Genomic DNA, 55,466 nt, shown 5'->3' with positions numbered 1-55,466 from the left:
AGAGATGCTCCGAGCGATTAATAAATTATCATATTCCGCATTGCGGAATGTTATTCCAATTTATAGAACAAACAATAAAAAATTGGTCAGCAAAGGTCAAGCGCTACACACTGAGTAGTGCTAGTTAACCCGCCTGCTCAAAAAGGAGACCAGGCAAACCACGCTGCCAGCAAAGGAATCGAGGCTACCAAAAACCGCCCATTCCAGCGATAGCCTATCTGCGTCGCGGGCACGCCCGTAAACCTCGACAAGATGAGCATAGAGGCCGTCATTGGCGAGGACATTAGCGCCAGCGCCCAGCCCACCATTAGCGATGCGCCAATTAATGCAGGCGTTAGCCCTTCAATGCCTAAGGTTGGCAGCAGGCCGACCAATAACGTCACTGTTACGATAGGATTAACGCCTACCTGGGCAAGCCCGACCACCATTAGCATACCCAGCACCGCGTTAAATGCTCCCCACTGGTTCAGCACCACCAGCAGCGGCGCCAATTGCTGGGTATCGACTAGACCAACACATAGATGCCCTAAATAGCCCGCAGCCCCCAGCACCACAATCTCATTAGCACTGGGTGACAGCAGCCAGGGCAACTGACGATGTACAGCGCTAAGCGCGGCAGGCAGCCCCGCGTACCCCAGCTTTCGCCGCTGCCAGGCAAGCCAAAGCAATGCGCCGGTGGGCGCACCTAATAGCGCCGCAATCGGCAGGCGCAGTGCTAACAGCCATGCAATCGTAAATACCAGCGCCACGATACCCATCAGCAACACGCTAAACTGGGCCAACGGGCGCAACGATGGCGTAGACACTTGATCTCGATTAGCCGGAGGATGCGGCCCGGTCAAAAAATCAACCGCCCATCCCACTAGGAAAATGAGCACCGCCGCGCCCAATATATACGGCGCCAGCGCCAGCCAGCTAAGCTCGGGCAGACTCGATAGCACCACGGCCACGCCGATACCCATAGGAGAAATCAGCGGGGCCAGTGAAAATCCTCGCAGCAGCGCCAACATCATGCGCCGTTGACGGGCCTCTTGCACCCAAACACGCCCCTGGGCCGCACTCAGCGTATTGCTCTTTTCAATCATGGCGGCGAACAGATTGAGCACGCCGATATTAAGAATAATGCCAAATAGCGCTGAGCCAAGCGATAAAATCGGATAGCGCCGACTAGGCGGCTGAAGCAGCATGCTCTTGCCGCACCGGCGCACCAAGCGTGAACGATAGGCAGGCAGCCGCAGCATGCTTAACGCCACTACGAAGGTTGCGAAAAATGCAAAACGACCGCTGGCTTCAAACAGTAATTGACCAGGCGTGGATGAACGCCAAAATGCTAACGCTGTGAGCACGCCCGCGGCTAACAATAGCCCCTTTGCCATGCGCGTCAGCTGGCCAGCAAGTGTCGACAAATACAGCAGCAGCGCGGCAATGCCAACGGCTTGCCAAAAAAGGCTTCCGATCACCAAATGGAGCAGCGTCGCGAGAGTCACCACCAGCAAATAAGACACCCGCAGGCGGGCTTTGCTCACTCTACGGGCACGTTGGTCTGAGCTTGCGGTGTATCGTCAGGCAGGCCCTGCGGCGATTCGCTGCCGCTACGGCGACGAAATGACCCCTCACCCATCGCCACTAGGTTCCCGGCAGCATCAACGATATCACCGCTGCTCATATAGGTTTTCTGCCCGCCTCCGCGCAGCGTTCCCGTTGCCCGCAGCACGCCCTGCTTAGCAGGCCCTACGAAGGTGGTGGTCAGGGAAAGCGTCATGCCACGGCGAATATTGCCCGGCACGTCGCAATGCAAACCTGCCAGGCTTAAGGCGCTGTCTAACATTGAGGCCAACACGCCGCCGTGAACATTGCCACTGCGGTTAAGATGTTTAGGTTCAATGATGAGCTCAACCACGACGCGTCCCAACTGCCACTCCACCACGTGCATACCCAGCAGTTCGTGATAGCCCATTAGCGCCTGTTGAGGCGTGTTATCGCAGTGCGAATCACTCATGAGTCGCTCTCCTGCTGTGCTAAATCGCGTAGTCGACCTTTCAGAATTTTGCCGCTCGCGGTGGAAGGCAAAGCATCCATTAACACGATTTGAGTGGGACGCTTATAGGGCGCCAGCCGTTCGGCGATGAAGGCTTTGAGTTCTGCCATGTCAACCTCAACGCCTGGCTCGCACTGCACGAACGCCACCACTTCTTCATTGCCTGCGATTTGGCGTCCCACGACGGCCGTTAGGGTAACCGCAGGATGTTCGTTAATAACCGCTTCTACGTCCGGGGGGTAAATATTAAACCCCGAACGAATAATCAGCTCTTTGCTACGCCCTACAATATACAGCTGATTGTCATGGTCTAGCCGAGCAATATCACCCGTATTCAGCCAGCCGTCATCGCTGAGCGTGACGCGAGTCGCTTCTGGCTGACGGAAGTAACCTTTCATAACATTGGGGCCACGAACCCATAGCTCGCCGACCTCATCGTCGGGCTGCTCGGCCGTACCGCTGTCGCTAAGCGGCTCAAGGCGATACTCAAGTAAAGGCAGTACGCGGCCAACGGTGCTAGTGGCGTGGCTATCATCTATACGCGTTTGGCTAATCGTCGGGCTCGCTTCGGTTAAGCCGTAGCCATTGTGCAGCGTCTGACCAAAGACCGCTTCCACACGCTTTTTGGTATCGCTATCCAGAGGAGAGCCACCGGCGGAGATGTAAATCAACGCGGGAGCGTCTAGCGGGCGCTGTTCACGCTTTAAAAACTCTAGCGCGCGGGAATACATCGCCGGCACGCCTTGAAGAACGGTAATGCGCTCCTGCTTAAGCGCTATTAGCAGCTGAGCGGCATCAAAACGCGGCACGGTGTAGAGGCAGGCTCCGTTGTACAGCGACCCCATACACACCGAGGCAAGACCGAAAACGTGAGAAATCGGCAGCACGCCGTACACGCGCTGCCCGTGGCTTAGATGGCGCATGCCACCGGAAATCGACGCGATATAAAGTATCCCGCGATGCGTCAGCATGACTCCTTTGGGCGTGCCGGTGGTGCCCGAAGTGTAAATCATTGCAGCCACCTGTTCGGCACCGCTCGCGCTGACCGGCTCTGGCTCGCTTTCATATAGCGATGAGATGGCCAGCCCGCCCAGTTGAGGATGCTGATAGCGATCCGCACCATGTCGATCGGCGTGTTGGCAAGCCTCTGGCGAAGCATCACAGGTATAAAAAACTCGCCGCGGCTGGCAGTTGCCCTGAATAAGATCGACCTCCTGGGCCGAAAGGCGCGAATTGACGATGGCGACCCATACATTCAACTCACTGGCAGCCAGCAGCAATACCACGAGGGCCCGGCAGTTTTCACTCACCGTCATAATACGATCGCCAGGGCGAATGCCCATCGCTGTTAGCCAGTCACAGGCGGCGTTGATCTCTTGGCCAAGCTCTGCATAATTCCAGCGGACGTGACCATCCACAATCGCAGGCTGATCGCCAAAAAGCCGTGCATTTTCAAGCACACGGGTACTGAGTCGCTCAGGAAGCTCTGCAATTAACTCGCTAGCAAGACGTCCAAAAATGGCCTCATCTGGCGCTTGATAGGAAACCGACAAAGCCATTAGGACGCCTCCCGCACCATATTACGAGCGATCACCAGCTGCTGAATTTGCGTCGTGCCTTCATAAATACGAAATAACCGCACATCGCGATAGAAACGCTCCACCGCATACTCAGACATATAGCCCGCGCCGCCATGAACCTGCACCGCGCGGTCGGCAACACGACCTACCATTTCAGCACAGAACAGCTTACAGCAAGAGGCCAGCGTAGAGACGTTTTCACCGTCATCCTTGCGCCTTGCCGCGTCCATTACCATGGCCTTGCCTGCGTAGGCTTCCGTTTTGCTGTCTGCCAGCATCGCTTGGATGAGCTGATGCTCGGACAGCGCCGCGCCAAACTGTTTGCGCTCCATGGTGTAACGCAGTGACTCTTCCACTAAGCGATCAGCCACACCGACGCAGACTGCTGAAATATGCAGCCGACCGCGGTCGAGTACCTTCATCGCTGTTTTAAAACCCTGCCCCTCTTTTCCACCAATAATATTGTCAGCAGGCACGCGGCAGTTATCAAAAATAATATCGCAGGTGTGAGCGCCTTTTTGACCCATCTTATTATCCGCAGGCCCGCGCACTAACCCTGGGGTATCGCCTTCAACAATAAAGGCAGAAATCCCGCCAGCGCCTTTATTATTAGGGTCGGTACGCGCCATTACCGTAAACAAATCGGCCTCTGGGCCGTTTGTTATGTAGCGCTTGGTACCATTCAAAATATAGTCATCGCCATCGCGCACGGCGGTGGTACGCAGGCTCGCAGCATCAGAGCCTGAGTCGGGCTCGGTCAGGCAGAAGGAACTTAGAATTTCACCGGTGGCTAAGCGCGGTACGTATTTGGCTTTTTGCTCTTCAGTGCCATCAATCAAAATACCTTGAGCACCAATACCGTTATTGGTACCAAACACCGAACGAAATGCTGGCGACGTTTTACCAATTTCCATTGCCACCAGGGCTTCTTCTTCCATCGTCAGGCCCAGGCCGCCGTACTCTTCAGGAATAGACAGCCCGAAAAGCCCCATTTCTTTCATTTCAGCTAGAATCTCTGCGGGAACCGCGTCCTCTTCAGCTAGCCGCGCTTCATTAGGAATTAGGCGTTCACGTACAAAGCGAGCGATGGTATCAACAAGCTGATTAATCAATTCGGGATCGCGGATCATGACGGCTCCAGGAGGCAAAAGATGGCTTTTTATCGTTAGACGTTAATGCTGATATTAGATGTACAATCAAATAGTTTCGCTATGCAAAACTAGTGTCCACATTGCTTGTCAGGCACTTTTGCATAGCCTAGGATAGCAGTCAATAATTGAAACACTATTTTGCAATGCAAAACAAAAGCACGATTGATCGCAAAATAAGAACCTAATGGCAGAGAGGATTTGGCGTATGTCTGGCGAACCAATAGTATCCCCCTTCACCACGCTTGGCATTGTGGGCACCGGCGCCATGGGCCGTGGCATTGCTCAGTTGGCGGCCCAGGCGGGTCTTCAAGTCATGCTATTCGACGTTAAAGAAGGGGCGGTAAAAGAAGCCAACGCATTTATCAACGGCCTATGGCAGCGAAACACTGAAAAGCAGCGCATCAGCACCGATCAAGCACAGCAATACAGTGAGCGATTGATTGAAGCACATGAACTTGCCGATCTCGCCCCCTGCGATATTGTCGTCGAGGCTATTGTCGAAAAACTGGAAGCCAAACAGGGGCTGTTTCGCGATTTAGAAGCAATCGTTAGCCCGCAGACAGTGTTAGCGACTAACACCTCATCGCTATCGGTAACGGCCATTGCCGCGACCTGCCAGCAACCCGAGCGGGTCATCGGCTTTCACTTTTTCAACCCTGTTCCGCTGATGAAAATTGCCGAGGTCATCCCCGGCCTGCGCACGGGCGAAGACGTGACCAAAAGAGTCAATGCCTTAGGTAAAGCCATGGGCCACTTCACGGCCCAAACAACCGATACGCCGGGGTTTCTGGTGAACCATGCCGGCCGCGCCTTCGGCACCGAAGCGCTGCGAATTCTTGGTGAAAGCGTCACAGACCCGGCGACCATTGACCGTATTATGGTCGACCAGGGCGGCTTCCGGATGGGCCCGTTTACGCTGCTTGATCTCACTGGACTAGACGTCTCCCATGCAGTGATGGAATCGATATACCATCAGTACTACGAAGAAACGCGCTTTCGCCCTTCGCCATTAACGCGGCAACGCTTGGCCGCAGGCTTACTGGGTCGTAAAACGGGCGAAGGCTTTTATCGCTACGTAGATGGCAAGCAGCAACTGCCTGACGAGCCCACTATTGAGTCTGTGCCACCTTGCCCTGTGTGGATCAGCCAGGACGACCCACAAAGCGCAGCGGCGCTCACCGAATTAGTTACCGCGGCTGGCTGGCCGTTGGAAGCCGGGGCGCAGCCCACAGCGAAAGCACTATGCCTGCTAACGCCGTTTGGTGAAGATACCACCACCTGTGCACTCCGCCAGGGGCTAGAAGCCCAGCAGTGCGTCGCGGTCGATATGCTAGCCGGGCTCAATAATCGCCGCAGCCTGATGGCCACACCGATAACTCAAATTGCCTATCTTCAAGCGGCGTCTAGTTTACTCAGTCACGACGGCACGCCTGTGAGCGTTCTTCAGGACAGTAACGGCTTTGTTCTTCAGCGTGTAATTGCCTGCATCGTCAACGTGGGTGCCGACATTGCCCAGCAGGGTGTGGCGGCCCCGACCACTATCGATCGCGCTGTTGAGCTGGGCTTAGGCTATCCCTTCGGGCCGCTGCGTATGGGTGACCACTACGGCGCTGCTCGCATTATGACCATACTCACAAATCTATGTGATGCCACCGGTGACCCGCGCTATCGCCCTAGCCCGTGGCTGCGCCGCCGCGCTGCGCTTAACATGTCGCTCACCGCGGCGTAGTTGGCTCATATCAAAAACAAGGAGCATCACTATGCAAGACGCCTATATTTATGACGGTTTACGCACCCCTTTTGGCCGACACGGCGGCAGTTTAGCCACCGTTCGTCCTGACGAATTACTGGGATTGGCATTGAAATCACTGGTGGAGCGCAACCCTTTCGCACCCGAGAGCTATGAAGAAGTGTTAGCGGGCTGCACCAACCAGGCCGGTGAAGATTCGCGCAACGTAGCACGCCACGCTGGCCTCTTGGCCGGTTTGCCTGTCGAAGTAGCGGGGCAAACCGTCAACCGGCTTTGCGGCAGTGGCTTAGCGGCCATCATGGACGCTGCACGCGCAGCGCGGCTCGGTGAGGGTGAGCTGTTTCTGGCCGGCGGCGTAGAGTCCATGTCTCGAGCGCCCTACGTTTTAGGCAAAGCGGATACCGCCTATGCACGCACTCAGCCTATGTACGACACGGTGATCGGCTCTCGCTTCCCCAATCCATGGATTGGCAAAGAGTATGGCAGTCACAGCATGCCCGAAACCGCTGACAATATTGCCCACGACCTACATATTGATCGTGACGCCAGCGATGCCTTTGCAGCCCGATCCCAGGCACGCTATGCCCAAGCACTGGCAGCAGGTTTTTACGATGACGAAATCGTTGGCGTTGAGGTTTCCCAAGGTCGTAAACAACCGCCTCTGCTGGTAGATAAAGACGAACACCCTCGCCCACAAAGCACCGCAGACAAGCTGGGCAATCTAGCTGCTCTGTTTGAAGGCGGTGTCGTGACGGCTGGCAATGCCTCGGGGCTGAACGATGGCGCCGCGGCAATGATTGTGGGTACCAAGGCGGCTGGCCAAAACGTAGGTTTGCGCCCACGCGCGCGGATTGTATCAAGCGCCGTTGCTGGCGTTGCGCCACGCGTGATGGGGCTAGGGCCGGTACCTGCCTCGCAAAAAGCGCTGGCTCGCGCAGGCCTGACCCTAAAGCAGATGGATGTTATTGAAATTAACGAGGCGTTTGCCGTTCAGGTACTTGGCTGCGTTCAGCAGCTAGGGCTTTGCGCCGACGACCCACGTTTAAATGCTAACGGCGGCGCGATTGCTATCGGCCACCCGCTAGGCGCATCAGGCACGCGCTTGGCGCTCACAGCCCTGCGTCAACTAGAAGCCAACGGCGGGCGCTATGCGCTGGTGACAATGTGCATTGGCGTTGGCCAAGGTATCGCGACGATCATTGAACGCCTTGATGGCTGAGATAGTTTTATAACGGCCAGCTTTTCGCTGACTGGCTGCAAAGATGTGCCTAAATAGATATGCGATACTGGGCACAATAAGCCACCTATTGTTGGGACACTGCATGCAACCCTTTGACACTGATGCCGACGACCTGCAACTGTCTGGAAAAGATCGTAACTTTGTCACCGCGCTTGCGCGCGGCTTAGAGCTGCTGCGCGCCTTTGGCGCTGGAGAAGAGTATTTAGGCAATGCCGAACTCTCAAACCGTACCAATATCCCGCGCCCTACCGTTTCACGTTTAACCTATACGCTTACTCAGCTGGGCTATCTTCAGCACAACACTCATTTGGAGAAATATCGACTCGGCCCCGGCGTATTGGCGCTGGGCTACCGTTTTCTGGCTAATATGGGCATTCGCGAAATTGCCCGCCCACATCTGCAAAAATTTGCCGATGCTACCGACTGCAACGTTAGCCTGGGCGGCGCGGACCGAAGCGATATGGTGTATTTGGAAACCTGCCACGGCCACGGCCCGCTTATTATTCGTCTAGATACAGGCTCCCGACTACCCATCGCCACCTCCGCCATTGGTCGCGCCTGGCTGTGTGGCCTGTCAGAAGAGCGTCGCCAGCAGGTTCTCCAGGAACTGGCCGAAGCGTATGGCAGCGAATGGCCACGCTATCAAGCGGGCATTCAGCAGAGCATGCAAGATTTTGAAAGATACGGCTTTTGTCTTTCCGAGCAGGATTGGCAGCGCGATATTAGCGCAGTCGCTATGCCGCTAATATTAGAAGATGGCGCGGAGGTAATGGCCATTAACTGCGGCGGCTCGAGCCTGCGTCTTGATCATGATCGGCTGGTGAATAACTTAGGCCCGCGCTTAAAAGAAGTGGCCGCCTACATTAAGCAAGAGCTAGCGCCTAGATCCCGCTCTGCGCGATAGAGGCAACGCGAGAGGCTTTAACTAACGCTCGTTTGAATGCATCATAGCCTTCTAAAGAAGCGCATTAACATAATGAGCGCCAAGGAGTGGGGATGCCAAGCGAGTGGATAGCAGGTGATGATCAAGCACGGGCGCTACAGGGCGAATGGACGCTTGCCAATTACCGCTCTATCAAATCAGCGATTGCTCGAAGTGAGATTGGTAAAAAGTCACAGGAGCACATTTCATTAAAGGCTATTACTCGGCTAGATACAGCCGGTGCGACCCTGATTGTTGAGCTTATCGGCATTGAGAAATCGCGCACGGTTGCGCAATGGGCAGATGAACTGCCAAAAGAGCAGCAGGCGCTGCTCATTCGTATTGCTGAAGCTATGGACGCGCCGCTTGACGTTGAGCCCCCCTCTTATTCACGCATCAGCCAGGCGCTTGCAAGCGTTGGACAGCACATGGTGGCGCTGTGGTCGCAGCAGCGCCAGCTACTGGCGTTTATTGGCCTTGTGGTGGCCACGCTATGTCATCTACTGTTGCGGCCACGTCGCTGGCGATTAACGGCGACGGTTGCCCATATTCAGCAAAGCGGCCTTAACGCCGTGCCTATTGTTGCGTTATTAACCTTCATGGTCGGTGCCGTGGTGGCGTTTCTTGGCGCGACCGTGTTGGCAGATTTTGGCGCCACGGTCTATACCATCGATCTTGTCGCGTTCTCATTCTTACGTGAATTTGGCGTTTTGCTTGCTGCAATACTCTTAGCGGGACGAACCGCCAGCGCCTTTACCGCCCAAATTGGCGCCATGAAATCCAACGAGGAAATTGATGCCCTTCAAGCACAGGGGCTAGACCCCATTGAGCTTTTGGTGATTCCCCGAGTGATGGCCATGTTAATCAGCCTACCAATATTGGCGTTTGTGGGTATGCTCAGCGGCTTAGCCGGTGGTGCCATGGTAGCGACACTGTCACTGGATATTTCGCTGACGCAATTTATGAGCACGCTGCAAAAAGATGTGTCCGTGGTGCACTTTTTAGTTGGCCTTAGCAAGGCACCGATATTTGCCTTTGTAATTGCCGTTATCGGCTGCCTAGAGGGCTTTAAGGTTAGCGGCAGTGCCCAGTCGGTGGGCGCACATACGACGTCTAGCGTAGTGCAGTCGATTTTCATGGTGATTCTGATTGATGCACTGGCCGCGCTATTCTTTATGGAGATGGGCTGGTGATGCACTCAGACGTACCGAAACAGGACAAAGACCGCTCGGTGATTAACGTAACTGGGCTCGTCAACCGCTTTGGCTCTCACATTGTTCATGATCACTTGGACTTAACGCTTGAGCGTGGAGAAATTCTCGGCGTGGTGGGCGGTTCTGGTACCGGTAAATCAGTGCTTTTGCGCAGCATTGTAGGATTGAGGCGACCCAATGAGGGCACGATCAAAGTGCTTGGCACGGCACTTCATGAACTTGGTGAAACAGAACGCAGTAGAATAGAGCGGCGCTTTGGCGTGCTTTTTCAACAAGGGGCGCTTTTTAGCTCACTAAACTTGCAAGAGAATATTGCGCTGGCGCTAATTGAACACGCCAAGCTACCACGTGAAGATGCAGAGCATCTCGCCAGAGTGAAGCTCTCACTTGTCGGTTTACCGCCTGAGGCAGCGCTGCAATTTCCCGAATCACTATCAGGAGGCATGATAAAGCGTGCCGCCCTAGCCCGTGCCTTAGCACTTGATCCCGACATTTTATTTCTCGATGAACCGACGGCCGGGCTTGACCCCATCGGCGCTGCCTCGTTCGATCAACTGCTGGTAACACTTCGCAATGCGTTAGGTTTCAGTGTGTTTTTGGTTACCCATGATTTGGATACACTGTACGCCGTCTGTGATCGAGTTGCCGTGCTGTCGCAAAAACGTGTGCTGGTGGTAGATACCATCGATAAAGTAGCGCAAACGGACGATGAATGGGTGCAAGACTATTTTCACGGGCCACGTGGTCGAGCCGCACAACATGCTCATACCGCGTCTTCGCCTACTACAGACAGCCCGGAGTGACAGCACATGGAAACGCGCGCGCACCACGTTTTAATTGGTTTTTTCACACTGGCGACCGTGGCCGCAGCGCTGCTGTTTGCACTATGGATGAGCTATGCATCCGGGCAACGTGACTACCAGCCTTATCGCATTTTATTTGAACGTAGCGTTAGCGGTTTATCCATTGGCAGCACGGTACAGTATAACGGCATCGAAATAGGCGATGTCACCGAGCTTACGCTAGACCCTGCTGACCCGCGCCAAGTGGTTGCCAATATCCGGGTGTACGAAGACACGCCGATAAAAACCGACACGCGAGCGAAGCTTGCGTTTGCGAGCATTACTGGAAGCATGTCGGTACAGCTTTACGGCGGCACGCCGGAAAGCCAACGGCTGATTGATCAAACTGATGCCGATGCTCCCTTCATTCAGTCAGACCCTTCCCCCATCGCAACACTGTTCGATGAAGGTGAGGATATGATCAAGAACATTAACGCCATTCTAAAAAGCGTTAACGACCTGTTTGATGATAACAACCGTGAACAGGCAGGCACGATTCTCAACAACATCGCCCGAATCACTGAAATGATCGCGAATCAGCAGAGTGCTCTGGACGAAAACATGGCGCTGTTCAGTGATGTGTCTCGGCAAGCGACCACGACCCTTGAAAGCATCGATGCACTTAGCCAAGAAGCCACGCAACTACTGCGCGAAGATGGCCGATTAGTGATGCAAAGCGCCGCCGACGCCAGCCGCGATGTGGCCAGCGCGGCACAGCGCGTCGAACAATTAGTAGAGACCAATGCTGGCGCCATTGAGGGCAGCCTGCAAGGCGCACAAGATATTGCGCCGGCGCTCTCGTCGCTTCGCTCTACGCTGAATACCCTTGACCGCATTACACGTCAGTTAGAAGACAGCCCGACGGACTTCCTTCTGGGCCGAGATCAGATAAAGGAGTTCCGCCCATGAACTATCGGCACACGGCATGCATCTTAGTTGGCACTGCGCTGCTATTCACCAGCGGCTGTTCAATACTGCCCGAAAGTGAGCCTGCGACGCTTTATCGATTGCCCGCGGCCCCCATAGCTGTCGCCGCCTCTCATGCGCCGCTAGCTAACCAGCGTCTTGGCATTGCGGCACCGGAAGCGGGCTATTTATTGAGCAGCAACCGGATTGTGGTCTATCCCGAGCGCGCTATTGTCAATGTTTATGAAGATGCCCGCTGGCACGAAGATACGCCTGAGCTGCTGCAGGCGCGTTTGATAGATGGGCTACAGCAGAGCCAGCTGTTTGCTGGCGTAGGCAGCGATCGATTACCGCATGACTTGCGGCTACTCAGTGAGCTGCGTCATTTCCAAAGCGACTATGTTACCCAGCCACCTACGGTGAAGGTGCAGCTCGACGTGCAGCTGCTAGGAACTCAGAACCAAACGCCCCTTGCTGCCATGGACTTCAGCGCCAGCGCGCAAGCTACCAGCGTTGACATTACTGATGTGGTAGATGCCTTTGGCCTTGCCAGCGATGAGCTGACAGAGCAGTTGGCAGCCTGGTTGGCACAGCAGTCAGGCGTAATTGCTAATGCGCACAGCCACTAATGCCTGGCCGTTACTGCTTTGCCTGTTTCTTGACATATTCCCGCGGGTCGCGAGGATAAAAGCGCTCAGGCTGCTTCTCAAGGTGAGTAAAATAGCGGGTGTCTTTATAGGGCATTTTCATAAACCCGGATACTCCCAGGCCTTCAATTTCGCTAACCGATGCCAGAATGTTGTCCAGTAGCGTGCCAAACTCACGCTCTTTACCAGGGTCTAGTAACCGGTAGTAACTGTGGATTTTGAGGTGCTGAGGCAGTGCTTCAAAAATAATCATACCGGTGTGGTGAATATCGTTGAGCTGCTGCAGCACTCGCATTATTGAGACAGGCAGCACCAGTAGCTCTTCAGGGTCAGGACCGTCTTCAAAATAGCTGTGCTGGCGCGTACGGTCTTCAAGCTCTGGCATCGCACTTAGCTCATAGCTGATGGTCATCGTTGATTCGCGGACAAATACGTCATCTGCTGAAGCACGCTCTAAGTGCAGGGTCTGGCGAGCATTAAACAGGCAGCTTTTAAATACCCCCTGGCGATGAATGGCCCGGGCCAAGTGCACCATGTTATTGACTGCTTCTATAAAGGCAGGCTTGAGTGCAGGGTCGTGAAGGTTTAGCGAAGAGTCAATGTATACCCCTTCCCGCTCCCAGCGCACTGCCAAACCGCCCACTACGGGGTATTTTCCTAAGCGGCTTACAGAGGCCAAAAATGCTTTTTCAGTCTCGCCCATGCCTTGCATAAACTGCTTGTAATAGCGATCCAGCTGCACATCATTGACGTCATTAAGGGTTTCTTGGGCATTGGCTTCGCGTAGAAAAGCTTTGCGTGAGCTATACACAACGGTATCAATTTCCTGCTGAGCCGGGCGGCCCCAAACAGGCACCAGCGGCACATCGAGAGATGTGGGCAGATCGATCATCACTATTCTGGCCATTCGCGCCATATGATGTAAAAAATAGTCGCCGGCTTTACGCCGAATGTAAGCATCCGGATCCAACATGCCGTCCAAAGTACGCGCAAACTCCATAGGTAAGCCCAGCGAGCAGGCAGGAATAGCCCGGTGGCCAAAGCGGCAGGACTGAGCAGAAGCAAGAGCATACAGAGTGCCCGCAACACCCTGCTCATCAAACCGCGGCGATGAGAGCGCCCCGTTCAACTGCTCCTCTCCGATAAAGTAAACATCTCCTAGGCGGGCATTGGTTTGCTGCAGATTGTCCGACATTAGCTCCATCACGTTGGCGCCAACAAACTGCAGCTCGGCATCTAGCTGAGCAAACACCGATGAGCCCCAGTCGATTAGCGCAATCGATTCGTGCTCAGGGTCATACACCAAATTGGAGGGTTTGATATCACCATGGACCACCGCCCGAGACTTAGGCCCAGATTCCCGCCGCAGAGCCATAACAATATCGGCCAACTGAGCGGCAATGCGCACGATCAAGCGCGCAGAGAGACGCCCCTGCTTAAGCGAGATCTGCTCTAAATTCCAGCCGGGTGCACGCTTCATCACCAGAATAGACTGGCCGCGGGAGCGCTGATAGGTAATCAAGCCGGGGATTCGCGGATGCGAGACCTGATCAAGCATAAACGCCTCTTCTTCAAGGCGCTCTTGCAGATGGGTTGGCAAGGTGATGCGTGAAAACTTAAATACGTAATGAGCGGTAGCACCCTGGCGCGTGGCGCTACCGCCAAATACGAAGCCGTAAGCCCCTTTACCAATTAACTCAATGCCTTGGTAACCTAACTGAGTGAGCTGCGCTTGGCACAGCGCCACCCAGTCTTTAAGCTTACGGGCATCGTGATGACTCAGCAGATATACCGACTGCTCTTCGGGTATATAAAACTGCTGAAGCGGTGCCTGAGACATCAACGTTACGCCAAATGGAGCAGCATGGCGTCCGGCGTTTCCAGAAACCCCTTCCAAGTATTACAAAAGCGCGCGATCGTCCCGCCATCGATAAAGCGATGATCACCTGCCCAGGTAATGGTCATGATGGCACGACGCACAACCGCGCCGCTTTCATCAAAACGCGGCAGCCACTGGGTTTTGCCAATAGCAACAATGGCGGCTTCCGGTGCATTGATAATCGGTGAGGCGTAGGTACCACCTAAAGCGCCGATGTTCGATATGCTAATGGTGCCCCCCTTCAGGTCGGCTTGATCGACTCTCCCCTCGCGGGCTGACGTCGTTAACCGGCCTACTTCACGGGCTATTTCCAGCAAGGTTAGCTGCTCAACGCGTTTAACGTTGGGCACCATCAAGCCCGCTTTACTATCCACCGCCATGCCGATATTGCACTGTGGGTAGTAATGCAGTTCATTGCCCGCCGTATTTAACTGCGCATTGAGAATAGGCGTTTCAGCAACCGCCAGCGCCATCGCTTTCATAAAGAACGGCATTAACGTTAGCCGCTCGCCCTGAGCCTCTGCCATCGGTTTTAAGCGCTCCCTTAACGATAGTAGCGCGGTAACATCAATCTCTTCGCCATAGTGGAAATGCGGAATAGTGCTGGCCGCCTCCACCATACGTTTCGCCATGACGGCCCGTATGCCGCGTAACGGCTCGACCCTGGGCTCGGTGCCGTTGCCGGGCATTGCTAGCGCCGATTGGCTCGATGCCGCGTTAGCAGAGGCAGTAGTTGGCGACGCTTGGTCTAAATGCGCCAGCACGTCCTCTTTTAGCACTCGGCCATCTTTGCCGCTGCTCGCAATGTCCGCAAGCTTTAGGGAGTGCTCACGCACTAAGCGCCTAACGGCAGGGCTTGCAGGGACTTTATAGCCACCCGCGTACTCGCCGCCGGACTTGTGAGCGGCCGTATCCGACGACAAGTCTGAACCATGTTCAGGTAGCTCGACCGGCATTTCATCAGTGCCGGATTGGTCGGCTACCGACGAGGTTACAGAGCCGGCGGGCTCATGCTCAGCGTCAATTTGGTAGGCATAAAGCGGCGCGTGCACTTTAGCAATTTGGCCTTGAGGCACGTAAAGCTTGGTAACAATACCCGCCTCAGGCGCGGTGATTTCAACCAGTGCCTTATCGGTCATGACTTCAACGATCGGCTGATCTTCAGCAATGACGTCACCTTCAGCAACGTGCCACTCGACGACTTCACACTCGACAATACCTTCGCCAATATCAGGTAGTAAAAAATCACTCATTGTTATTCTCCCCATGCGTTTTTAGGCGCTTTCAGCCGCTAAAAGTTAACGCTTTCGCGAATCGCTTCAAAGATTTTCAGGTGATCAGGCATGTACTCTTTTTCCAATACCAGCGGAAAAGGCGTATCAAGCCCTGTCACCCGGGCGATGGGCGATTCAAGGTAGAGAAAACAACGTTCTTGAATGGTGGCAGCAATTTCACCGGCGAAGCCGCCGGTTAATGGCGCCTCATGGCTCACGACTAGGCGGCCTGTTTTAAGCACCGACTCCACGACCGTATCGGCATCCCAAGGCAGCAGCGTGCGCAAGTCAATGACGTCACAGGCGATCCCCTGCTCTTCGGCCAATTCAACGGCTTTACCAATAACTTCCATCTGCGCGCCCCAGCCGACCACGGTGATATCCGTACCTTCTTTGATTACTTCAGCTTCACCAATGGGCAGTTGAAAGTCCTCTTCGGGCACTTCGCCTACCGCGGCGCGATAGAGACGTTTGGGTTCCAGAAAAAGCACTGGGTCCGGGTCACGAATAGCAGCCAGCAGCAACCCTTTGGCCTGATAAGGATTACGCGGCACCACCACTTTTAAACCTGGCGTATGGGTAAAATAGGCTTCTGGCGACTGGGAGTGATAGAGACCGCCCGCGATACCGCCACCGTATGGAGTGCGAATGGTCAGCCCACCGACGTTGAATAGGTCACCTGACCGGTAGCGGAATTTGGCAGTTTCATTGACGATTTGATCGAATGCCGGAAAAATGTAGTCGGCAAATTGAATTTCCGCTACGGGCACTGAGCCTTGGGCTGCCAAGCCATTGGCAAACCCAATAATGCCCTGCTCAACCAGCGGCGTATTGAAGCAGCGCGATTTGCCATACTTCTCCTGCAGATGGCTAGTGGCACGAAACACGCCGCCAAAAATACCCACATCTTCGCCAAAACAAATGACTTTTTCATCTTCTGCCATGGCGATATCCAGGGCGTTATTGATCGCCTGGAGCATATTCATTGTGGCCATGTTACGCCTCTCCCTGAGAATCAGTGCCTGAGCCGACGCCCAAATCTAGCGACTTGGCGCCACGAGGATAGGCATCCGGATAACGACGAATATGCCGCTTAAGCTGATCAAATTGACGCTGCAGCTCGGGGGTAATGTCGGCATATACATCACTGATTAAACTCTCAAGGGGCGGGGATGAGCGTTTTTCAGCGCGCTTCATGGTCTCAAGTACTTCACGACGCAGTGTTTCTTGCTGAGCGGCCTCTTCTTCTTCGCTCCACCACTGCTTTTTCAAAAGCCATTTGTGAAGCCGTAGCACCGGGTCTTTGGCGCGCCACAGTTCTTCTTCGTCTTTAGAACGATAGCCAGAAGGGTCATCCGAGGACGAGTGTGCCGCAAGGCGATAGCTCATCGCTTCAATCAGTACCGGCTGGTTGCGCTCCACGGCGATTTTGCGTGCCTGACGGGTCGCTTCATAGACGGCCAGCACATCGTTACCGTCAACGCGAATAACGTGCATATGGTAGCCAAAGGCACGCGGCGCAATGCCATCAGCCGCAAACTGCTCAACGGCAGGCGTTGAAATGGCATAGCCGTTATTACGACAGAAGAAAATAACCGGGACCTGGTGCACCGACGCCATATTTAACGCGGCGTGGAAATCACCTTCTGATGCGGCACCTTCGCCAAAGAAGGTTAGCGTGCAGTGACCGTTACCCGCGAGCTTTTGCCCATACGCATAGCCCGTTGCCTGTGGGATTTGTGTCGCTAAAGGCGACGAGATGGTCATGTAGTGAAGCTTACGCGACCCATAGTGAATTGGCATTTGCCGACCCTTGCCGTAATCCAGGTCATTGCCGAAGAGCTGATTCATAAACTCGTCAATTGAGAAGCCGCGATACATCAAGGCGCCCTGCTCACGGTACTGTGCCATGATCATATCGGCATCATTAAGAGCCGCAGCGGCTCCCACAACGGCCGCTTCCTCCCCGGTGCACTGCATATAGAAGCTGAGACGCCCTTGGCGCTGAGCCGCCAGCATCCGCTCGTCTAAAATACGCGTAGCGAGCATCGCTTGATAAATACGCCGAGCGTGGTCACGTTCAAGGGCGGGCTCTACGGCGCCTGGGTAAAGATCACCTTCGGGATCAAGCAGGCTAAACGTGGGTATCGAAAGCTCATCACCGGTCATAAAATCCGGCTGGTGTACGTACTTTGTCATGAATATTGTCCTTGTTTTACCCCTTATGAGGGCAGTGTTGCTGGTTAAGACCATTCATGCCAGTGGATTTATCTGCCATTGGCCAACACAACTACTGCGACAGTAACGCAGCACAAGGATTTTAGGGATGCTACTTAAGACGCAGAGAGACGAGAACGCAGCTGGCGTTGCAGCACTTCAAACAGACTATCGACCGATAACGCCAATAACGCAATCGTCAGTGCCCCCTGAACGACATAGGCCATATTGCCATTAACGATGCCGGAAATAATGGGGTCGCCCAGGTTGCTGGCCCCGACGGTCGCGCCTAGTGCGGCCGTGGCAATATTAATCGTCACCGACGTGCGGATGCCTGCCAATATAACTGGGGCCGCTAAAGGCAGCTCTACTTGGCGTAATATTTGTAACGGCGTCATGCCCATTGCATGAGCCGCGGTTATAAGCTCAGCATCAACTTCTTGCAGCCCCGTAAGAGTGTTACGCACAATGGGAAGCAGCCCGTAAAGCATTAACGCCACAATGATAGGCAGCGTACCAAAGCCCAGTACCGGCACTGCCAGCGCTAAAACGGCCACCGGCGGAAAGGTTTGGCCCAATGATGCTACCTGGCCTACCAAAGGGAGAAAGTCACTGCCCCGCTTGCGGGTGACGGCAATCCCCGCTGAGACACCAACGCTAATCGTCACCAGCGCCGCGATGCCGACAACAAAAAGATGGCGTCCGAGTAGCACATAAAAATCGGCGCGACTGTAAATCACCTGCCGAGCATCGGGTTCTATCCAGTGAAAAAGCGGCGCAGCAGCGGACATTCCCACAACGCTGATAAGCAGTAGTGAGATCCACAGCAGCGGCCATCGCCATAGCGAATTACTCACGCGAACTGCCTTTGTCCAGATGGGCTTCTTTTACAATTTTGCGTAACGAAAGCTCGCCGACAGGCACATCATGCTGATCGACAACGGTGAGCCGGTCGCTATGGTCGCGTAGCATCATAGATAGCGCCTGACGCAGTGAAAAGTCCGCGGGAATACGTGACTGGGCAGGCAGCGCTGAACCCAGCGAGTTCATGTGGTCTTTAACCCGCGTTAGTGCCGCTTGTTTCAGGCCCCGCTCAAGGCCGCCTAGCAGCGATTCAACAAAAGGATCGGCGGGATGCTTTAACAGTGCAAGGGGTGAGCCCTGCTGGACAATCCGCCCATCTCGCATGACAACCAAGTGGTCGGCTAGCTTTAGCGCTTCGTCCATATCGTGAGTCACGAACACAATGGTTTTGTGCATTCGCGCCTGCAGTTTTGCTAGTTCATCCTGCAGTTTTTCACGGGTGATAGGATCAAGCGCGCCAAAGGGTTCGTCCATCAGCATAATATCGGGATTGGCAGCGAGTGCGCGCGCAACGCCTACCCGCTGCGCTTGGCCACCCGAAAGCTGATGGGGATATTTATGCCCGAACTCTTCGACCGGCAAGCCCAGCAACTGCATCAGCTCTTCTACACGCGCCTGAACGTCTATTGATGGCCACTTTAACAACCGCGGAACCAGGCCAATGTTGCGCGCCACGCTCCAGTGAGGAAATAGCCCCGTATGCTGAATAACATAGCCAATCCGACGGCGTAGTTTTACCGGGTCGTACGTTTCGATCGACGCTCCATCGAGGATGATTTCGCCCTCGCTATGCGCGATCAAGCGATTAATCATACGCAGCGTCGTCGATTTACCGCAGCCGGAGGTGCCGACTAATGCGCAGAACTTGCCTTTGGGTATCCGTAACGAGATATCGTTTACCGCGATTTCACTGCCAAATCGCTTAGAGACGTGCGCAAGCTCAATCATCTTGCCCCCCCTGGGCGCAGCGCTTCAGCCAGCGCCCCCAAACCTGCATCAACTACGAGAGCCAGCATTAAAATAGGCAATGCGCCAAGCAAAACCATATCCATTGCCGCCTGACCTAAACCTTGAAAAATAAAGGTGCCAAGGCCTCCTGCACCAATCAGCGCCGCCACGGCGGTCAATCCAATAGCTTGAACTGTGGTAATGCGAACGCCCTCTAACAGCACCGGTAGCGCCAGCGGCAGCCGCACCTGCCAAAATCGCTGGCTAGCACGCATGCCCATACCTTTGGCAGCCTCTAATGTCACAGGGCTAACCTCTTCAAGCGCGGTATAGGTGTTACGTACCATGGGAAGCAGGCTGTAGGCTATCAATGCGATTAAAGCAGGCGTTGTGCCAATACCGCTAACGCCAAGCTTGGCTAAAAAAGGCACGTTAACGGCAAGCCAGGCAAGCGGTGCCAGCAGTAAGCCAAACAGTGCAATGCTAGGAATCGTTTGAAGGAAATTGAGTACCGTGAAGGCGACTTTCTGTAGCCGTGCGTAGCGGCGCATTAATAGCGCCAGCGCAAGCCCCAATACAATGCTCACGCTAACGGCAATACCCACCAGCGTCATATGCTGGCCAACAGCGCGGAGAAACAGCTGATCACGCGCTTTAAACTCTTGCACCAAAGCAAGACTATCTAACCAGAGCGTGGCGCACAGCCACCACACTAAGGCAATGCCACTGAGCAACAGTGTGGGCCATAGGCGTGTTAGGTTTAGGCGTAAACGCAGCTCTACCAAACACAGCAACAGTATGAACAGCGTCACCCAGTACCCGGCTCCCAGGCCTAAACGCGCCTGGGCAAGTTCAGGCTCAATTAATAAAAAGCTGCTGACTATTAATCCGAACGGCATTAAGGCCATTAGCATAACCACCGCCGCTAGCAGCGCTTGGTAGTGGCGCTGACTTGGCTGCCACGCTAAAAAACTAATGGCGCAGAACAGTAGCGTGGCTAACAGTGCACCGGGCCAGCCAAACGCTGCCGGGGCACTATAGCCGGTTCCCAATACAATTCGATTGGGGGCCATGCTCACCATGTCTAATGTCCAGAATGCCGCCAGCATGACAATGCTAAGGCTAATCAGCACAGCATTAGGGTTCAGCCCATCTCGGTGGATGCGGGGGGTCGGCAGTGCATCCCGTAGCGACATTAATGAATCATCCTGAGCATCAAAGACTAGTGATTAACGAGATCAGGCGCTACTGATCCAGCGTGTCAAGATAGTCACTGGCCACTTGGGCCGGCGACAAGCCGTTAACCGCCACATCGGCATTAAGCGTTTGCAGCGTATCTAAGTCGAGAGTGACGAACACTTCGTTAAGTAACGCTTCCATTTCCGGATACTCGGACAGGACACTTTCACGTACTACGGGCGCAGGTTGATAAACGGGCTGTACGCCCTTGGCATCTTCCAGAACCACTAAACCCAAGGCTTTTAATCCACCGTCCGTGCCATACGTCATAGCGCCGTTAACACCGCTGGTCTGCTGCGCTGCGGCGCGCATAGTAGCGGCGGTGTTACCTCCGGAAAGCACCAGCAGTTGATCATCGCCCAATGTAAAGCCATAGGCTTGCTGGAACGCTGGAAGCGCTAGCGCTGATTCTACAAACTCAGCACTAGCCGCAAATTTGAACGCGCCACCGTCAGCTAAATAGGCGGCCAGATCATCGAGGCTTACTAGATCATTCTCGGTGGCGACGTCTTCACGGATACTCATTGCCCAGGTGTTGTTAGCGCTAGCAGGCTGTAACCACACTAAGCCTTGCTCGGCATCGCGTTCTCGAACGGTTTCATACGCCTTGTCAGCGTCATTCCACACGCCGCTGTCGGTCATATCAAAGAAGAAGGCGCCGTTCCCCGTGTACTCTGGGTACACATCAATTTCACCAGCTTCTAAGGCTGTACGAACCACGCTGGTAGCGCCTAGCTGCAAGCGGTTTTCGGTAGCAATGTCATTGCGCTCAAGAGTCTGAATAATCAGCTCACCCAGCACGGAACCTTCCGTATCGATTTTTGATGAGACGACCACCGGCTCATTAGCGCTGGCGTAAGAGAATGCCGTCAAAGATACGGCACAGGCGCCGATCAAGGGCTTAACAATGAAGCAATTAGCCATGAAAGAATTAGCAGAAAAGCGCATCTTGGAATTCCTTTTGCAGTGGGCTTTTGTCGACTAAGGCTCTTATCCAGTATAAGAGCCTTCAGCGCCTTGAGTATAAGAGCCTTCAGCGTCTTGAGTATAAAAAGACCCTTAGCGTTTAAGTCAGAGCCTATCTCAGCCAAGCCATTTAATGGATATACGCTAAGGCGCTTCAAAGATCCAAGACGTGCCTTCCCGAGCATCTTTAAGAATAATGCCTAGCGCTGCAAGCTCATCGCGGATTGCATCGGCCTGGGCAAAGTCTTTATTCGCTTTGGCCGCTATGCGCTGCGCTATTTTAGCGTCAATCTCGCTTTCGCTAAGTGGCATAGCCAGCTGCGCGCCCTGCAAGAAGGTTAGTGGCACTTGCTGAAGCAGCCCCAAAATAGCGCCAAGCTGCTTTAACTCAGCGGCCAGGCGAGGCGCTTCTTCAGGCTTTTCCTGCTTGGCGCGATTGAGTTCTCGCGCTAATTCAAACAATACGGCCAGCGCTTCTGGAGAGTTGAAATCATCGTCCATGACCTGAGTAAAACGCTCACGATAGGTCGACGCTGTGCTATTTGCGACGCTAACTTCCACATCCTGCAGCGCCGTGTATAAGCGAGTCAGCGACTTTCTTGCTTCCGTCAGTGAATCTACTGAATAGTTAATAGGACTACGATAATGACTCGCCACCAGCAGAAAACGCACTACTTCGGGGTCGTGTTCGGCCAACACGTCGCGGATGGTAAAGAAATTGCCCAGCGACTTGGACATCTTCTCTTGATTCACACGCACTGCCCCAGCATGCATCCAAGTATTAACGTAAGTTTTGCCAGTGGCCGCTTCGCTTTGGGCAATTTCATTTTCATGATGCGGAAAGGTTAAATCCGGCCCGCCGCCATGAATATCAAACGTATCGCCCAAACAGCAGGTCGACATCGCAGAGCACTCAATATGCCAGCCAGGGCGACCGTTGCCCCAGGGCGACGCCCAGTGAGCCTCGCCCGGTTTAGCCGCTTTCCAGAGGACGAAATCGAGCGGGTCCTCTTTGTTGACATCAATATCAACCCGCGCACCTGAGCGCATATCGTCAAGCTGGCGGTTGTTAAGCTTGCCGTAATTTGCAAATTTACGTACCCGATAATAGACATCTCCATTATCAGCCGCGTAGGCATAACCTTTTTCAATCAGCGTTTCAATCATGGCCACGATATCGCCAATATGCCCGGTGGCGCGCGGTTCGTGACTCGGCGGCAAGACGAATAAACGCGCCTCATCTTCGTGCATGGCTGCGATCATACGCTCAGTCAGTGCCGAGATGCTTTCACCATTTTCATCAGCGCGCTTGAGGATTTTGTCGTCGATATCGGTAATATTGCGTACGTAGTTGACCTCGAAACCACGCTCACGCAAATAGCGCGTGATGACATCAAAGGCGACCATCACTCGGGCATGCCCAAGGTGGCAATAGTCATACACCGTCATGCCGCAAACATACATGCTCACTTTTCCCGCCACTAGCGGGGTGAAAGGTTCTTTGCGTCGCGTCAACGTATTGTAAATATGCATATGCCTATCCATGTTTCTCAGCCCTTAACCCTTCTGCTTGATTTTAGCCCAGCTATCTTTCAGACCCACGGTACGGTTAAACACGAGTTTTTCCGGCGTGGTGTCGTGACGATCAGCACAGAAGTAGCCGACACGTTCAAATTGAAAGCGTGCCTCAGGAGCAGCTTCAGCAAGGCTAGGCTCTCCAATGGCGTGACACACCACCAAAGACTCAGGATTTAAGTGCTCAAGGAAATCGACATCTTTATCACGATCAGGCTGCTCAATGGTGAACAGGTTGTCATACAGACGCACTTCTACCGGCACGCCGTGAGGTGCGCTAACCCAATGAATCACACCTTTAACCTTACGCCCTTCAGGGTTTTTGCCCAGGGTGTCAAAATCAACCGAACAGTGCAGCTCGGCAATCTCACCGGCGGCGTCTTTAATGACCTCATCGCAGCGAATCACATAGCTATTGCGCAAACGGACTTCTTTACCTGGCGCCAGGCGGAAGAATTTTTTGGGCGCATCTTCCATGAAGTCTTCTTGGTCGATGTAGAGTTCCCGAGTGAACGGCACCTTGCGCATCGGCATATCATCGCGCGCTGGGTGCCCAGGCACTTCGTACATTTCTTCGTGGTCTGCCGGAACGTTGGTCAGCACGACTTTCAGCGGCTTCAATACGCACATGGCTCGCGGTGCATTGTCCTCAAGATCCGAGCGAATCGCGTGGGTAAGCATCGCAATATCAACCAAGCCACCATCAGCGCGAGTAACGCCAATCATCTCGCAGAACTTTCGAATAGACGCCGCCGTGTAGCCACGACGACGCATGCCAGAAATAGTCGGCATGCGCGGATCGTCCCAGCCATTGACAATGTTTTCATCGACCAGCAGCTTCAGCTTGCGCTTGGAGGTAAGCGTATAATCCAGATTTAGCCGGGCAAACTCAATTTGGCGCGGTTTGGCAGGCACCGGCAGGTTGTTCAAAAACCACTCGTAAAGGGGGCGGTGATCTTCAAATTCCAAGGTGCAGATTGAGTGAGTAATGCCTTCGATGGCATCCGACTGGCCGTGGGTGAAATCGTAGGAGGGATAAATTTTCCATTTATCGCCCGTTTGGTGATGGCTGGCGTGACGAATACGATAAAGGATGGGGTCGCGAAGATTGATATTAGGAGACGCCATGTCAATTTTTGCACGCACGACTTTTTCACTTTCACCAAACTCACCTTCACGCATGCGCGCTAGCAAATCCAGGTTCTCTTCGACGCTGCGCTCGCGATAAGGGCTAGGCTTGCCTGGCGACGTCAGCGTGCCGCGGTACTCACGAATTTCATCGGGTGAAAGATCGTCGACATAGGCCTTGCCTTCACGCATCAAGTGCTGCGCCCAGGCGTAAAGCTGATCAAAGTAGTCCGAAGCAAAACGCACGGGGCCTGCCCACTCAAAGCCTAGCCAACTGACGTCTTCTTTAATCGCATCAATGTAGGCTTGCTCTTCTTTCGCCGGGTTGGTGTCGTCAAAACGTAAATGACACTCGCCACCCAGCTGCTCCGCCAACCCAAAGTTTAAACAGATCGACTTCGCATGGCCGATATGCAAAAAGCCGTTTGGCTCCGGTGGGAAACGTGTCACGATTTTAGTGACCTGGCCGCCCTCGATTTCGTCGCGTACTTGGTTGCGAATGAAGTTCGGCGCTGGGGTGGTCTCGTTGGTCATGATTGTGTTGATAACCTCTGGTGGATGGCGTACTAAGCAATGAAGGCATGCCGTGAAAACATCCCGTAAAAACATCCCTTAAAAACATAGGATACTACTATGGGCCTTCGCGGTGCAGGGCAAAACAGCTATTATAACGTGACGCCGATGCACAGCGCCAAGGCGAACGCCTTTATTGAACAGGAATTTATCAATGATCGTATTACAGACGAACCACGGTGACATCACCATCGCTCTTAACCATGAAAAAGCGCCGATTAGCGCGGCGAATTTTGAACAATACGTCCGCGACGGATTTTATGACGAAACGTTGTTTCACCGGGTAATCGACGGATTCATGGTTCAAGGCGGCGGTTTTGATAAGAACTTTGAGCAAAAACCTACCCGTGACGCCATTGACAATGAAGCTGACAATGGCTTGAAAAACACTGTTGGCACGCTGGCCATGGCTCGCACCCAGGACCCAAATTCTGCTACTGCGCAGTTTTTCATTAATGTAGGCGCCAATAGCTTCCTAAATCATAGCGGCAAAAACCTGCAAGGCTGGGGCTATGCGGTATTTGGTGAAGTCGTTGATGGTATGGATGTTGTGAACGAGATTAAAAACGTAGCGACTACTCGCCGCGGGATGCACGCCGATGTGCCTGCTGAAGATGTCATTATTGAGCGTGCCTACGTCAAAGACGCTGAATAACGAAGGCCGGGAGCTTTATGCGCACACTGCTTGTTGCAGATCTGCATCTGAGTAGCGATACCCCTGAGCTTAATCAGGGGTTTTATGACTACCTAGAACACACCGCCTCTGGCGCCGATGCCCTATATATTCTGGGTGACTTATTTGATGCTTGGATTGGCGATGACCTTCTTGACGCTACCGCCCATCCGCTCAGCCGGGTTGCACAAGAAGTTATTCAGCGCTTACGTAAGCTGAGTGACGATGGCACCCACATCTATCTGATGCACGGTAACCGCGACTTCCTGCTGGGTGAGCGCTTCGTAGCGGCCTGCCAGGCAACGTTGCTGCCTGATGTTCACGAGGTGGAAATTCAGGGCATCCCCGTTGTATTACTGCACGGCGATAGCCTGTGCACCATGGATCAGGCCTATATGGCTTTTCGAGCACAGTCGCGTAATCCAGAGTGGCAAACACAGATGCTTGCCCTGCCTTTAGAGCAGCGCTTGGAGCTAGCCAAAAGTCTGCGTTTGCAGTCAGGGGAAGCCAACGCAACGAAGGCCGAGGCAATCATGGATGTTACGCAGCAAGAGGTCACGTCGCTGATGGAGCGCTACAGCGTTGCCACCATGATTCACGGCCACACACATCGCCCATTGGTACATGATGTGACGGTGGAAGGCGTTCCAGCCAAGCGCTATGTGCTGGGCGACTGGGATGCCCAGCATGGCTGGGATATCGTTATTGAGACCACTGGCATAGCTACGCCACAGCTACGCCAATTCACACTGGCCCAACTGCCCAGCGCCTGATTATTGAGTCGCTTCACTAAAAAAGCCGATCACGAAGATCGGCTTTTTTTTGCAAACAGGCAATACGATTTTAACGCTCGATGTCTGCATCGCTGTGCAGATCCTCAATCAACCCCTGTAGAACGGATTGAGCGCGTAGCTGCTCAGACATTTGGGTGACAAACGTCTGCATTTGCTCATCGACTTCCCCATCGCTAACGCTATCGAGCGCCACAATGGCGACGCCTTGCGGCAGTTCAACCGATGCATAGACACTCTGATCTTCTTCAGGGTGCTTCATGCGGAAAGCTTCTTGCACAATGGATTGAGGCACCGTGGTATCGGCCTGGCGACTAACGTTATCAGCCTCTAGCCAGTCAATATCGGCTTGGCCGCTACCTTTCAGCTGGGTGATTAACGCCTGTGCTTCTTCTCGTAACGCCTGCTGCTGCTGTTCGGCTGCTACAGAAATCTCAACCTCTTCTCGCACATCATCAAGCGATAGCAGCGTAGCATCGCGCTGTTCGGCAACCCGCAGCACCATGCGCCGATCCGGATCGAGCTCAATCACTTCGCTGTTATAGCCTTCCTCCAGTACGTCGCTACTGAAAGCAGCCGACATCACGCCAGGTTCAGACAGCACTCCCTCGCTTTGATCATCGCGGCCAAGCCAGTCACTTTCATTGAGCGTTAAGCCAATCTGGTCGGCAACGCCTTGCAAGTCATCCGCGGCAAAGCTTTCATCGATTAGCTTCTGAGCCTGCTGATTAAAATCACTATCAACATCACGCAGGGCTACTTCACGCGCTAGCTCATTACGCTGCTCTTCAAACGAAGGGCCTTGGATATCCGTTACTTGGATAATATGGAAAGCACCGTCCAACTCTACAGGCTGAGAAATGCCACCTTCCTCAAGGCCAAAGGCAGCCTCATCAAACGCATCGCCAAAGAAACCGCGGCTAATAACCCCAAGATCACCGCCCTCTTCAGCGCTGGCGGTATCGTCAGAGTAGCGTAACGCGGCTTCCTCAAAAGACTCACCGCCATCCAGTGCATCGCGTGCGGTTTCGGCTAAGGCCTGAGCCTCGTCACGGGAGCGTTCACCACCAAAGGTAACCATGATGTGCGAAACGCGGCGGTCAGCATCACGATTTTGCTCGCGCCATGCATCCAGTAGCGCGCCTTCATCGACCTCACTCTCTTGCGCCATCGCGCTACGGTCAAGTAATACGTACTCAAGGCGTACCTGCTCAGGCCGTTCAAAGCGGGCTTGATTAGCGTCGTAATAAGTCTGCATTGCCTCTTCGCTGACGGCGATATCAGCTTCTAAATCTGAGCCATCTAATACGACATAGCGGAAATTACGCTGCTGACGCTGTAGCTCTGCCAAGCGGCTCTGCTCATTAGGTAGGCTAAAGTCGCTAAAAGCGAGGCCCTGCTGCAAATGCTGGCGCTGGATATCAACGCGTAATTCATCGCGGAACAACATCGGCGTATAGCCGGCACCCGCTAAGCGATTACGAAATACGTCAGCGGAGAAACGTCCATCCTGATCATGAAACTCAGGCAGGCCGACAATCATCTGATCTAACTGCTCATCAGAAACGCTAAAACCACCGTCTTTAGCATACTGAGATAGCAGTTGCTGAGTGATGAGCTGATCGAGCATATCGCTACGCAAGGCGCGCTCTTGCTCTGGTGGCACCTGCCCTGAACGGAGCGCTCGCTGCACCTCTAGCTCAACCTGCTGACGCATAATTGGCTGGCCATTAACGCTCGCCACTTCATTCGGATCACTACCAAAAAGCCCGAACAGTGACTCAATCCCGAAAAATGCCATGGCCGCGACCATAACACCGATAATAATTTTGGCACCCCAGCTCCTGGAGCCATCTCGAATACTTTGCAGCATGCTAGCCTCAGATAGTCACAGCCAAACACATCGACCCGCCAAATCTTAACAAATAGGGGCCAGAAAATAACATGGGCGCATCGCCAGTGCGATGCGCCCATTGGTTACAACAAACGCTGCCAAATTAGTTAACGGCGTCTTTCAGCGCTTTACCTGCTTTGAAGCTGGGTACTTTTGCAGCACTGATCTGGATCGGCTGACCGGTTTGAGGGTTGCGACCAGTTCGAGCGGCACGCTCTTTGATTGCGAAGGTACCAAAACCTACCAGCGATACGCTTTCACCTTTCTTCAGGCTACCGGTGACAGACTCTACCATGGCATCCAATGCACGGGTTGCCGCTGCTTTAGGAATATCGGCAGATGCGGCAATGGCTTCAATCAGCTCGGACTTATTCACTCTTCACCCCTTGACTATTTCAAAAAAAATGGCTCTGAACGGCATGGCACCGATGGGTATCACTATCAAAGCATAGCTGCGTTTTATAGCAATGCCTCTAAAGCTATGTCAAGCAACCCATGTCGAGCAACCATGCCTCGAAATACCCGCCACACAAGACAGCGGGCCAAAATATTAAGTAAAGTTAAAGATCAAAAAGAGCTTTAACCGCTTAATGGGTACTAGCAACGACGTCACTGTTAAACGATGCTTCAGTATTTTTTAACTGCGCACCTTTTTCTACTTTATCAGCTAACGCTACGGCTAAGACATCATCAATCCAACGTACAGGACGAATATCCAGTGCACCTTTGATATTATCTGGTACTTCCTTGAGATCACGGCGGTTTTCTTCAGGAATCAGCACTGTCTTTATACCACCGCGGCGAGCTGCCAGCAATTTCTCCTTCAACCCACCAATGGGCAACACTTCACCGCGCAGATTAACCTCACCGGTCATGGCAACATCACAGCGCACTGCGCGCTGGGTATAAGCGGAAACAATCGCCGTTACCATCGCAATACCGGCACTGGGGCCATCCTTCGGCGTAGCTCCTTCGGGCACGTGGATATGCAGATCCTCTTTCTCAAATCGATCGGGATCAATTCCATAAGCTTCGGCCCTAGCGCGAACCACTGTCTGGGCAGCACTTACCGACTCTTTCATCACATCGCCAAGAGAGCCCGTTTTGTTGATTCGCCCTTTACCGGGCGTAACAACGGACTCAATATTAAGCAGCTCACCACCCACCGATGTCCAAGCCAAGCCTGTAACTCGGCCGATTTGATCTTCTTGCTCAGCCAAGCCGTAGCTATAGCGACGCACGCCAGCATAGTGCTCAATCTGCTCAGCAGTTAAGCTCTGTCCCGCCTGGCTAGCCTGCGGGTCATTTTCGTTTTCAATCCGTTCGCGCAGAACTTTACGCGACACCTTTGCAATTTGTCGTTCGAGTTCGCGCACACCCGCTTCACGGGTGTAATAGCGGATAAGTTCTAACAACGCGCTGTCTTCCAACGTCAGCTCATCGCCTTTCAAACCGTTAGCTTCTAACTGCTTCGGCAACAAATAGCGCTTTGCGATTGCCAGTTTTTCATCTTCGGTGTAACCCGGCAGACGAATAATTTCCATGCGATCGAGCAGCGCACTGGGAATATTCATCGAGTTTGCCGTGCAGATAAACAGTGTCTCAGAAAGATCATAGTCCAGCTCTAGATAATGATCACTAAAGCTGTTGTTCTGCTCAGGATCCAGCACTTCGAGCAGCGCAGAAGCAGGATCACCACGATGATCCATACCTAACTTATCGACTTCGTCTAATAGGAAAAGTGGGTTTTTGACACCAGCACGACTCATACGCTGCATCAATTTACCAGGCAGCGAACCAATATACGTACGCCGATGCCCACGAATTTCTGACTCATCGCGTACGCCGCCCAGTGCCAAACGCACATATTTGCGGTTGGTGGCACGGGCAATCGATTGACCAAGCGAGGTCTTACCCACCCCTGGCGGGCCAACCAAGCATAGTACAGGCCCCTTCATCTTACGCACACGCTTCTGTACAGCGAGATACTCGAGAATCCGCGCTTTGACCTCTTCTAAACCGTAATGATCCTCATCCAACACCTGCTGAGCTTTTACCAGATCATGCTTAACGCGGGTGCGCTTTTTCCATGGCACCGCTACTAACCAGTCTAGATAAGAACGCACAACGGTGGCTTCTGCAGAATTAGAAGCCATCATTTTTAATTTATTAAGCTCTTGAGTGGCTTTGTCAGAGGCGTCTTTGGGCATGCCTGATTCTTTAATCGCCTTCTCGTACTTCTCAGCCTCATTAGGTACATTATCAAGGTCCCCCATCTCTTTCTGGATGGCCTTCATCTGTTCGTTGAGATAGTACTCGCGCTGGGTCTTTTCCATCTGCTCTTTCACTCGAGAGCGGATGCGCTTCTCCACTTGAAGCAGATCAATTTCAGATTCGATCAGAGCCATCAAATGCTCTATACGATCACGCACCCGATCCATCTCCAATAGCTCTTGCTTATCACCAATTTTGAGCGATAAGTGTGCACAGATGGTATCTACCAAGCGGCTTGGATCCTCAATCCCTGACAGCGAATTCAATACTTCATTGGGGACTTTTTTAGATAACTTAACGTACTGTTCGAACTGGTTGAGCAGCACCCTCACCAGCGCTTCTTGCTCACGAGAGGTCAACGGCTCGCTTTCCCGGGGCATCAAATATGCCTGGGTATAGCCAGCCGCGTTTTCTTCAACGTCCAAGACATCCGCGCGAAAACTACCCTCAATAAGTACTTTAACCGTTCCATCTGGCAGCTTAAGCAACTGCATAATGTCAGCCACGGTACCCATGGAATAAAGATCGGCGTTATCTGGATCATCCTGAGAAGCTTCTCGTTGAGCGACCAGCAATACACGCTTATCAGCCTCCATCGCCGCTTCGAGCGCCTGGATAGACTTTTCACGACCTACAAAAAGAGGTATGACCATTTGCGGATAAACAACGACATCACGCAATGGCAAAAGGGGTAGACACTGAGTCTGTTCGGCGTTCTGCTGCATCGCAGACGTTCCTCGGCAAATCGGATGAGTACTTAAGGAGTACTTGGAAAAGTACTGCATAGTCTTAACAACGCTTGCCTAATTAAGCATTCGCATTGAGCAGACTACGTAGTAACACTTCACAACAGCGCTTCATAAAAACAAGGGGCCGCCTAGGCGACCCCTTGGATTAGCGCAAGCGGTTAAGCTGGGCCACGACACTTGACTAACGCATTAGCCATCCGTGCCGTCAACAAGGGCTTCTTCTTGCTGAGAGTAGATCAGCAGAGGTTCACTTTCACCCGCAATGACTGAGCCATCAATGACCACCTTACTGACGCCTTCAAGCGATGGGATTTCATACATAGTGTCCAGCAGTACCGACTCTAAAATAGAGCGTAGTCCGCGTGCACCTGTTTTGCGTTCCATGGCTTTTTCAGCAACCGCACGCAATGCTTCGTCTCTGAACTCAAGCGTTACGCCTTCCATGTCGAACAGCTTAGCGTACTGCTTGATCAACGAGTTTTTCGGCTCGGTAAGGATCTGTACCAATGCATCTTCGGTCAGCTCCATCAGCGTTGCAATAATCGGTAAACGACCTACGAACTCAGGAATCAGACCGAATTTCACCAGATCTTCTGGCTCAACGTCAGCGAGAAGCTCGCCCACGCCACGAGAAGACTCTTTGCTCTTAACCGCAGCATTGAAACCAATACCGCCTTTCTCCGCACGGTCACGAATAACCTTATCGAGGCCTGCAAATGCACCGCCGACGATAAACAGAATATTACTCGTGTTGACCTGGACAAACTCTTGCTGAGGATGCTTGCGGCCACCCTGCGGTGGCACTGACGCAGTAGTCCCTTCAATCAATTTGAGCAGCGCCTGCTGAACGCCTTCACCCGACACATCCCGCGTTATAGAAGGATTGTCAGATTTACGTGAAATCTTGTCGATTTCATCGATATAAACGATGCCGCGCTCGGCTTTTTCGACATCGTAATCGCACTTCTGCAGCAGCTTTTGGATAATGTTTTCAACATCTTCACCGACGTAGCCGGCTTCCGTTAGCGTTGTTGCATCAGCGATAGTAAACGGCACATTCAATAGACGCGCCATGGTTTCTGCCAACAGCGTTTTACCACTACCAGTAGGTCCAATCAGCAGAATATTTGATTTGCCTAGTTCAACATCACCGTCGCGTCCATCTGTTTTCAGGCGTTTGTAGTGGTTATATACCGCTACGGATAGCACCATCTTGGCGCGATCTTGCCCAATGACGTAATCATCCAGAGTATGACGTATTTCGCGGGGCGTAGGTAAACGCTCCTCGTCGCTCTCGGCATCGGCTTCGAGAACTTCCTCGCGAATGATGTCATTACATAAGTCGACACACTCATCGCAGATATAGACGGACGGGCCCGCAATCAGCTTACGTACTTCGTTTTGGTTTTTGCCACAAAACGAGCAGTACAGCAGTTTGCCACCTTCGTCCTTGCCTTTGCCGTCGGCCATTCGTATACCTCTGTCACTGCGGCGGCTAACGCCGCCGAAAAAGCTCGTTAGAAAAGCAGAATCCTATCACGCTATCAGGATGTAGGCCGCTTATCCAGCACTGCATCAATCAAGCCATACTCTTTGGCTCTATTGGCGCTCATGAAATTATCGCGGTCTGTATCACGCGAAACGGTTTCAATATCCTGCCCCGTATGATGAGCAAGAATTTGATTCAGCTTCTCGCGAATACCAAGAATTTCACGGGTATGAATTTCGATGTCAGACGCCTGGCCTTGATAACCACCTAGCGGCTGATGAATCATCACTCGCGAGTTAGGCAAGCAATAACGTTTTCCTGCTGCCCCTGCTGTTAGCAGCAGTGCGCCCATACTGGCCGCCTGGCCAATGCAGACGGTAGACACATCGGGCTTAACAAACTGCATAGTGTCGTAAATCGACATACCTGCAGTGACCGACCCACCCGGTGAATTGATATACAGGTGAATGTCTTTATCCGGATTTTCTGACTCTAGGAACAGCAGTTGCGCGACGACCAAGTTAGCCATGTAATCTTCTACAGGCCCTACCAGGAAAATGACACGCTCTTTCAACAAGCGTGAATAAATGTCGTAGGCTCTTTCCCCTTTGGCGCTCTGCTCAACCACCATGGGCACTAAACCGCCGGCATTTTGAATATCGAACTCACTCATTCAGGTGATTCCTTGCGTCCGGGAAGGGAAAGGCGCACCGAAATGGGTGCGCCACGTTCAAGGTGTTAGGCGCTAGCTTGCTCGCCTTCCTCTTCAGCACCCTCATCTTGCTCTGCCTGCTTTTGCGCAGCGGCAAGGGCTTGCTGATACGACATTTCTACGTCTTTCACGTTCGTTGATTCAAGCAGCTTGGCTACCGCTTTTTCTTCGAGAATGGCAGATTTAACCTGGGTTTTCAGCTGCTCGTTACCCATGTAATAGCTGACAACCTCGTCAGGGTCTTGGTACTGTTCAGCAAGCTCGGCCACTTTCGCTTTGATTGCATCATCATCAGCATCAAGCTCATTAGCCTTAATAACTTCAGCCAGCAACAAGCCAACCTGAACGCGCCCTTTAGCCTGCTCTTCAAACAGCTCATTCGGCAGTTGGCTGACATCAAAGTCTTCGCCCAAACCAAACTGTTGCGCAGCTTGACGCTTCATGCCGTCCGTTTCTTGCTGGACTAAGCCGCTAGGCACAGGGATGTCATTGACATTTTTAAGCGCATCAAGCACTTGCTGCTTAACGCGATTATCAACGGCCTGCGACGCTTCACGGGTCATGTTTTTCTTGATTTCAGCGCGGAATTTTTCCTGGTCGCCGTCTTCAACGCCAAAGCGTTCGATGAACTCAGCGTCAACGTCAGGTAGTTTCTGACTGCTGACCTTATGAACCGTCACTTTAAACGTCGCTTCTTTACCGGCTAAATGCTCTGCCTGGTAATCAGCAGGGAAAGTAACGCTAAGCGTTTTATCTTCGCCGGCTTTAGCACCAATCAGCTGCTCTTCAAAACCGGGAATGAAGCTGTTTGAACCGATAACCAGCGAGTGACCTTCGGCGTTGCCGCCTTCAAACGGCTCATCACCGATAAAGCCTTGGAAATCGATAGTGATTTGATCGCCATCAGCAGCAGCGGCATCAACTTCTTCCCAAGCTGCATTTTGCTTGCGCAGCGTATCGATCATTTCATCAACGTCGGCATCGCTAACTGAAACGACAGGACGCTCAATGTCAGTCCCTTCGATGGAAGCCAGCTCTATCTCCGGATAGATTTCCATTACCGCAACGAACTCTAAATCTTTACCGGCTTCGTTGACGGAAGGCTCAATTTTCGGGAAACCCGCTGGATTTAGGCCTTCATCAGTAATGGCACGCACATAGCGTTCGCGCATCACTTCGTTTACTACTTCATTGCGCGCATCTTGGCCGTAACGCTTATTAACGACAGCCATCGGCACCCGACCCTGGCGAAAGCCGTTCAAACGAACATTCTTCGCGGTGTCTTTCAAGCGAGCACTAACAGCCTCGTCGATTTCGGCCGCCGGCACTTGAATAGTAATACGGCGTTCGATCTGGGAGGTCGTCTCGACAGAAACTTGCATGAATTGTCCTCTAACGGCTTGGCGTTGTGTTGATTGCATGTAATAAGTTCAAGGGGGCAATTTTAAGAACCCCGACGCATGGTCGCAAGCGCCATGCTCGCAACATGGGGGCAGTGATTTTAAAAACAAGGCAATACGTGAGCAATTAAGTGCTTTAGAACGTATTTAAGGCCGTTATTAGCTCCATGTTACGTAATCTGTACCATTCTACTGCTTTGTACCTCTTGCAGCGAATTTTTCAATCTTTACCGACAAAACTATTCTGCCTGGCGCTCTGTCTTCCACCACAGGCTCAGCGTATGCATGAGCACGCCCAGGGTCGCGCCATGGGAAATAAACACCTGCCAACTGATCCAGTCAGTAAATAGCGCATGCCAGCACCCCATGGCGACCATTCCTAATAGCATCATAACAACAAGACGCTTGAGCAATGCAGGCAGTTTTTGGCGTGCAGTGGATGACAGCATTCGCCACTGCACAATAGCCGCCGCAGCCACCAAGGTGAAAGCAGCTACGATCAGAATCTGACGCGTTTCGTGACCACCGGCTAGATAGCGCGGCAGCGCCGCCAGCATCAGCACACATAAACCCAGCGCTACGCTAATACGTTCCGGTGAGGTAGGGGCTCGCTGCATTACTTAATCTACCTTCAACTGCTGAGCAACAATCCACTCTTCAACCCAGGGAATGGCAGCATCATCGGCCATAAATGTTTCCATCGCATCGATGTCTAACCGCTCACCTAACCGAGTAGCACCATGATCTTCTAGCAGCATGTCTAACGCTCTGCCTGCGCCACAAAATGTATCGCCATAGGAGCTATCGCCCAGCGCAATTAAACCGTAGCGCAACGATGAGAGCGATGGGCTTTGATCGCGCAGGTGACGAACAAAAGGAACAAAGTTACCGGGGAAATCGCCACTGCCCGTTGTTGATACACAAAATAGCGCCAAATCAGCGTCACTTTCGGTAATGTCAATCAAGACTGGCTGTTCAGAAATAGTCACCGTGTAACCGGCCTGCTCAAAAAGCGGCTTTACCTGCTCTGCAACATCTAACGCGCCGCCATACATTGTACCCACGAGAATATTCAGCTTCGGCATCGTCACTCCCCTGTTAAAAGTACCCACCATCAAGTCGTCAGATACCCGATGAATTCGCTCAAATATTAACATGGCCAGATAAAATGAAATACGCCCCAGCGCGCTCAGCCAAGACAACGCAGAAAAGCCCTTTCACCACGATATCCAAGCAAAAAAAAGAGCGCTCAAGAAGCGCTCATTTCTGTATTTTAAAAGCGTATATTTAACGAGCAAGGTTTGGCGACAAGCTCAGGTGCAGGAAAATCACTCTGCACCTAAATAGTGCTCTACTTGTTGCTTGAGCTTTTGGCCTGGCCGAAAGGTCACCACGCGCCGGGCAGAAATTGGAATTTCCTCACCGGTCTTAGGGTTCCGTCCAGGACGCTCTCGCTTATCACGCAAATCAAAGTTACCGAAACCCGATAACTTTACCTGCTCATTCTCACGCAGGCAGGCTCGAATCTCTTCAAAAAAAGCTTCGACCATAGCCTTCGCTTCTCGCTTAGACAGGTCTAGCTCTGCATGCAAATGTTCAGCCAGCTCTGCTTTGGTCAACGCACCCATAGGGCTTCTCCTTTTCATTGAGGCAAACACAGCAGCAAACGCATTGCCAAGAACGTGATAAGCGGCGTAGCGTAACCTTAGTTATTATCAGCCGCGCAGCTCAGCATCAAGTTCGACACGCACTTGTGTCACGATTGAATCGACCAACTGATTGATTTCTTCATCGTTTAGCGTGCGCGATGGATGCTGCCAGGTCAAGCCCAACGCAATACTCTTGTATCCATCAGCGACGCCCTTGCCCGAATAAACATCAAATAGTTTGATATTTTGCAAGTAATCACCGGCATTCTGCTTAGTACAGTCAAGCAGTGCCTGAACGGGCGTTGCATCGCTCAGTATAAACGCGAGATCGCGACGCACCTCAGGAAAACGCGATAACGGCTCAAACGCTGCAATCTGACCCTGGCTTAGAACGTCCAGACGCACCTCAAACAACACCGCATCCATCTTTAAGCCCAGCGTTGCACGAACCTGCGGGTGCAGAGTACCAACCCAACCTGCCGGCTTGGCGTTATACAATAGCTGAGCGCTTTGCCCTGGATGAAGTGCAGGATGCTCTGCAGGCTCAAACCGCCAAGCGCCTGACTCACCGCCCAATGCCAGCAAACTTTCCAAATCGCCTTTCAAATCGTAAAAATCAACACGCGCTTTAGCACCGCTCCAGCCCTCTGGTTCCCGCGCACCACAGACCAATGCACCTAGCATCGGCACTTGCGACAATGCATCCAGCTCACCGTTAAATACTAGACCGGTTTCAAAAAGACGCACCCGCGATTGCTGGCGGTTAAGGTTGTATTCCATGGCACGCACTAAACCTGGGAACAAGCTCGCGCGCATTACCGACAAATCAGCCGAGATAGGATTAGCGAGCACAGGAGAAACAGCGTCAGGCAAAATAGCGGCCTGCAGCTCAGGGGCAACAAAACTATAGGTGATCGCCTCTTGGAAGCCCCGAGCAACCATCTGGCGGCGTAACTGTGATGTGGTGAGCGTGGCCTCATCAGCAGAACGCAAAGCTAAGCGTGCCGCAGGACGACGTACCGGCAGATTGTTGTAGCCGTGAATTCGCGCAACTTCTTCAATAAGGTCCTCTTCGATGGCAACATCAAAGCGCCAACTGGGCGCAACCACGTTCCAGTTCCCCTCATCCAGACTGACACTTAGCCCTAAACGCTGCAAAATATCGGTCACGTCATCGCGATCAAGCGACTTGGAAAGCGCCATTTCCAAACGAGCACTGCGCAACACTATCGATCGCTGTTCAGGCATATTGCCAGCACTTTGCACGTCAATCGCCGGCCCGGCCTGACCACCACAGATATCAATAAGCAGCCGGGTTGCCCGCTCAACGGCTAGCGGCGCTAACTGCGGATCGACGCCGCGCTCAAAGCGATGCGACGCATCGGTGTGCATCCCGTAAGAACGCGCTTGGCCAGCAATAGCAAGCGGTGTAAAAAAAGCAGACTCAAGGAAAATAGTATGCGTATTTTCATTAACGCCAGAGTTTTCTCCGCCCATCACACCTGCCATCGCTAACGGACCGGAATGATCAGCAATCACTAGCGTTTCAGACCGCAGCGCCACGTCACTGCCATCAAGCAGCGTTAAACGCTCGCCAGGCTTGGCCATACGCACAACGATGCCGCCTTGCAGGTTATCATGATCAAAAGCGTGCAGCGGCTGCCCCAACTCCAGCATCACGTAGTTAGTGATGTCGACCACGGGATCTATGGAGCGCACGCCGCTACGACGTAAACGCTCGACCATCCAGAGCGGCGTTTCAGCCTGCACGTTGATGCCTTTAATAACGCGACCAATATAGCGCGGACACTGCTCTGGCGCCTCGACACTGATAGCAAAATTATCGTCAATATCGGCAGCCACCGGCGTGATTTCTGGCCCATTAACCGCCAAACGGTTAAGTACACCCACTTCGCGCGCCAACCCCTTAATACTTAAGCAGTCACCTCGGTTGGGCGTCAGATCAACCTCAATAGTCATATCATTGAGGTGCATATACTCTCTAAAATCGGCACCCACGGGCGCTGATGCCGACAGCACCAGGATGCCAGACGACGTATCTTCTTCAAGCCCCAGCTCCGAGGCTGAACAAATCATCCCGCGCGACTCAACGCCACGCAGTTTCGCTTTTTTGATTTTAAAGTCGCCCGGCAGCACACCACCCACCTGAGCAAAGGCAATTTTCTGGTTTACATCAACATTGGCGGCACCACAAACTACCTGAACAGGATCGCCGGAGCCATCGTCAACGGTGCACACATTTAGCTTATCCGCATCAGGGTGTTTCTCTTTACTCAACACCGTTGCCACCACCACGCCACTAAAAGCAGCGGCCACAGCTTCAATAGCGTCGACTTCCAAGCCGGCCATGGTGATTTGATCAGCGATTGTCTGCGTATCAAGCTGCGGCGATACCCACTCACGCAGCCACTGTTCTGAAAATTTCATGGTTTTTCCTGTATTCGGCAGCGGTCTTAAGCGAATTGGCGTAGAAAGCGCAGATCGTTTTCAAAAAACAGGCGTAAGTCATTAACGCCATAGCGCAGCATCGCTAAACGTTCAGCCCCCATTCCGAAGGCAAAGCCGGTGTAGCGCTCAGCATCGATACCTGCGTGACGGAAAACCTCAGGATGCACCATGCCGCATCCCATCACCTCTAACCAGCCGCTATGAGAACACACGCGGCAGCCCGAACCACTACACATCACGCACTGAATATCCACTTCGGCAGAAGGCTCAGTGAATGGAAAGTACGAAGGACGGAAACGTACAGAGAGATCGTCGCGCTCAAAAAATGCTTGCAGAAAATCTTCGATGGTACCTTTTAGATCTGCAAAGCTAACCCCTTCGTCGACCAGCAAACCTTCCACCTGGTGGAACATTGGCGTGTGGGTCAAGTCTGAATCGCTGCGATAAACACGGCCCGGGCAGACGATACGAATGGGTGGCTCGCAATCTTTCATCGTACGGACTTGCACTGGCGAAGTGTGAGTACGCAGTAACCGCGTAGCATCAAAATAAAAGGTGTCGGCCATACCACGAGCAGGATGGTGCGCCGGAATATTAAGGGCTTCAAAATTGTGATAATCATCTTCAATTTCAGGCCCAATCGCCACATCGTAGCCGATGCGTGTAAACAGTCCTTCAATACGCTCAAGCGTTTGAGTAACCGGATGCAAACCGCCCTGGGACTGATTGCGCCCTGGCAACGTGACATCGATGCTCTCCGCAGCCAAACGCGCATTTAACGCAGCACTGTCAAGCTGCTGGCGTTTAGCATCAATTTCGCTGGCAAGCGTTTGCTTAGCCTGGTTAATACGCTCACCCGCAGCAGGTCGCTCTTCTGCTGACAGCTTTCCCAGGCCTTTCAGTAAGGCAGTTACCTCACCTTTTTTACCTAAGTAGCTTACTCGTAACTCGTCTAGTGCAGCGACACTCTGCGCGGCCTGAATGGCGTCGCGAGCCTCAGATACCAGAGTAGGAAGGTGATCCATCCGTTTCACTCCGAATTAAGCGATGTCCATCTCTGAAGATGGCGTAGCACGTTGAAGGTGGCAAAAAAACAGGGGAAGAGCGGCTGCTCTTCCCCTGGATGGGTCACTCTGAAATGACCTCAGGCACGTTACACGGGCAAGTGCCCAGTGCAATTTACCTTATTGGGCAGCCTTGGCTTTTTCCACGATGGCAGCAAATGCAGCCTTTTCGTGTACTGCCAAATCGGCCAATACTTTACGGTCGATTTCGATCCCAGCTTTCTTAAGGCCACCAACAAAGCGGCTATAAGACATACCGTTGATGCGAGCACCGGCGTTAATACGCTGGATCCACAGTGCGCGGAACTGACGCTTACGGTTACGACGGTCACGGTAAGCGTACTGACCAGCTTTGATAACGGCTTGCTTGGCAACGCGGAATACACGCGAACGGGCACCGTAGTAACCTTTAGCAAGTTTCAATACTTTTTTATGGCGACGACGCGCTACTACGCCACGTTTAACTCGAGTCATAACACACTCCTGACTTTAAGGCTGAGGCAAAAAAATTGTGCACTCAGAAAAACGAAAACCCGAATTATAAATTCGGCAGCATACGCTGGATAAGCGCTTTGTCGGATGCGTGAATCTGCTTCATACCACGCAGTTGACGCTTACGCTTAGTCGATTTCTTGGTCAAGATGTGGCTACGAAAAGACTGCTTATGCTTAAAGCCATTAGCGGTCTTTTTAAAGCGCTTCGCAGCGCCGCTGTTGCTTTTGATTTTCGGCATGAGGAATACTCCGCTCGATATTTTTTAGAAAACCCAGGGCCGACCACCGTGTTACCGGTGGCCCGTTGGCATCGCCGTTGGATCACTTCTTTTTCGGGGCAATAATCATGATCATCTGGCGCCCTTCCATTTTCGGGAAAGACTCTACCAAACCGATCTCTTCCAGGTCAGCCGCAATCCTTTCCATCAGCTTACGCCCGATGTCTTGGTGCGCCATTTCACGACCACGGAAGCGCAATGTGACTTTGCCCTTATCACCACCTTCAAGAAAGCGCGTCAGGTTTTTCAGCTTGACCTGATAATCGCCTTCATCGGTGCCAGGACGGAATTTAACTTCCTTAACCTGGATTTGCTTTTGCTTCTTCTTTTGAGCCGCTTTCTGCTTCTTGCTCTCAAAAACGAACTTACCGTAATCCATTATCTTACAGACAATGGGATCGGCATTTGAAATTTGCACGAGATCTAAGCTTTCGGATTCAGCACGCTCTAACGCTTCGGTGGTAGGCACTACGCCTAACTGCTCACCGTCGCTACCGATAAGACGTACTTCTTCTTCAACGATTCGCTCGTTCATTGGTGGGCGTTTATCTGCTGGACGCCCTCGCTGGTTGCTTCGCTTGATCGCTCCGTCTCCTTAGGCAATTGACGATGTCGCCAGGGCTGCTCTCTCGGCGGTGTGGCGCTCAATAAACTCATCGACCGTCATTGTACCGAGATTTTCGCCGCTACGTGTTCGTACGGCCACTGAGTCAGCTTCGACTTCCTTATCTCCTACCACAAGGAGGTAAGGAACTTTCTGTAACGTATGCTCACGGATTTTAAAGCCGATCTTCTCGTTCCTCAAGTCCGCTTTTACACGTAAGCCACTTTTTTGCAGGCGTTTCTCCAATTCTAACGCATATTCACGCTGTGAATCGGTAATAATCATGACGACAGCCTGCTGTGGAGCCAGCCATAATGGCATAGCCCCCGCATAATGTTCAATCAGGATGCCAATGAAACGCTCCATGGAGCCTACGATAGCACGGTGCAGCATGACTGGCGACTTCCGCTGCCCTTCTTCGGTCACATACTGGGCACCGAGGCGCTCGGGCATCATGAAGTCAACCTGCATGGTACCCACCTGCCACTCACGACCCAAGCAATCTTTCATATGGTATTCAATCTTGGGGCCATAGAAGGCACCCTCACCCGGTAGCTCTTGCCACTCAACATCGCAAGCTTTCAGCGCACTACGCAGTGCATCTTCGGCACGATCCCAAACGTCATCACTACCAATACGCTTTTCTGGGCGAAGCGCAATCTTAATCGCGATATCTTCAAAACCGAAATCGCTATATACCTTGAGCGCCTGACGATGAAAGTTAGTGACTTCGGGCTCAACCTGAGCCTCGGTACAAAAAACATGGCCATCGTCTTGAGTAAAGGCCCGTACACGCATAATGCCGTGCAAAGCACCTGAGGGTTCGTTGCGATGACACCCACCAAATTCACCAAAACGAACGGGTAATTCACGATAGCTACGCAAGCCGGAATTAAACACCTGAACGTGGCCAGGACAATTCATCGGCTTAAGAGCATACTCACGCTTTTCAGACTCGGTAAAAAACATACCGTCTGCGTAATTGTCCCAATGGCCTGATTTCTTCCAAAGCGATACATCCATAATCTGAGGACAGCGAATTTCTTGATAACCACCTTCTTTATAGACATTACGCATATACTGCTCGACCTGCTGCCATAGCGCCCACCCATTGGGGTGCCAGAACACCATGCCCGGCGCTTCTTCTTGCATATGGAAGAGGTCAAGTCGACGGGCTAGCTTGCGGTGGTCACGCTTTTCGGCTTCTTCGAGGCGCTTAATGTACGCTTTAAGCTGTTTTTTATCGCCCCACGCAGTGCCATAGATACGTGTAAGCATGGTGTTATCAGAGTCACCGCGCCAATAGGCACCCGCAAGCTTTGTTAGCTTAAAGGCCTTTAAATGGCGAGTATTCGGCACGTGCGGACCGCGGCACATGTCGGTATATTCTTCATGATGATAAAGGCGAATGGAGGCGTCATCGGGAATAGCGCTGATAATATCCTGCTTATAGGGTTCATCACGCTGTACAAATGTCTGCATAGCCTGATCGCGATCTACGTATTCGCGCACCACATCGTACTCGCGCTCAATCAGAGACTGCATGCGCGCTTCGATAGCTTCTAGGTCATCTGGCGTGATGGATTGACCAAACTCAATATCGTAGTAAAAACCGTCATCAATGACCGGCCCAATGGCCATTTTGGCGGCCGGGTACATCTGTTTAACCGCATGACCAATCAAGTGAGCACAGGAGTGGCGGATTATTTCTACGCCTTCATCATCCCGCGCAGTAATAATAGAAACGCGGGCATCTTGCTCAATCAAATCAGCAGCATCGACCAGCACACCATCAATCTTTCCAGCAATGCAGGCCTTAGCCAAACCAGGGCCAATGGATTCTGCAAGCTGCATAATGGTTAGCGGCGCTTCAAACGTTTTTTGACTGCCATCAGGCAGGGTCACAATAGGCATTCAGGTTCCTTGAGCGCAGTGGTGATCCATACCAAGGATCACATATCGCTATCAATGGTCTTGGGAGGCACTTAGCTTAACAATATAAACAGCGGCCAGCCTAGCAGACTGAGCGCTGCCTCAAAATAAAAACGGGAGGCCAAGGCCTCCCGCTTCTTTACCAAACTCTTGCTGACTAATCGCTATCTACGATTAGCAAAACCAGCAAAAATAGGTGTGATTACTTCCACTCGTCCAATTCTACGCGACGGTTCTGGAAGCGACCTTCTTCAGTTTCATTAGAGGCTACTGGCTGCTCTTCACCGAAACCTACAGACTGCATGCGGTTAGAAGCTACGCCGCGGCTAGCTAGGTAGCGCGCAACAGACTCAGCACGTTCTTGTGACAAGTTTTTGTTGTACGCATCAGGGCCGCGAGAATCTGTGTGGCCTTCGATGCTTACACGTACGTCGGTGTTGTTTACTAGACGCTCAGCAACACCGTTAAGTACGTTACGTGCATTAGAAGTCAACTCTGCAGAGTCGAATTCAAAGTTAACGTCTTGGAGTACAACGCTGTCCGGGCAACCCAGCGCATTAACTTCTACGCCTGCTGGGGTGTTCGGGCACTGGTCACGGTAGTCAGGCACACCGTCGTTGTCGGAATCAAGCGGGCAACCGCTTGCGTTAACTTCTACGCCAGCAGGTGTGCCTGGGCACTGATCACGGAAATCAGGCACGCCATCACCATCAGAATCTAGCGGGCAGCCCTGTGCGTCAACTGCAACGCCAGCAGGCACTTCACCGAAGCTAGGGCACTGAGGAGCGACAGGCTCAGGCGTACGATCAGCACACAGCAGACCACCAATAGCGCCACCAACAACAGCGCCTGTAGCGGCACCACTTTCTTCGTCAGAATCGCCGCTAACTGCATAGCCAATGCTGCCAGCGATAACACTGCCTGCCAAACCGCAAACAAACGGGTGGTTGTACCAGCTGCTGTCACTGCTAGCGCTTGATTGGCCGGAAGACTGAGAGGCCGAGCTGGCACAGCCAGATAGACCCACTACCAGTGCGGAACCGATTAGCAAGCCAGTCGTTGATTTTTTCATGTAAAACTCCTTCTTGATCCAATGCTGAAATGGTCTTAAGTGACCAAATCTATCCAATGCTTCTTATTTGCGAGAGCATCCATTTTTCGCCTGTTTCGCATTACTAAGTACAGCGCACTCAATCATAACGAAACGGTGTGCCTATCATTAACGCTTAAGCGCAAGAAGGCAACAATGCCAAGATATCAACTTCTTGCCAATACCGACATCATTCAGCATAGCAAAATTGCCACAATGGGCACTAAAAAGTTTGCGATGCCTTTTGGCGGCTCATGCCGCACAAAACTGATACTTCTTAATATAATCTCAATGCAATACATCTGCACCTTTGGCCCGCCATTCTAATACAGCTTTAGCCGCCGCCACTACTGCTTCTCGCATATCATCTTCTGCTGCTAATCTTTCTTTATCTTCTTGCATACGTTCACGGGCTGTCAGCTGCTGACGAGCCGAGTGAGTGTTCAAATGTCGCGTGCGATTAAAGTGCTCACTAAACGCTTGAAATGCCGGCCTTTCAGCCAAGCTAGAGTCAACAATCTCTAGTAGTACCTTACAACGCCATGCACCCTCAGTGATATCGACTTGCTGCTGAACTAATGCACTCGCCACATAGTCGAGATTTTCTAAGCTGTTCTGAAGCGCACGGCTATCTTCATCGCGTCGATACGCTTCTCTGCGACCAACCTCTTTGCGCAAGCGCCATGCATACAGGCACAGACCGATAACGACAGCAAGCGCCATCACAAATAAAATTAACGCCCCCGTTGAGCTCATAAAACCTCTCATTAAGCGTGTAAATTTCTTGACGAAAATTGTACACCCTTATACCCCCAATAAGCTAATAGCATATAATGATGAATATTAACGGCACCATAAGTCTCACCGGCAGGCCACAGACAGGCTTATAAAAACCCTTACGCTACGCCAGAATGTCCGACTGCCAGCATCACAGTCAAACAAGGCGGATAATCTGCAGATCAGGGAAGGAATCTGTGCATTTATATGCAGACAGGTGCCAATCTATAGCTTCAAATATGTAATAATCGACGCTAACTTATACGAATCGCGCCACCCGATGGAGTGCCTTATGATCAAGCGTCGCCCTACCCTGCGTATTAAGAGCGGCTTAGCTCTTGCACCGCTTTTATTGTTGGCAGGTTGCACTACTTATACTTGGCCGGATGGCTCAAAGAAAACCGTCATTGGTGTGGTACCCGATGATGAAAATCAACGCTATGAAGAGCAACAAGCTGATGGCGTACGCTATCGCATTCCCGATGAAATCCCTGACACCCGCAGTGAATAAATATGCAGTGAATAAATATAGTTTGGCTAATATAAATGAGGTCTGCTCACGGCTGACCTCGTTTTTTAGTATACGACGTCGCAAGTGCCGCTAGCGGGTCTTCAGGCCATGGGTGTTTGGGATATCGCCCGCGCATTTCCTTGCGTACATCTGGATAACCATTTTGCCAGAAGCTGATTAAATCCTGGGTGACTTGCACTGGCCTACGCGCAGGCGAAAGCAAATGAATCATCACTGCAACGGCTCCATTCGCCACCGTCGGCGTTATCCGCCAACCAAACGCTTCTTGCAACTTTAAAGCCAGTACTGGCGGGCGCTGTGAAAGGCAAGGCGCATAATCCAAACCAATATGTTTACCACTGGGCACATCGAGTGCTAACGGCGCTAGCTGTTCAAACTCAAGCTGCTGCTCCCACGTCAATGTATTGAGCAAATAGCGCCCTAGCGGAAGTTTTTCAATTTGACTCAGCCGATTTATACCGATCAAGTAGGGAGCCAGCCAGTTTTCTAGCGATGCCAGTAGTGCCTCCTCCGACCAATCCGGCCACGCTGCTCCAATATTGTCGCTCAGTAGTGACATCCTCCCACGCAGCTGCTGCAGCTGATCGCCTAGCAACCACCCGGGCTGCTGTCGAAGCGCGCCCAACAGCGCTTGTTTCACGGCCTCTTCGGGCAAGCGGGCTAGAGGCCGCCGGGCAATCACAAGGCTACCGTGCGCCTGCACTTCCTCACCAACTAAGCGGCCCTGCTCTTGCGACCATTCCACGCGTGACTGCCACTGGCTAATGCCAGGATATAGGGAGCACAGTGACGCTAGCGCCAACGACTCGCCGGTTACTATCCGCACCGGACCATTTGCCGCGCTATTGATCGCGATCGCCACTATATATGCCTGATGCGCCAAGGCATTACTTAATGACAGCGTGGCCGTTTTGCCATTGGCGAGTCGAAATTGGCCAGGACTTAGCTGTTGGCCAATGCGCTCAGGATAGGCCAGCGCTAGAAGAGGCCCTAGGGGCTCTAGCACCGTATCGCTAATGCGTACGCCTGCTTTTTTAGCCAGCCGTAGCACCTCACGCTGCCAGTTTGGGAAGCGCTTCGGGTGGCGAAGCCGCTGTGCTAATTCATCGGTCAGAGAACTCTGCGCTGTTTCACGCCCCTCCAATAGCGCTGCAAGGCCACAGGCCAGCGGCAGCGCTTTTAAATCACCGGCACGCTCTAGCATTGCGGCTAACCGAGGAGCTACCGGCCACTTGGCACAACGGGCACCTAGCGGCGTTAGCTTATGATATTGATCTAATACGCCTAGCTGCATCAGCAGCGCCTGACCACTAGACCAAGCGCCTTTTGGCGGCGATGTGACCCAACGCAAATCCTCTGGCGACGAGACTCCCCAACAGGCCAGCTCAAGCACAACGGCTGAAAGATCCGCCTGCTGAATTTCCGGCTCACCGTATGGCGTCAGCGTCTGCTCTTGAGCCCAAAGCCGAAAACACGCCCCTTCACGCTGCCGCCCAGCCCGCCCCCTGCGCTGATCAGCGCTCGCTCGGTTAATGCGCCGCGTCGTGAGTCGGGTTAATCCGCTTCGTGGATGAAAAAGAGGTACCCGCTCTAAGCCACCGTCGATGACGACGTTCATTCCATCGACGGTAATACTCGATTCAGTAATAGCAGTCGAAACAATAATGCGCTGCTGCGATGCACTCGGCGCCAAGGCCGCCTGCTGCTCAGCAATACTCATCCTTCCGTGCAGCGGCCGTACCGCCATATGAGGCATAGCGCTGTTCAGAGCGGCAACGACGCGACTGATCTCCGCCACGCCGGGCAAAATCACCAGCACATCTTGCGTGCCTGGCATTGCAAGCGCTTCGTTGACCACACGCAGCGTATGATTGGCATCACTCTCACCGCTCAGCCCAGGACGATAAGCGGTTACTACGGGATACTGGCGACCTTGACACTCTATGACAGGAACCTGATCACCCAGAATTCGCTTAAGAGCATTAACATCCAGCGTTGCCGACATCACCAGCAGGCGTAAATCGTCACGAATGCTGGCTTGAACATCCAATGCCAGCGCCAGCCCAACATCGGCATCGACGCTGCGCTCATGAAATTCATCAAAGATGATGCCAGCAACGCCTTCAAGCAGCGGATCATCCTGGAGCATTCGAGTGAGCACGCCTTGAGTCACTACCTCTAAACGAGTTTGCGCGCTAACACAGCTGTCGCCACGCATGCGATAGCCTACCGTTTGCCCAACCGGCTCACCCAGCTGCTGAGACATAAAGCTAGCGGCTAAACGAGCGGCAACACGGCGCGGCTCTAACAAAAGCAACTTCTGACCTTTCGCCCACTCAGCAGTTAGTAGCATCAATGGAACGCGCGTTGTTTTGCCCGCTCCCGGCTGAGCAATCAGCATTAGCCTATTACTGGAGGCTAAAACAGTTTTAATAGAATCTAGATGCTGATCAATAGGTAAGGCGCTCATGATAGGTTCACTTATCCATCAAAGAGGCGCCAGAGCCGGCCTGTATAACGCCGCACCCTTTTAAGATAACGTGCTCAAGAAAGCAGGAAATAGACTCAAGGTCCTCTGGTGTCAATGCATCTCGCCCTAGAACGCCGCTAACTTGGGCGCTATATTCAGTGTAGTGCTGAGTAGCTGACCAGATTAAGAAAATTAACCACCGGGGATCCACAGCATCCATTTTACCCTGCGCAGACCACTGACGAATGATAGCAGCGCGCGCCTCGACCCAATCGCGTAACTCGCCGGCTAAATAATCACTTAGAAAAGGCGCGCCCGCTAAAATTTCCGCCGCAAATAATTTTGATCCCGCTGGATAGCGCTGGCCAAGTATCATTTTTGTACGAATAAAGTCAGTGAGTACCGTTGATGGATCACTATCCGGAGTAATGTCTTCAAGGACTTCGTTCCAGCGGCGCATCATGCGGTCAAGCAATCGCATATAAAGTGCCTGCTTACTTCCCATGTAGTACAAGACATTCGCTTTAGGAAGCCCGGCTTGATCAGCAATTACTTGCAAACTCGCGCCACGAAAGCCGTGTTGAGAAAAGACCAGCTCAGCGGCAGTAAGAATACTGGCCTCTATTTTTTCACGACTCGGAGTTTCATAGCTGGTAGATACAGCGGTCATCAAACGTGTTCCTTAAATGATTGCCTAACGTACCTGGAACACATTGTTCGGCAGGGTTATTGGCTGCACTTAAACGTCACATCTTACACCAGCCTGCCCCAAGGTGGTGCGGTGAGCAAACACTTGCAAGGTGAGATGTTTTATCCCAAGCTCAATACATATTGACCGATCGGTCAGCACAATCCTGGTCTATACGATCACAGTGGAGTTTGTCATGGCAACGATTGCGTTCCTACTCAATGGCACCCTTCAGCGGTGTGACGTTTCACCCGATACGAGTATTTTAACCTTATTACGCGAGCATTTGGCTCAAACAGGCACTAAAGAAGGCTGTGCATCGGGCGATTGTGGTGCCTGTACCGTAGCGATCGGTGAATCAACGACGGGAACGCAAACGTTTAGTAGCGCTAATGCATGTATTACACCAGCCCATCAACTACAGGGGCGGCATTTAGTGACCGTTGAAGGGTTGACGAAAGAGAAGCACCTACACCCAGCGCAACAAGCAATGATTGAGTGCCATGGCAGCCAATGTGGTTTTTGTACGCCGGGCATTGTCATGTCTCTTTTTACCCTGCATGACGATATTTGCCAACGCTCTGCTCCGCGAGCATCTGAGCGAGCACAAGGACGATCTCAAGAGCTATTTCAAGAACTATCTCAAGCACTATCTCAAGGACTATCTCAAGAGCGCCTTGAAGCAACGCTGGGTGGCAATTTGTGCCGCTGTACAGGCTATCGCCCTATCCGCGATGCGGCGTTATGTATGAATGACATATCCTATGAGCGTCCCCAATGGTTTGACGCGGCGCTGCCTGTAGAAAAAGGTGAAACGCTATCAATAGATTCAGAAGGTAACGCTTCTTTTTTTGCCCAGCCAGAGTCTCTTGTCGAACTAACACAACTACGGCATCGAGCACCTGACGCACGTCTTGTGGCGGGTGGCACCGATCTGTGGCTGGAAACCACTCAACGATTGGCAACTCTTAATCAATTAATCGATATTTCCCGGGTTAGCGAGCTTCTCATCATTGAAGAGACAACGTTTGAGGGCCAGCCCGGCTGGTGGATAGGCGCAGGGGTCACTTATTCCAGACTTTATCCGTTATTTAAAGAGTACTTCCCCGCCTTTGCTCATCTTCTACACCGGCTGGGTTCTGAGCAGATTCGCAACCGAGGAACCCTCGGTGGCAACATTGCTAATGCCTCGCCCATCGGCGATACACCGCCAGTGTTGCTGGTATTAGGCGCCCAGGTAGAGCTCGCCAGTACAAAAAGGCATCGCTGTCTGTCGTTAGAGAATTTCTTTCTCGACTATAAAAAAACCGCATTAGCCACAGATGAAATTATCTCTCGCATTTTCATTCCCCAACCTGCTAAAAACCAACAACTACGGGTGTGGAAGCTATCCAAACGCCGCGAAGATGATATATCTGCAGTACTTGGCGCTTTTAGCTACCGCTTGGAACAGGACGTTATGCGAGATGTGCGCATTGCCTTTGGCGGTATGGCCGCAACGCCCAAGAGAGCCTTGAACAGCGAAGCGGCATTAGAAGGTCAAACGCTTTCACCAGACGGCTTTAGAGCGGCCCAGCAAGCCCTCGCCAGCGACTTTCAACCGATGGGAGATGTGCGCGGCAGCGAACATTACCGTCAACAGGCCGCTGCCAACCTGCTGGAACGGCTCTACCTGACGCTTTCAGCGCCCAACCAGAAGGTCATGCTCCATGCGTACGCTCACTAAACTGGATGGCGATAGCAGCCGCGCCCGCCGCGAACTGCATGACCACATTCAAGGGTCGGGTCCGCTAGCCCGCCATACCATTGAGAACCATGCCTTTGACAACACGGGCTCACGCCAAGCGGGCAACGCTAGCTATCATGAAAGTGCCGAGAAGCACGTGACTGGAAAAGCGGCGTATATCGACGACTTAAAAACGCCTGCCGATGCGCTGCATATTGCTCTTGGTTTGTCCCCCATTGCGCACGGCACTTTGACCAAGCTAAATCTCGACGCAGTGAAGCAAGCGGCAGGCGTTATTGATGTCATTACCTTCCACGACGTACCTGGCCATACTGACATAGGGCCAGTGTTTCCTGGCGACCCCATTTTTGTTGATACCAACATTAGCTACGCAGGCCAATGCCTGTTTGCCGTTGCAGCGACGTCACTACAAGCAGCCCGACGAGCGGTAATCCTCGCAAAGATTGATATTGACGAACAACCTGCCCGTCTCGATCCGGTCGAGGCTACCGAGCGCGAAGAATTTGTGCGTCCAACCCACGTACAAGAGCGCGGGGACTGGCAGCAAGCCTTACATCATGCCGAGCAACTCATCGAAGGCAACCTGTTCATCGGCGGGCAAGAGCACTTTTATTTGGAAGGGCAAGCTTGCGTTGTGCTGCCAACCGAAGATGAGGGCGTGATTGTCCAGACCTCTAACCAGCACCCGAGTGAAACACAAAAGCTCGTTGCGGAAGTGCTTGGCATTCCCTTTCATGCGGTAACGGTCGAAGTTCGCCGCATGGGTGGGGGCTTTGGAGGAAAAGAAACCCAGGCATCACCATGGGCTTGCATTGCCGCCATCATCGCCCGTCGTACTGGCAAAGCAACTCGCTTACGGCTGCCCCGTCGCGAGGATATGCACGCCACGGGAAAACGCCACCCCTTCCATAATCGCTATAAGCTTGCGATTGACGCGCAAGGGGTTATCCAAGGCGGTGAAATTACCGTTATTGGCGACTGCGGGTATTCACCGGATCTTTCCGACGCTATCGTTGATCGTGCGATGTTTCATGCTGACAATGCCTACTCGCTTGGCGATGTGAAAGTAACCGGACACCGCGCCAAAACACATACGGCGTCCAACACGGCGTTTCGAGGCTTTGGTGGCCCCCAAGGCATGATGATCATTGAAGCAGCCATGGATGATATCGCTCGCCAAGTGGGCGAAGACCCTCTAACAATCCGCAAGCGCAATTTTTATCGTAAAGGTCGTGACGTTACCCACTATGGCCAGCAAGTCGACCAGCAGCAGCTTTTGCATACGCTGGTCGAGACGCTGGAAAAAGACAGCGACTACTGGGCACGCCGAAAAGCGATTAGCGCATTTAATGTTAATAGCCCAGTGATTAAAAAGGGCCTCGCGCTCACTCCGGTTAAGTTTGGCATTTCATTCACTGCGCAGCACCTCAACCAGGCCGGTGCACTACTACACGTATACACCGACGGTAGCGTCATGATTAATCATGGCGGCACCGAAATGGGCCAGGGACTGCATACTAAAATCTGCCAAGTGGTCGCCCGGGAACTGGGCCTTGATTTAGACAATGTGCGCATTAGCGCAACACGTACCGACAAGGTACCCAACACCTCACCCACCGCTGCGTCTAGCGGCGCTGATTTGAATGGCATGGCGGCACGCGATGCGGCGAGCAAGCTGCGTGAACGCCTTTTTGACTTTGCGACCGAGCACTTTTCTGAGGGACTAGACCGTGAAGGCATGCGCCTGGCAGATGGTATGCTGATCGCGGGTTTCGGGGAAAGTAAGCGCAGCATTCCATGGGGTGAACTGATTCAAACGGCTTATCTCCATCGCATTTCACTATCAGAAAAAGGCTTCTATGCCACTCCGCTGATTCACTATGATCGCTCAGTCGGCCAGGGTCGCCCCTTTTACTACTATGCGTTTGGCGCGGCGGTAGCCGAAGTCAGCGTGGATACGCTCAGCGGCGAGTATCAGGTCGATCGTGTCGACATTTTGCATGACGTGGGCGAAGCACTGAATCCAGCTATTGATATGGGGCAAGTAGAGGGTGGCTTTATACAAGGGATGGGCTGGCTAACCAGTGAAGAGCTAAAATGGAACGACAAAGGTGTGCTCGTTACAGATGGCCCTGCGACCTATAAAATCCCTACCTTTGGCGACCTACCCGCTGTTTTTAACGTTGCCCTGCTGGAAGGCCACCCTAACTCCATGGCAAGCCTTTATCGTTCCAAAGCCGTCGGTGAGCCCCCTTTTATGCTGGGTATTTGTGTATGGTCGGCGCTGCGTGATGCGCTTTCTAGCTTAACGGACTACCAGTTATCGCCTCATTTAGATACTCCAGCAACCCCTGAACGCGTCATGCTCGCGGCAAATTTGATTAGGAAGAAAGCGCTGTGACTCTACAAATCGCCAACACATGGCATGCGGCGCTTGATTACTTTCAGCGCACAGGCACACCACATGTTCTCGCGACCCAGATCACCAGTGCAGGATCGACTCCCCGTGAGCCTGGCGCTCGAATGATCATTACCGAAGATGCTATCTTCGATACGCTAGGCGGCGGTACGTTTGAGTGGCAAACCATTGCTGCCGCACGTGCGCGCTTGGCAGAACAGTGTTACGGACTCAGCTTAGAAGCCTTTTCATTAGGCGGACGCAGCGGCCAGTGCTGCGGCGGTTCCGTCAACATACTGTTAGAAGTCTTTTCAGGGTCATCAGCAATGCTTGCCGTGTTTGGTGCAGGCCATGTTGGCCGTGAAATCGTTAAGCTAAGCGCCCCCTTACCTTGGCAGTTATATTGGTACGACAGCCGCAGTGATGCCTTTGATAATATTTGTGAAAACACACAACGTCACCCTCGCCTGACCTATCAAGCGCTACATGATGCTCAGCAATGCGTGGCCGAACTGCCGTCATGCGCACATGCGCTGGTACTCACGCATAAACATGATGAAGATTACGCACTGATTGCAGCGCTTATTCAGCGAGATGACCTAGGTTCCATTGGGTTAATTGGCTCTGAAAGCAAATGGGCAAGCTTCCGTGGGCGCCTTCAACGTGATGATTACACCGCTGAACAAATTCAGCGGGTACGCAGCCCCATCGGCTGTCTTCATGGTAAAAAGTTGAGCAATAAGACGCCCTATGCGATTGCTTTGACTGTGATCACTGAGCTGCTCTGGCTGGCTGACACGCCTGCCCCACAGGACACTCGTGGCCTCGATCCTCAGGCGCTGCGAGCACTATTTGACGAATCCTCTACTACCACGAGTTGATATGATTTCCTCTACCGATACGCTTATTCGCGCCGAATTGATTAGCTTTGCACGCGATCCTGGAGACGGCGACACACCACAACCGGGTAGCCTCGAGCACTATGGCGATGGATTACTTTGGTTAAAAGGCCAGCATATTCATGCCGTAGGACATTTTTCGGAGATAGCACCCTCGCTGCCAGAGGGTAGCCATGTGCTGGACTATCGCGATAAATTAATCATGCCTGGGTTTATTGACACCCATGTGCACTATGTCCAGCTCGACATTATGGCATCATATGGTCGACAGCTACTGGACTGGCTAAACGATTACACATTTCCGGAAGAGTGTCGCTTTGCCAATCATGCGCATGCTGAAGCTTTATCTAATGCGTTTTTAGATGAAATGCTGCGAGCAGGTACAACATCAGCCCAAGTCTTTGGCTCTAGCCATCCTGGCTCGGTAGATGCCTTTTTCACAGCCTGCCAAAAACGACAGCTGCGTATGCTCGTTGGCAAGGTGCTGATGGATCGCAATGGCCCAGAGGCGCTGATGGACGGCGCATCTGGCATTGCAGATAGCGAGCGCCTCATTGAAGATTGGCACGGCAATGGCCGGTTGGGATACAGCGTAACACCACGTTTTGCGCCGACATCGACCAAGACACAAATGGATGCTGCCGGCGCTCTTCTACGCAATGATTCAAGCCTTTGGCTACAAACACACTTAGCCGAAAATAGCGGTGAACTAGATTGGGTAGCTGAACTTTTCCCAGGCAGCCGTGACTACCTAGCAGTTTATGAAGAGGCAGGCTTAGTAGGCCCTCGCAGTACTTTTGCACACGGCATTCATCTGACTAACGGCATGCGTCAACGCTTAGCGGATAGAGGCGCTAACGTTGCTTTTTGCCCTAGCTCCAACCTTTTCCTTGGCAGCGGTTTATTTGACCGAGAAGCAGCCGACCAAACAGGTATGGCATTTACATTTGCCAGTGACATCGGCGCAGGAACGGATCTATCAGGCTTTGCAACGCTCAAAGCTGCCTACCAGGTGGGCCAACTAGGCGGGCAACCACTTACCGCATGGCAAGGATTTTATGGCTTAACGTTGGGTAACGCTAAAGCTCTCTCTCTGGACAGCTATATTGGGCGTCTGGCTCCTACTCTGGAGGCCGACTTCATCGTCATCGACACTCGGGCGACACCATTACTGTCTCGACGAGTAAGCCATTGCACAACGCTTGGGGAGCGGCTTTTTGCCTTGATGATGCTGGCCGATGATCGAGCTATTTATGAAACCTGGGCCGGTGGTCAATGCCAGCATCGCAGAGACCTATAACAGCATGCTTAAAGCCGCTTCATAAGCGGCTTTAAGACTTTGTGTATCTCGCAAATGTATCTCTAAAATTAAAAAAAATGCCAAAAAAAATCCCCCGGGGCGTTAGCCTCGGGGGATTTTTCGTATAAGTGCCTGACGAT

47 protein-coding genes are annotated in these 55,466 nt (G+C 52.6%); 14 read left to right on the top strand and 33 right to left on the bottom strand.

The genetic code is table 11. From position 1 onward, the window contains the following. Window positions 1-137: 137 nt before the first annotated feature. The 4 genes from ACT3TR_RS17205 to ACT3TR_RS17190 are packed head-to-tail and all read right to left on the bottom strand — an operon-like array spanning window position 138 to window position 4,748. A complete protein-coding gene (locus ACT3TR_RS17205; RefSeq protein WP_096279906.1) occupies window positions 138-1,526 on the bottom strand; it encodes a hypothetical protein in 1,389 nt (462 codons plus the stop codon). Beyond that, the gene (locus ACT3TR_RS17200; protein ID WP_096279904.1) at window positions 1,523-1,999 is read right to left on the bottom strand and encodes a PaaI family thioesterase; all 477 of its coding nucleotides are present in this window, start codon (window positions 1,997-1,999) and stop codon (window positions 1,523-1,525) included. The genes ACT3TR_RS17205 and ACT3TR_RS17200 overlap by 4 nt, the downstream gene beginning before the upstream one ends. Continuing rightward, the gene (locus ACT3TR_RS17195; RefSeq protein WP_444625881.1) at window positions 1,996-3,597 is read right to left on the bottom strand and encodes a class I adenylate-forming enzyme family protein; all 1,602 of its coding nucleotides are present in this window, start codon (window positions 3,595-3,597) and stop codon (window positions 1,996-1,998) included. Before ACT3TR_RS17195 ends, ACT3TR_RS17200 begins: the two co-directional genes overlap by 4 nt. Continuing rightward, on the bottom strand, window positions 3,597-4,748 hold the full coding sequence (locus ACT3TR_RS17190; RefSeq protein ID WP_096279900.1) for an acyl-CoA dehydrogenase family protein: 1,152 nt from the start codon (window positions 4,746-4,748) through the stop codon (window positions 3,597-3,599). Before ACT3TR_RS17190 ends, ACT3TR_RS17195 begins: the two co-directional genes overlap by 1 nt. 226 nt (window positions 4,749-4,974) lie before the next feature. On the opposite strand from ACT3TR_RS17190, the gene ACT3TR_RS17185 reads away from it, so the two are divergent. From ACT3TR_RS17185 to ACT3TR_RS17155, 7 genes are all read left to right on the top strand, one after another. Continuing rightward, a complete protein-coding gene (locus tag ACT3TR_RS17185; protein WP_444625882.1) occupies window positions 4,975-6,498 on the top strand; it encodes a 3-hydroxyacyl-CoA dehydrogenase in 1,524 nt (507 codons plus the stop codon). 31 nt (window positions 6,499-6,529) lie between these two features. Beyond that, window positions 6,530-7,738, top strand: a complete 1,209-nt coding sequence (locus ACT3TR_RS17180) for a 3-oxoadipyl-CoA thiolase (RefSeq protein WP_444625883.1) — start codon at window positions 6,530-6,532, stop codon at window positions 7,736-7,738. Window positions 7,739-7,841: 103 nt separating this feature from the next. Next, the gene (locus ACT3TR_RS17175; protein ID WP_444625884.1) at window positions 7,842-8,663 is read left to right on the top strand and encodes an IclR family transcriptional regulator; all 822 of its coding nucleotides are present in this window, start codon (window positions 7,842-7,844) and stop codon (window positions 8,661-8,663) included. Window positions 8,664-8,755: 92 nt separating this feature from the next. After that, on the top strand, window positions 8,756-9,874 hold the full coding sequence (locus tag ACT3TR_RS17170; RefSeq protein ID WP_444625885.1) for an MlaE family ABC transporter permease: 1,119 nt from the start codon (window positions 8,756-8,758) through the stop codon (window positions 9,872-9,874). Then, window positions 9,874-10,698: an ABC transporter ATP-binding protein gene (locus ACT3TR_RS17165; RefSeq protein ID WP_444625886.1), complete on the top strand. Its 825-nt coding sequence runs from the start codon at window positions 9,874-9,876 to the stop codon at window positions 10,696-10,698. The genes ACT3TR_RS17170 and ACT3TR_RS17165 overlap by 1 nt, the downstream gene beginning before the upstream one ends. A gap of 6 nt (window positions 10,699-10,704) precedes the next feature. Then, entirely contained in the window at window positions 10,705-11,646 is a 942-nt protein-coding gene (locus ACT3TR_RS17160) for an MlaD family protein (RefSeq protein ID WP_444625887.1), read from the top strand. Next, on the top strand, window positions 11,643-12,272 hold the full coding sequence (locus ACT3TR_RS17155; RefSeq protein WP_444625888.1) for an ABC-type transport auxiliary lipoprotein family protein: 630 nt from the start codon (window positions 11,643-11,645) through the stop codon (window positions 12,270-12,272). Before ACT3TR_RS17160 ends, ACT3TR_RS17155 begins: the two co-directional genes overlap by 4 nt. 10 nt (window positions 12,273-12,282) lie before the next feature. On the opposite strand, the gene ACT3TR_RS17150 is transcribed toward ACT3TR_RS17155, so the two are convergent. The 10 genes from ACT3TR_RS17150 to ACT3TR_RS17105 all read right to left on the bottom strand — a co-directional run bounded on the left by ACT3TR_RS17150 (window position 12,283) and on the right by ACT3TR_RS17105 (window position 24,914). Continuing rightward, entirely contained in the window at window positions 12,283-14,130 is a 1,848-nt protein-coding gene (locus tag ACT3TR_RS17150; RefSeq protein WP_444625889.1) for a protein kinase domain-containing protein, read from the bottom strand. 5 nt (window positions 14,131-14,135) lie between these two features. Then, window positions 14,136-15,422: a 2-oxo acid dehydrogenase subunit E2 gene (locus ACT3TR_RS17145; protein ID WP_444625890.1), complete on the bottom strand. Its 1,287-nt coding sequence runs from the start codon at window positions 15,420-15,422 to the stop codon at window positions 14,136-14,138. Between the two features lie 38 nt (window positions 15,423-15,460). Further along, window positions 15,461-16,438 carry an alpha-ketoacid dehydrogenase subunit beta gene (locus ACT3TR_RS17140; RefSeq protein WP_444625891.1) on the bottom strand — a complete coding sequence of 326 codons (978 nt, stop codon included), beginning with the start codon at window positions 16,436-16,438 and terminating at the stop codon, window positions 15,461-15,463. A 1-nt stretch (window position 16,439) separates the two neighbouring features. Further along, complete coding sequence (locus ACT3TR_RS17135) at window positions 16,440-17,642, bottom strand: thiamine pyrophosphate-dependent dehydrogenase E1 component subunit alpha (RefSeq protein WP_444625892.1); 1,203 nt, start codon at window positions 17,640-17,642, stop codon at window positions 16,440-16,442. Window positions 17,643-17,776: 134 nt separating this feature from the next. Next, complete coding sequence (locus ACT3TR_RS17130) at window positions 17,777-18,517, bottom strand: ABC transporter permease (RefSeq protein ID WP_444625893.1); 741 nt, start codon at window positions 18,515-18,517, stop codon at window positions 17,777-17,779. Then, window positions 18,510-19,472 carry an ABC transporter ATP-binding protein gene (locus tag ACT3TR_RS17125; protein ID WP_444625894.1) on the bottom strand — a complete coding sequence of 321 codons (963 nt, stop codon included), beginning with the start codon at window positions 19,470-19,472 and terminating at the stop codon, window positions 18,510-18,512. The genes ACT3TR_RS17130 and ACT3TR_RS17125 overlap by 8 nt, the downstream gene beginning before the upstream one ends. Further along, window positions 19,469-20,668: an ABC transporter permease gene (locus ACT3TR_RS17120; protein WP_096279873.1), complete on the bottom strand. Its 1,200-nt coding sequence runs from the start codon at window positions 20,666-20,668 to the stop codon at window positions 19,469-19,471. Before ACT3TR_RS17120 ends, ACT3TR_RS17125 begins: the two co-directional genes overlap by 4 nt. 49 nt (window positions 20,669-20,717) lie before the next feature. Then, window positions 20,718-21,659 (bottom strand): glycine betaine ABC transporter substrate-binding protein OsmF, encoded by a 942-nt coding sequence (gene osmF, locus ACT3TR_RS17115; protein ID WP_444625895.1) that lies wholly within the window; start codon window positions 21,657-21,659, stop codon window positions 20,718-20,720. 162 nt (window positions 21,660-21,821) lie between these two features. Next, window positions 21,822-23,210 (bottom strand): cysteine--tRNA ligase, encoded by a 1,389-nt coding sequence (cysS, locus tag ACT3TR_RS17110; protein ID WP_441685537.1) that lies wholly within the window; start codon window positions 23,208-23,210, stop codon window positions 21,822-21,824. A 24-nt stretch (window positions 23,211-23,234) separates the two neighbouring features. Beyond that, window positions 23,235-24,914, bottom strand: a complete 1,680-nt coding sequence (locus tag ACT3TR_RS17105; RefSeq protein WP_444625896.1) for a glutamine--tRNA ligase/YqeY domain fusion protein — start codon at window positions 24,912-24,914, stop codon at window positions 23,235-23,237. 193 nt (window positions 24,915-25,107) lie between these two features. Here ACT3TR_RS17105 and ACT3TR_RS17100 point away from each other — a divergent pair, with 193 nt between their 5' ends. Beyond that, a complete protein-coding gene (locus ACT3TR_RS17100) occupies window positions 25,108-25,608 on the top strand; it encodes a peptidylprolyl isomerase (RefSeq protein ID WP_444625897.1) in 501 nt (166 codons plus the stop codon). Window positions 25,609-25,625: 17 nt separating this feature from the next. Then, window positions 25,626-26,399, top strand: coding sequence for a UDP-2,3-diacylglucosamine diphosphatase (locus tag ACT3TR_RS17095; protein WP_096279863.1), 774 nt, complete (start codon window positions 25,626-25,628; stop codon window positions 26,397-26,399). A 70-nt stretch (window positions 26,400-26,469) separates the two neighbouring features. On the opposite strand, the gene ACT3TR_RS17090 is transcribed toward ACT3TR_RS17095, so the two are convergent. The 17 genes from ACT3TR_RS17090 to ACT3TR_RS17010 form a co-directional block, all read right to left on the bottom strand. Further along, window positions 26,470-28,290 (bottom strand): SurA N-terminal domain-containing protein, encoded by a 1,821-nt coding sequence (locus ACT3TR_RS17090; RefSeq protein WP_096279861.1) that lies wholly within the window; start codon window positions 28,288-28,290, stop codon window positions 26,470-26,472. 124 nt (window positions 28,291-28,414) lie between these two features. Beyond that, window positions 28,415-28,687 (bottom strand): HU family DNA-binding protein, encoded by a 273-nt coding sequence (locus ACT3TR_RS17085; protein WP_096279859.1) that lies wholly within the window; start codon window positions 28,685-28,687, stop codon window positions 28,415-28,417. A 211-nt stretch (window positions 28,688-28,898) separates the two neighbouring features. After that, the gene (gene lon / locus ACT3TR_RS17080; protein WP_441685546.1) at window positions 28,899-31,310 is read right to left on the bottom strand and encodes an endopeptidase La; all 2,412 of its coding nucleotides are present in this window, start codon (window positions 31,308-31,310) and stop codon (window positions 28,899-28,901) included. A 213-nt stretch (window positions 31,311-31,523) separates the two neighbouring features. Then, the gene (clpX, locus tag ACT3TR_RS17075; protein ID WP_096279855.1) at window positions 31,524-32,804 is read right to left on the bottom strand and encodes an ATP-dependent Clp protease ATP-binding subunit ClpX; all 1,281 of its coding nucleotides are present in this window, start codon (window positions 32,802-32,804) and stop codon (window positions 31,524-31,526) included. Between the two features lie 74 nt (window positions 32,805-32,878). After that, a complete protein-coding gene (gene clpP, locus ACT3TR_RS17070) occupies window positions 32,879-33,496 on the bottom strand; it encodes an ATP-dependent Clp endopeptidase proteolytic subunit ClpP (RefSeq protein ID WP_096279853.1) in 618 nt (205 codons plus the stop codon). 65 nt (window positions 33,497-33,561) lie between these two features. Beyond that, window positions 33,562-34,917, bottom strand: coding sequence for a trigger factor (tig, locus tag ACT3TR_RS17065; protein ID WP_444625898.1), 1,356 nt, complete (start codon window positions 34,915-34,917; stop codon window positions 33,562-33,564). Window positions 34,918-35,174: 257 nt separating this feature from the next. Then, window positions 35,175-35,552 (bottom strand): hypothetical protein, encoded by a 378-nt coding sequence (locus ACT3TR_RS17060; protein WP_096279848.1) that lies wholly within the window; start codon window positions 35,550-35,552, stop codon window positions 35,175-35,177. Window positions 35,553-35,555: 3 nt separating this feature from the next. Beyond that, the gene (locus ACT3TR_RS17055; RefSeq protein WP_441685550.1) at window positions 35,556-36,020 is read right to left on the bottom strand and encodes a flavodoxin; all 465 of its coding nucleotides are present in this window, start codon (window positions 36,018-36,020) and stop codon (window positions 35,556-35,558) included. Window positions 36,021-36,263: 243 nt separating this feature from the next. After that, window positions 36,264-36,563, bottom strand: coding sequence for an integration host factor subunit alpha (locus ACT3TR_RS17050; RefSeq protein ID WP_096279844.1), 300 nt, complete (start codon window positions 36,561-36,563; stop codon window positions 36,264-36,266). An 87-nt stretch (window positions 36,564-36,650) separates the two neighbouring features. Next, window positions 36,651-39,032, bottom strand: a complete 2,382-nt coding sequence (pheT, locus tag ACT3TR_RS17045; RefSeq protein WP_441685552.1) for a phenylalanine--tRNA ligase subunit beta — start codon at window positions 39,030-39,032, stop codon at window positions 36,651-36,653. 26 nt (window positions 39,033-39,058) lie between these two features. Beyond that, complete coding sequence (gene pheS / locus ACT3TR_RS17040; protein WP_096279839.1) at window positions 39,059-40,078, bottom strand: phenylalanine--tRNA ligase subunit alpha; 1,020 nt, start codon at window positions 40,076-40,078, stop codon at window positions 39,059-39,061. A gap of 159 nt (window positions 40,079-40,237) precedes the next feature. Continuing rightward, a complete protein-coding gene (rplT, locus tag ACT3TR_RS17035) occupies window positions 40,238-40,591 on the bottom strand; it encodes a 50S ribosomal protein L20 (protein WP_078087679.1) in 354 nt (117 codons plus the stop codon). A gap of 64 nt (window positions 40,592-40,655) precedes the next feature. Continuing rightward, window positions 40,656-40,850, bottom strand: coding sequence for a 50S ribosomal protein L35 (gene rpmI / locus ACT3TR_RS17030; protein WP_009724291.1), 195 nt, complete (start codon window positions 40,848-40,850; stop codon window positions 40,656-40,658). Window positions 40,851-40,932: 82 nt separating this feature from the next. Then, on the bottom strand, window positions 40,933-41,424 hold the full coding sequence (gene infC / locus ACT3TR_RS17025; RefSeq protein WP_141393037.1) for a translation initiation factor IF-3: 492 nt from the start codon (window positions 41,422-41,424) through the stop codon (window positions 40,933-40,935). Between the two features lie 60 nt (window positions 41,425-41,484). Further along, window positions 41,485-43,407 carry a threonine--tRNA ligase gene (gene thrS, locus ACT3TR_RS17020; RefSeq protein ID WP_441685560.1) on the bottom strand — a complete coding sequence of 641 codons (1,923 nt, stop codon included), beginning with the start codon at window positions 43,405-43,407 and terminating at the stop codon, window positions 41,485-41,487. A 220-nt stretch (window positions 43,408-43,627) separates the two neighbouring features. Continuing rightward, on the bottom strand, window positions 43,628-44,497 hold the full coding sequence (locus ACT3TR_RS17015) for an OmpA family protein (RefSeq protein WP_096279833.1): 870 nt from the start codon (window positions 44,495-44,497) through the stop codon (window positions 43,628-43,630). Between the two features lie 306 nt (window positions 44,498-44,803). Further along, window positions 44,804-45,271 carry a DUF2489 domain-containing protein gene (locus tag ACT3TR_RS17010; protein ID WP_096279831.1) on the bottom strand — a complete coding sequence of 156 codons (468 nt, stop codon included), beginning with the start codon at window positions 45,269-45,271 and terminating at the stop codon, window positions 44,804-44,806. Between the two features lie 313 nt (window positions 45,272-45,584). Here ACT3TR_RS17010 and ACT3TR_RS17005 point away from each other — a divergent pair, with 313 nt between their 5' ends. Continuing rightward, window positions 45,585-45,803 (top strand): hypothetical protein, encoded by a 219-nt coding sequence (locus ACT3TR_RS17005; protein WP_096279829.1) that lies wholly within the window; start codon window positions 45,585-45,587, stop codon window positions 45,801-45,803. A 46-nt stretch (window positions 45,804-45,849) separates the two neighbouring features. On the opposite strand, the gene hrpB is transcribed toward ACT3TR_RS17005, so the two are convergent. Further along, window positions 45,850-48,294: an ATP-dependent helicase HrpB gene (gene hrpB, locus ACT3TR_RS17000; RefSeq protein ID WP_444625899.1), complete on the bottom strand. Its 2,445-nt coding sequence runs from the start codon at window positions 48,292-48,294 to the stop codon at window positions 45,850-45,852. 7 nt (window positions 48,295-48,301) lie between these two features. Then, a complete protein-coding gene (locus ACT3TR_RS16995) occupies window positions 48,302-48,964 on the bottom strand; it encodes a TetR/AcrR family transcriptional regulator (RefSeq protein ID WP_444625900.1) in 663 nt (220 codons plus the stop codon). Window positions 48,965-49,178: 214 nt separating this feature from the next. On the opposite strand from ACT3TR_RS16995, the gene xdhA reads away from it, so the two are divergent. Genes xdhA through guaD form a run of 4 tightly spaced genes read left to right on the top strand, consistent with a single transcriptional unit; the run spans window position 49,179 to window position 55,326 of the window. Beyond that, window positions 49,179-50,708 carry a xanthine dehydrogenase small subunit gene (xdhA, locus tag ACT3TR_RS16990; protein WP_444625901.1) on the top strand — a complete coding sequence of 510 codons (1,530 nt, stop codon included), beginning with the start codon at window positions 49,179-49,181 and terminating at the stop codon, window positions 50,706-50,708. Then, on the top strand, window positions 50,692-53,130 hold the full coding sequence (gene xdhB / locus ACT3TR_RS16985) for a xanthine dehydrogenase molybdopterin binding subunit (protein ID WP_444625902.1): 2,439 nt from the start codon (window positions 50,692-50,694) through the stop codon (window positions 53,128-53,130). The genes xdhA and xdhB overlap by 17 nt, the downstream gene beginning before the upstream one ends. Beyond that, window positions 53,127-54,008, top strand: coding sequence for a xanthine dehydrogenase accessory protein XdhC (xdhC, locus tag ACT3TR_RS16980; protein WP_444625903.1), 882 nt, complete (start codon window positions 53,127-53,129; stop codon window positions 54,006-54,008). The genes xdhB and xdhC overlap by 4 nt, the downstream gene beginning before the upstream one ends. A gap of 1 nt (window position 54,009) precedes the next feature. Continuing rightward, entirely contained in the window at window positions 54,010-55,326 is a 1,317-nt protein-coding gene (gene guaD, locus ACT3TR_RS16975; protein WP_444625904.1) for a guanine deaminase, read from the top strand. The last annotated feature ends 140 nt before the right edge of the window (window positions 55,327-55,466 follow it).

Origin of the sequence: Halomonas sp. AOP12-B1-6 (assembly GCF_052379225.1) — a bacterium.
Taxonomy (GTDB): Bacteria; Pseudomonadota; Gammaproteobacteria; order Pseudomonadales; family Halomonadaceae; genus Vreelandella; species Vreelandella casei.
Note: the sequence above shows the minus strand (reverse complement) of the source record. Positions and strands in the feature narration are given on the sequence as shown.

What these genes read in the sequence shown, in the direction of transcription:
- ACT3TR_RS17200 (WP_096279904.1), bottom strand. Translation starts at nt 1,999, where the DNA reads ATGAGTGATTCGCACTGCGATAACACGCCTCAACAGGCGCTAATGGGC.
- ACT3TR_RS17195 (WP_444625881.1), bottom strand. Translation starts at nt 3,597, where the DNA reads ATGGCTTTGTCGGTTTCCTATCAAGCGCCAGATGAGGCCATTTTTGGA.
- ACT3TR_RS17190 (WP_096279900.1), bottom strand. Translation starts at nt 4,748, where the DNA reads ATGATCCGCGATCCCGAATTGATTAATCAGCTTGTTGATACCATCGCT.
- ACT3TR_RS17185 (WP_444625882.1), top strand. Translation starts at nt 4,975, where the DNA reads ATGTCTGGCGAACCAATAGTATCCCCCTTCACCACGCTTGGCATTGTG.
- ACT3TR_RS17180 (WP_444625883.1), top strand. Translation starts at nt 6,530, where the DNA reads ATGCAAGACGCCTATATTTATGACGGTTTACGCACCCCTTTTGGCCGA.
- ACT3TR_RS17175 (WP_444625884.1), top strand. Translation starts at nt 7,842, where the DNA reads ATGCAACCCTTTGACACTGATGCCGACGACCTGCAACTGTCTGGAAAA.
- ACT3TR_RS17170 (WP_444625885.1), top strand. Translation starts at nt 8,756, where the DNA reads ATGCCAAGCGAGTGGATAGCAGGTGATGATCAAGCACGGGCGCTACAG.
- ACT3TR_RS17165 (WP_444625886.1), top strand. Translation starts at nt 9,874, where the DNA reads ATGCACTCAGACGTACCGAAACAGGACAAAGACCGCTCGGTGATTAAC.
- ACT3TR_RS17160 (WP_444625887.1), top strand. Translation starts at nt 10,705, where the DNA reads ATGGAAACGCGCGCGCACCACGTTTTAATTGGTTTTTTCACACTGGCG.
- ACT3TR_RS17155 (WP_444625888.1), top strand. Translation starts at nt 11,643, where the DNA reads ATGAACTATCGGCACACGGCATGCATCTTAGTTGGCACTGCGCTGCTA.
- ACT3TR_RS17150 (WP_444625889.1), bottom strand. Translation starts at nt 14,130, where the DNA reads ATGTCTCAGGCACCGCTTCAGCAGTTTTATATACCCGAAGAGCAGTCG.
- ACT3TR_RS17145 (WP_444625890.1), bottom strand. Translation starts at nt 15,422, where the DNA reads ATGAGTGATTTTTTACTACCTGATATTGGCGAAGGTATTGTCGAGTGT.
- ACT3TR_RS17140 (WP_444625891.1), bottom strand. Translation starts at nt 16,438, where the DNA reads ATGGCCACAATGAATATGCTCCAGGCGATCAATAACGCCCTGGATATC.
- ACT3TR_RS17135 (WP_444625892.1), bottom strand. Translation starts at nt 17,642, where the DNA reads ATGACAAAGTACGTACACCAGCCGGATTTTATGACCGGTGATGAGCTT.
- ACT3TR_RS17125 (WP_444625894.1), bottom strand. Translation starts at nt 19,472, where the DNA reads ATGATTGAGCTTGCGCACGTCTCTAAGCGATTTGGCAGTGAAATCGCG.
- ACT3TR_RS17120 (WP_096279873.1), bottom strand. Translation starts at nt 20,668, where the DNA reads ATGTCGCTACGGGATGCACTGCCGACCCCCCGCATCCACCGAGATGGG.
- osmF (WP_444625895.1), bottom strand. Translation starts at nt 21,659, where the DNA reads ATGCGCTTTTCTGCTAATTCTTTCATGGCTAATTGCTTCATTGTTAAG.
- cysS (WP_441685537.1), bottom strand. Translation starts at nt 23,210, where the DNA reads ATGCATATTTACAATACGTTGACGCGACGCAAAGAACCTTTCACCCCG.
- ACT3TR_RS17105 (WP_444625896.1), bottom strand. Translation starts at nt 24,914, where the DNA reads ATGACCAACGAGACCACCCCAGCGCCGAACTTCATTCGCAACCAAGTA.
- ACT3TR_RS17100 (WP_444625897.1), top strand. Translation starts at nt 25,108, where the DNA reads ATGATCGTATTACAGACGAACCACGGTGACATCACCATCGCTCTTAAC.
- ACT3TR_RS17095 (WP_096279863.1), top strand. Translation starts at nt 25,626, where the DNA reads ATGCGCACACTGCTTGTTGCAGATCTGCATCTGAGTAGCGATACCCCT.
- ACT3TR_RS17090 (WP_096279861.1), bottom strand. Translation starts at nt 28,290, where the DNA reads ATGCTGCAAAGTATTCGAGATGGCTCCAGGAGCTGGGGTGCCAAAATT.
- lon (WP_441685546.1), bottom strand. Translation starts at nt 31,310, where the DNA reads ATGCAGCAGAACGCCGAACAGACTCAGTGTCTACCCCTTTTGCCATTG.
- clpX (WP_096279855.1), bottom strand. Translation starts at nt 32,804, where the DNA reads ATGGCCGACGGCAAAGGCAAGGACGAAGGTGGCAAACTGCTGTACTGC.
- clpP (WP_096279853.1), bottom strand. Translation starts at nt 33,496, where the DNA reads ATGAGTGAGTTCGATATTCAAAATGCCGGCGGTTTAGTGCCCATGGTG.
- tig (WP_444625898.1), bottom strand. Translation starts at nt 34,917, where the DNA reads ATGCAAGTTTCTGTCGAGACGACCTCCCAGATCGAACGCCGTATTACT.
- ACT3TR_RS17060 (WP_096279848.1), bottom strand. Translation starts at nt 35,552, where the DNA reads ATGCAGCGAGCCCCTACCTCACCGGAACGTATTAGCGTAGCGCTGGGT.
- ACT3TR_RS17055 (WP_441685550.1), bottom strand. Translation starts at nt 36,020, where the DNA reads ATGCCGAAGCTGAATATTCTCGTGGGTACAATGTATGGCGGCGCGTTA.
- ACT3TR_RS17050 (WP_096279844.1), bottom strand. Translation starts at nt 36,563, where the DNA reads ATGGGTGCGTTGACCAAAGCAGAGCTGGCTGAACATTTGCATGCAGAG.
- pheT (WP_441685552.1), bottom strand. Translation starts at nt 39,032, where the DNA reads ATGAAATTTTCAGAACAGTGGCTGCGTGAGTGGGTATCGCCGCAGCTT.
- pheS (WP_096279839.1), bottom strand. Translation starts at nt 40,078, where the DNA reads ATGGATCACCTTCCTACTCTGGTATCTGAGGCTCGCGACGCCATTCAG.
- rplT (WP_078087679.1), bottom strand. Translation starts at nt 40,591, where the DNA reads ATGACTCGAGTTAAACGTGGCGTAGTAGCGCGTCGTCGCCATAAAAAA.
- rpmI (WP_009724291.1), bottom strand. Translation starts at nt 40,850, where the DNA reads ATGCCGAAAATCAAAAGCAACAGCGGCGCTGCGAAGCGCTTTAAAAAG.
- infC (WP_141393037.1), bottom strand. Translation starts at nt 41,424, where the DNA reads ATGAACGAGCGAATCGTTGAAGAAGAAGTACGTCTTATCGGTAGCGAC.
- thrS (WP_441685560.1), bottom strand. Translation starts at nt 43,407, where the DNA reads ATGCCTATTGTGACCCTGCCTGATGGCAGTCAAAAAACGTTTGAAGCG.
- ACT3TR_RS17015 (WP_096279833.1), bottom strand. Translation starts at nt 44,497, where the DNA reads ATGAAAAAATCAACGACTGGCTTGCTAATCGGTTCCGCACTGGTAGTG.
- ACT3TR_RS17010 (WP_096279831.1), bottom strand. Translation starts at nt 45,271, where the DNA reads ATGAGCTCAACGGGGGCGTTAATTTTATTTGTGATGGCGCTTGCTGTC.
- ACT3TR_RS17005 (WP_096279829.1), top strand. Translation starts at nt 45,585, where the DNA reads ATGATCAAGCGTCGCCCTACCCTGCGTATTAAGAGCGGCTTAGCTCTT.
- hrpB (WP_444625899.1), bottom strand. Translation starts at nt 48,294, where the DNA reads ATGAGCGCCTTACCTATTGATCAGCATCTAGATTCTATTAAAACTGTT.
- ACT3TR_RS16995 (WP_444625900.1), bottom strand. Translation starts at nt 48,964, where the DNA reads ATGACCGCTGTATCTACCAGCTATGAAACTCCGAGTCGTGAAAAAATA.
- xdhA (WP_444625901.1), top strand. Translation starts at nt 49,179, where the DNA reads ATGGCAACGATTGCGTTCCTACTCAATGGCACCCTTCAGCGGTGTGAC.
- xdhB (WP_444625902.1), top strand. Translation starts at nt 50,692, where the DNA reads ATGCGTACGCTCACTAAACTGGATGGCGATAGCAGCCGCGCCCGCCGC.
- guaD (WP_444625904.1), top strand. Translation starts at nt 54,010, where the DNA reads ATGATTTCCTCTACCGATACGCTTATTCGCGCCGAATTGATTAGCTTT.